Origin of the sequence: Mucilaginibacter gossypii, assembly GCF_017569325.2 — a bacterium.
GTDB lineage: Bacteria > Bacteroidota > Bacteroidia > Sphingobacteriales > Sphingobacteriaceae > Mucilaginibacter > Mucilaginibacter gossypii.
Genome location: NZ_CP071878.2, coordinates 1380777 through 1438447 on the forward strand (window position 1 = coordinate 1380777; position 57671 = coordinate 1438447).

Consider the following 57671-nt stretch of genomic DNA (forward strand, 5'->3'; position numbering starts at 1 on the left):
ATGTACTGCTTGGTTACTTGTATACAGGGGTAGATGGCGAAAAGGCAGTATCGCATTTGCAAACTGCCCTAAAGCTGGCTAAAACAGTTGCTGATAAAATTAGAATTACAAAGGATTTGAAGGCTTTGTTATGAATAAATTATAAAAAAACGTCATTATAAGGTACGAAGCAATCCCCGATAAGCAGGTTCGCCCTGTATAGTTTGGGATTGCTTCGTACCTCGCAATGACGCCTTTGAGTTTAAGCGCCTGCTATTTTATAAAAATCTGTTCAATTAGATATTTTAAAATCAGCTACCAGCTTTTCATCGGCCGAGTTGCTTCCCAGCACCAGTTTGTAATTACCCGAATAAAGTTTCCATTTGTGCGTAGAGAGATCCCACTTTTGCAAATCCTGAACAGGGATTTTCAAAGTAACGGTACCTTCTTTATCCTGCTCCAGACTGATGCGTTTAAAGCTTTTTAATTCTTTAACAGGCATCCTGTCGATGTTGGGATATTTGATATACGCCTGCACTACTTCATCGCCATTAAATTTACCGGCGTTTTTAACGTTTACTGTTACTGCGAGGGTATCGGCTTTTTTGTAGGTGGTTTTTAATTTACTGCCCAGGGTGTAGCTGAACGACGTATAACTTAAACCGAAACCAAAAGGATATTGCACCGGGCCGGTATAGTAACGGTAAGTGCGGTTTTTCATGTTGTAATCGCTGTAATCGGGTAAATTGCTCATGTCTTTATAAAAAGTAAGCGGCAGGTGGCCCGAAGGCGAAACATCGCCAAAAATAATATCAGCTAATGCATTACCCCCCTGTTCGCCGGGGTACCAGGCAAATATAATGGCATCGGCATAAGGCTCAATAGCAGATATATCAACATCGCTGCCTGCGGTAATTACAGCAATAAGAGGTTTGTTTTTTACACTTTTACGCAGCTCTTTCATAAAAGCAATTTCGCTGGCAGGCAGGCTCAGGTTTTTTTTATCGCCGCCGCTTTCAGACAGGAAAGCGTCGCCTGCTTCGCCTTCCAAAACGGGGGAGAGGCCTATCACAGCAATGGTAGCATCAGCATTACCCGCAGCCCAGGTGCCGCCAAAATGGGTGGTGTCTTTATAGTCGCAACCCAAATCGTATTCAACACGGGTAGCTTTGTCAACCGCGCCGGTTATACCTTCAACAAAGTTAATTACCTTACTGCTGGTGCCGTGGTAATTAGCTATCATAGCATCGAGCGAGGCCGCGTTTGGCCCAACCACCATAATGCTGGAGTAGCTGCTTTTTTTAAATGGCAAAACATTCTTGTTATTCTTTAACAATACCATGCTTTGCTGGGCCACTTTACGGGCCAAAGCCAAATGTTGTTCATTGTGAACACTGTCGGCGCCGTAACCATGATAAGGATTAGCGGCCGGGGCGTCATAAAAGCCCAGTTTAAATTCGGTGCGTAAGATAGCGCCCAGGGCCTGGTCAACATCTTTTTCAGTAAGTAGGCCTTGTTTAATAGCTTTAATACCATCGTTCTGCAAAATGGACGAGCAATCCAGGTCAACACCAGCCTTAATGGCAGCCGCTGCTACTTCAACCGCAGTTGGTAGCGTTTTATGGGTAAGGTATACATCGTCCAGGGCACCACAATCAGTTACCACGTGGCCGCTAAAGCCCCATTCTTTCCGTAATATGTCGGTAAGCAGCATTTTATTTATAGAGTTTGGTACACCGTTAACGCGGTTGTAGGCGCTCATTACCGATTCAACACGGTTTTTGACCAGTTCGTGAAAAGCATACAGGTAGGTTTCGCGAAGATCTTTCTCATCAACTTTAGCATCAAATTTATCGCGGGTAGCTTCCGGGCCGCTATGTACGGCAAAGTGTTTGGCCGTGGCCGATGTTTTTAGGTATTTAGGATCATCGCCCTGCAAACCTTTAACAAAGGCTGAGCCCATACGGCCGGTCAGGAATGGGTCTTCGCCATAAGTTTCCTGTCCACGTCCCCAGCGCGGGTCGCGGAAAATATTGATGTTGGGTGTCCAAAAGGTGAGGCCCATATATTGCAGGTGCCTGTCTTGTGCTATGGCCAGGTTATATTTTGCGCGGGCCTCAGTTGATATGGCCGTTGATACCTGCTTTAACAGATCTTCGTTAAATGTAGCCGACATACCGATTGCCTGCGGAAATATGGTTGCTTCCCCGGCGCGGGCTACGCCATGCAAAGCTTCATTCCACCAGTTATAGGCAGGAATGCCTAAACGCGGTACGGCCTGGCTGCGGTAGCCTAATAATGAGATTTTTTCGTCGATGGTTAATTTCGATAAAAGATCTTTTACGCGTGAATCAATCGATTGCGAAGCATCTTTATAAAAAGGAACCTGCGCATTTGCGGTAGAAAATTTTAGTAATGCCGCAAGCATTACCGAACAACATAGGAGTTTGTGTTTTATGGTGGAAGCCATTTTTAGATGATTTATTTTTTGAGTTTAAAGTTAATATTTATTCCGTAAGTATGGGTTGGCGGCAGGCTTGCTCCTTCAATTCCTGCATATTTTATATCCGGCGAAAATCCAGATTCCGGATCGATATTGGCCGAGCGCTTCATAATTGTCCACAAGTTTCTGCCTACCAGTGAAAAGGTTATGCCTTCAAATGGTGTTTTATTAAGAAAGCCCTTTGAAAAAGTATAGCCAAAAGTAACCTGTCGTAATTTAATAAACCTGCCGTCAAGCACATTTAATGCAGATACATTTTGGGCCAGCGCCTGGTAATAGTTCTGCGCAGGTACAGCAATGGTATTCTTTTCACCATTGGCGTTTACTCCATTGCCAACAACGCCGTTTTCCCTGCCTGCAAGGGTAAGCTGGTTAAAGCCCCTGTAAATGCTATTATAATTTGTAGCCGATAATATTTTATTACCAAAACGGTAATCGATCAAAAATGAGAGGCTTAGTTTGCCAAATGCAAAATTGTTGTTTAATCCACCGTATATATTAGGTACCACGCTACCCATAGGTACACGCGGGCCGGCCATGGGTAAACCATTTTCGTCAAAAATGATCTGTCCTTTATCATTTTTAAGGTAATCGTTGGCCATAATCTGAGGCCCTGGCAAGCCTTTAACCAGTGCCGTAGCAGCGTTTAGCGGGCGGTAAGTACCGAAGCTTATGTTAGCCGACTCGGGAGTGCCGTCTGTTTGAAGGATCTTGTTTTGTACATAAGTAAAATTAAACGATGGCGACCAGGTAAAACCGGTTGCTTTAACAGGAGTGCCGCTTAGCTCAATTTCAATGCCGTTGTTTTGGGTTGAGCCCGTAGGGATAAACCGCCGTGCAAAACCGGTTGCCAGATCAAGGTCGCCTTTAATGATCTCATTTTTTGTTTTACGGTGAAAATAGGCTACATCAATTCCAAGCCTGCCGTTTAAAAATTTAAGCTCGGTACCGGCTTCCATTTCGGTAAGCGTGTAAGGCTTAAGGAATAAATTGGGCAGGCTGTCGCTGAAACTCCCGATGGCAACACCGTTTATTGAATAATTTGTTGTGTAGTATTGGGTTGTTACATATGCATCAGTTGGCTCGCCGCTCGTTTGCGCATACGATAACCTTAATTTTCCGAAGTCAAGGCTGGGGATTTGAACGAGATCGGAAAATAAAAGACTTGCCGATACCGAAGGCGTAAAGATACTCCGGTTATCACTTGGCAACGTGGAGTAGGTATCGTAGCGGCCGGTAGTAGTTATTGTTAAATATTCTCTTAATGAAAAATCAACAGCATAATAGCTTGAATGCGTTTCGGTACTATTATAGTTGTAATTGCTGTTTTTGATGTTCAAATTATTATAGCTGTAAAAATATGGTATAATGAATGGGCCTCCAAAAAGCTTCGTGTACTCGTATGTGTTTTTACGTAGGTTAGTCCCTGCAGATATGTCAAAACTCAGCACTTTAGCAATAATGTCATGTTTGGCACCTATTAGCAGGTCACTGTTTAGTTCAGATCGTCGCGTGTTTGACTGTTCATCAAGTCCTCCCATCCCGCCGGCGTAATAAGCGGTTCCGGTTGGGGTAACCGTTTTTCGTTTATCGTAAAGGATGTCGTTACCTAACCTCAACTGTGCATACATCCAATTATTGAAATTGTATTTACCCGATAATGCAGCTATTAAGCGGTTACGGTTTACATCATTAATAAACCGATTAACGGTAAAATAAGGGTTTGTAGTAAAGGTGTCGCTATTCCATCTTATTTCACTGCCATCTGGGGCATAACCCGGCGCAAGGATAGCCTGATCTTCGTTGGCTGCCAGGTATTGAATGTTATTTACATTAAAAGGCCCATCGCTCAGGTTGGGTTTTAAATTGGAAGTTTCGTTGATAAAATTAGCTACAACATTAATATTCAGTTTTTTGGTAACATTTTGACTTGCCGATAAGTTGAACGTTTTGCGGTTGAGATCACTGTTACGTACTATTGAGCCGTTGCTAAGGTTTGATAACGACAACCGGAAATTACCATTGTCGTTACCGCCGCTAAATGCAGCAGTGTTGGTAAAAGTATAACCCTGACGGTAAAACTTACTGATATTATTTTTTACGGCGGAGTAGGGGTAATATTCGCCATCAAACTGAATTGTGGGTTTACCATCCAGTTTTTCACCCCAGCCATAGTTGCCTGAGGATATTGCATTGGTTACGGTAGTCGGCCTTATCCCATACAAACCCTGGCCGTATTGTGTTTGATAATCAAAGGTATTAATTGCCTTATCAGTTTGGTAATTGGTATTAAACTCAACACCAAATGGAGTGTTTTTTTTTCCTGTTTTGGTAGTTATTAAAATTACTCCATTGGCTGCTCTCGCTCCGTAAAGTGCCGATGCCGCCTGGCCCTTTAAAACGGTCATATTTTCAACATCGTCGGGATTTATATTGCTGATGCCATCGCCAAAGTCGGCCCCGCCCCATTCATTGGCCGATCCCCTTTGGGTATTATCCATGGGCACACCATTAATAATAAAGAGTGGCGCGCTTGCACCAAAACTTGTAACGCCTCTTAGTAAAATACGCGCAGAAGATCCTGGTCCGCCGTTTATGCCATTGATACTTAAACCTGCAACGCGCCCCTCCAACGAGTATGCTACATTTGATTCCTTGGCTTTATCAAGCACCTCACCACTAATAGTAGTTACTGAATAACCCACCTTTTTTTGCTCCTTGTTAATGCCAAGTGCCGTTACAACCACTTCGTTTAGCACGTTACTTACCGTAAGCGAAATAGTTACCGGTACAGCGCCAATAAGTTTTACCTCTTTTGTAACGTAGCCTACGAAACTCACTATCAATGTTGACCCGGAGGGTACTTCAAGCAAAAACGCCCCCTTCGCGTCGGTGAGTGAGCCCATGGTTGAACCTCTTACCCTAACTGTAGCGCCTGCAAGCGGCGCGCCATTCTCATCAACAACAACGCCCGTTACTTTAACTACATTAACTATTTCATCAATCGGGGCAATTACTATCAGGTGATTGGCAAGCTCGGTATAAGCGAAGCCCGAATTGGCCAAAATTTTATCTAAAATACTTTTAACATCTTCATTATCAGAATCTATGTCAACTTTGTTTAAAGCAGGGATTTTTCTTTCGCTATAAACAAAATGATAAATGCTTTGATGTTCGATGGCTGAGATCACCTTTTTAAAATCGGCCGATTTTAAATTGATAGTGACGCGGGTTTGTGAATATACAGTTAATATAGCCAGTAAATTGAAGAATAATATTAACGTAAACCGTATTTTCATTTATACTGATAACCTAAACCTGTTGCCAACATCCATTGAGGATGCCTAAATTTACATAAATTTTATAATTAGCACAGGTAATAGTGTAAAATGACCGAATTGGTAGGTAACAATTACGAATATTGTAAAGCCACAGCCAAGCCAACTGATGGGAACAAATGTACTGATAACTAACTGTAGAATTATCAGTTAATAGATATAAATGGCGGCATTTTTAATTTTATAATGAAAATCTTCGGTAATGCGTAATGCGTCAAGAGCCTGAGTAATGGATTCTTTTTCATAAGTGCCGCTGAAACGGTACTTTTTCATTTCATCATTTTTAAATTTGATCTCAACACCATACCAGCGTTCCATGCGCATGGCGAGGTCGGCAAAGCTTTCATCCCGGAAAATGAGTTTATTCTGTGTCCAGGAGGTTTCTAAAATGGCACTGTCGTCCTGATGAAGACGGGTAAAACTGGTTAAGACATATTGCGTACCGGCACTGCTGTCGGTAGGTGGTGAAAGCTTAGCCTGGTTTTTACGTACAGTAGTAAACGAGCCCTTTTTAACAATCAGTTTTTCACTTGGTTTTAAAATGATCCTGTCCGATGGCCGGTCGTCAAGGGTAACTTCAATGGCGCCCCTGATCAGGGTTGTTTCACTTGACGGATCATCGGGGTATGATTTAACGTTAAAAGCGGTACCCAGCACCTTAATGTTCATTTTTTCGGTATGGATAATGAACGGATGTTCATGATCTTTATGTACATCAAAAAAGGCTTCGCCGCTTAAATAAACTTCGCGGGTTTTGCCTGTGAAGTTTGTTGGATATCTTAACGAACTTTGCGAATTAAGGGTGATACGTGTACCGTCTGTTAATACAATGGTTGATTTATCGCGGGCAGAAGTGTTTTTATTTTGCCAGGCGCCGGATGTTGCGCTTGCAATTCCGTGGCCCAAAGTAACTGTTTTTGAATAAAAAAGGTACGCGCAACCTGCTATTAAAACAACAGCGGCCGCAGCACGCCAAAGATAATGCATCGTGCCCTTTTTAACGGGGTTAATGGCCGTTGCAGGTTCAATAACTTCCTGTGCTTTAATTTTTGACTTTATTTTTTGAAAGGCGAGGGCATTGTCGGCATATTGGGCATCGCTATGTTTCCAGTAAGCAGAAAGGGCTTCGTATTGTTCACGAAGGGAAGCATCATTAGCTAAGCAACGCTGAAATTCATTATTTTCATCAGAGCTGATTTCATTCGACAGTTTTTTGCCCACCAGCTCTATAAATTTATCATTGCCCATCGTATAATTGCATCCTTATTTATGATAGGACAACTTATTTAGGTTAATTACTTACAAGTGTAAAAAAAATAATTGTAAAATCACAATTATAGAGCCCAAAATATTGACAGCGTTTGGTTTAGGTTGAATGTTGTTATGTTTGTTGTATTGTGTCAAAACGACACTGAGCTTCTTGATTGCCCTGAAAAGCTGGGTTTGTACAGTACGGGGCGAAATATTAAGAATTTCGGCTACCTCCTTGTATTTCATACCATCTTCTTTTATCAACCTGAAAACTATACGGCATTGTTGCGGTAAACCGGCTATGGCCTGGTCCATTCTAAAAATCAACTCTTTGTTTTCTATTTCCTTTTGGGGGTTGTAGGTATTTACAAATTCAACCGAGTTGGTTTCTTCAATTTGTACAAGATGTATGGTTGAGTATTTTTTGATATGGTTTAGCGATTGGTTTTTTACCGCTACAAACAGATAGGTTTCAGGGTTTTGAATTTCGGTGAGGTTTTTACGGTTAATCCAGCACTTCACGAACACATCCGAAACTATTTCTTCGGCAATCTCCCGTTGATGTACGTATAGCACACAAAATTTAATGAGCGAGTTGTTAAGGATATGGAAAAATAGCTCAAAAGCATTCTCATCGTCATTATTGCAAATGAGTTTCCATAATTTCAGCGTATCAACTTTTCTGTCTCTCAAACCGAAGATTTTTTAATTAATCAACTAAATTTAAAACTTAATAATGGTGTAACAATAATAACATATTAAAACCGAAAAATAAAATTTTATGATGTAAGTTGCGATGTTTTTTAAAATATTTTAAAAAGTGTGTAGGCAATACACCATATAAAATTGTCAGTAATTTATAAAATAAAAGCTTGATGAAACGTTTATTTACAGTATTTCTTTTGGTTTTTGGGTGCTTTAAAACCTTTGGGCAACAGCACAATATGTCAAAACAGTATGTCCCTGCCGGTGACCCCGCAGTTGAGCAAAAAATTGCAAATTGGCAGGATCTTAAGTTTGGTTTGTTTATGCACTGGGGCACCTATAGCCAGTGGGGTGTAGTTGAAAGCTGGAGCATTTGCCCCGAAGATGAAGGCTGGACACAACGCCGCGGCCCATACGGTGCAACTTATAATGGCTATAAAGCTGCCTATGAAAATCTGCAAACCACTTTTAATCCAACCAAGTTCAATCCCGAAAAATGGGTAAAGGCGGCCAAAGATGCAGGTATGAAATACGTAATTTTTACTACCAAGCACCATGACGGTTTTTGTATGTTTGATACTAAAGAAACCGATTATAAAATCACGAGTAGTAAAACCCCTTTTTCAACTAATCCGAGGAGTAATGTAACCAAGGAGATCTTCAACGCTTTCCGTAAAGATAACTTTATGATTGGTGCCTACTTTTCAAAGCCCGACTGGCATACTGAAAATTACTGGTGGCCGTATTTTCCGCCAAAAGACCGTAATGTAAACTACGATCCGAAAAAATACCCTGAACGCTGGCAAAAGTTTAAAGATTTTACCTATAATCAGATCAGCGAGTTGATGAGCGATTATGGCAAGGTTGATATTTTATGGCTCGACGGGGGATGGGTACGTCCGAAAAGCAGCGTTGATACTACCATCGACTGGCAGCGCGGAATCAAATTTGATCAGGATATTGATATGCCAAAGATTGCCGCAATGGGCAGGCAAAAACAACCTGGTTTGATAGTGGTTGACCGTACCGTAGCCGGCAAATACGAAAACTATACTACTCCGGAACAGGAAGTACCCGAAGTACCGCTTGATCATCCCTGGGAGAGTTGTATAACCATGGGCAATTCATGGAGTTATGTTCCGGGCGATCATTATAAATCGGTACAGCAAATTGTGCAGCTATTGGTAAAAATCGTATCGCGCGGCGGTAACCTGCTCATGAACATCGGTCCCGGCCCGGATGGCGATTGGGACCCGGTTGCTTATGAGCGCCTGCAAGGTATCAGCAATTGGATGAAGATCAATGGCGAGGGTATTTACGCCAGCCAGTCGGTTGCACCGTATTCAACAGGTAATATATATTATACAAAAGCCAAAACCAGTAATACCATTTATGCCTTTGCTTTGAGCGACCAGGAAAAGGTGATTTTGCCTGCTACTATATCTGTAAAGCTTAAAGATGTTAAAAAGGTAAAGAAAGTAACCTTACTTGGCAGCGCCCAAAGCCTTAAGTGGAAACAGGTAGCTGATGGAATCGATATTAGTATCCCGGTAAAATTACAACAGGCCAGCGGCCTTAATGAAGCGGCCGGGTTTAAAATAGCTTATTAATATTTCATAATACCAATTAACCACAATGTCATTTCGACGAACAGGGTAAGGGCTAAGAAAAGGGGGAGGAGAAATCTTATACGAGCGACAAGCGGGCTGTACATGCATGATAGCATGGCGTATAAGATTTCTCCTCCTGATCACTACCACAAATGCCCTGCATACTCGTCTAAATGACAATTATACCGGACAAAATCCCACATAATATAGCCAAGTTTTTACAGCTAAAATGATTTGGCAGTTTTTAATTTTGATCATTCATCAATCCAAATAAATGACAACAACCCGTTCTGCAGGCAGATCTGCATTGTTTAAATTTTCATTAGTGTTATCTGTGATTGCTTCAGGCGTTTATCAAAACGCGGAGGCGCAAACCAGCTATGAGCTTAACAGCGGCTGGAAATGTACCTCAATCAATAGTGTTAAAGATAATGGCACTACTATATCACAATCCAATTACGATCTTGCTGCGTGGAACCCTGCGGTAGTGCCCGGAACGGTGCTTACAACCCAGCTGGCCAATAAACAGGTACCCGATCCATTTTACGGGATGAATAATGAAAAGATCCCTGACATTTATAAGGTTGGTCGCGATTATTATACCTATTGGTTTGCCAAAGATTTTAAAGAGGCTGTGCCAACTGGCAGCAATCAAACTTACCTCAACTTTCGTGGCGTAAATTATAGCTGCGATGTTTTTCTGAACGGGCATAAGCTTAACAGCAAGCTGCACAAAGGCATGTTTTTGCGCCAAAGCTATAACATTACCAAATGGTTAAGCAAAAACGGCAATAACCGTTTAGCTGTTGTGGTATACCCTCCGGATGTTGTTGGTAACCCCAACGGTGGTCAGGGCGGTGACGGTACTATTGCACGCGGCGTAGGCATTCAGTATACAGCTGGCTGGGACTGGATCCAGCCCATCCGCGACCGTAACACCGGCATCTGGGATAAAGTAACCATTGAGCATACCGGTGCTGTGGTTATAAAAGATCCACATGTAGTTACTCTTGTTCCGGGAGTTCGCCAGCCGGAAGGTGCGCAACAGCCCGCCATTGTGCAGGTTTCGGCTGATGTTGAAAATGCTACAAATGCTGCTGTTAGCGGTACTTTACAATATAATTTAGATGGCAAGCTGGTATCACAGTTGGTTACACTGAAAGCAAATTCAAAACAGGAAGTTAAACTGGCCGATTATAGCCTTAAAAGCCCTAAGCTTTGGTGGCCTAATGGCTATGGTCCGCAAAATTTGTATAAGCTTAATTTGCAGTTTATAGCAGGCGGTAAAGTATCAGATCAAAAAAATATTGAAGTTGGTGTACGCCAGATTACTACCGAATGGAACAATAAAACGGAAAGCCGCCAGGTTAACGTAAACGGTCAAAAGGTATTTATTAAAGGTGGTAACTGGATCATATCCGATCAGATGTTACGTTTCAGCGATGCCCGTTACGATGCTGAAGTTCGTTTTCACCGCGATATGAACTTAAACCTGATTCGTGTTTGGGGCGGTGCGCTGATTGAACGCCCTGAGTTTTATGAAGCTTGCGATAAATACGGGATGCTTGTTTTTCAGGATATGTGGGGATCCGGTGATTGTAATGGTCGCTGGATAGATCCGATGAAGGCTGATGATCAATGGACCCGCCGTAAATATCCTGATGATCATGACCTGTATTTAAAATCGGTTGCTGATCAGGTTAAACTGGTGCGTAACTTCCCATCGCTTGCTATTTGGTGCGGTGGTAATGAGATCACTCCGCCTGAGGATATTTTTGCAGCCCTGCGCGATACTATTATGCCTAAGCTGGATAATACCCGCTGGTTTATCCCGTATTCAAACTCCGAAGAAATGTCACGCAACGTACAGGGCGGCAATGGTGATGGCCCTTACGGCATTCAAAGTCTTACCACTTTCTGGGATCATCAAACCTATCCGTTCAATTCGGAAGTTGGTTCGGTTGGGGTTAGCGATTATGAGTCATTAAAACGCTTTATCCCGGCGGAGAACATGGTAGTGCCCGAGTTTGATGCATCTACCGGCAAAACTAAAACAGACCCGGTTTGGGAGTATCATAAATATATCGGCTACGACGGCTTTATTGATAAGTATGGAAAAGCCAAAAATGTTGAGGACTTCGCAACAAAAGCACAATTGGTAAATTATGATCAGTATCGTGCCCTCATGGAAGGTTTTAGCTCTCATATGTGGGATTGGTATACCGGTACTATCATCTGGAAAACCCAAAACCCATGGACAGCCATGCGCGGCCAGATGTATGATTATTATCTTGATCCTAACGCTTGTCTTTACGGTTTACATAACGGTAGCGAGCCTTTACACATCATGTATAACCAAACAGATGGTATGGTAATGGTGGCCAACAATACTTTTAAAACGCATAGCAATATGCTGCTGGTAGCTAAAACCTATGATATGGATGGCAAAGAGAAAGTGTTAACAAAGGTTTTTGCTGATGTAACGCCAACTACTACCAAACGCTATTTATCACTTAAGCATGAGATTGAAAAAGAGGCAAAAGACAAAGGTGTTTTCCTTTGCCTGCAGCTGCTTAAATCGGATAAGGAAGTGATCAGCGAAAATATTTACTGGTTGCCTGACGCTAATGGCGATTTTTCCGGCTTACAAAAAATGCCGAAAGGTACTTTAGGAGCCACAGCTAAGTATTTAAAAAATGGTAAAGTAGAGGTAACACTGACTAACGAAGGTAACGGTGCACTGGCATTTTTCAACCGCCTGTCTTTAGTTAATGCTGATACTAAACAACGTATTCTGCCGGCCTTTTATAGCGATAACTATGTAACGGTATTACCGGGCCAAACTAAAAAAGTTGTTATCGACCATAATCCAGGTGCAGATAAAAACCTTGCAGTAACCATTGGCGGCTGGAACATAACAGAACGTACTATATCTATCGACAAATAATAAACACAGACAATGAATACTATTTCAAAATATTTGTCGGCAGCGGCATTGGCCCTTATCTGTACCGGTGCTGTTAGCGCTCAGGAAACGGCCTCGAAATTCCCGTTGATACCTTATCCTGCCCAATTAACTGCGGGAGAGGGCTCATTTACTATCACCTCTAAAACGGCTATTGTAAATGCCGGCGCTTTTAATACCGAAGCTTATGCCTTGAAGGATTTGTTGTGCAAAGGTTTAGGCACGCCTGTTGAAGTGAGCAAGATAAAGAAGGCCCACGCCATAAATCTTGTTTATGATGCAAGCATAACTACTCCCGAAGCTTATCGCATGAGCGTTACTAAAGAGCAGGTGGTTATCCGCGCGAAAGATCCGGCAGGTGTGTTTCATGCGGTAGAAACCATTCGCCAATTATTGCCAGTGGGCGTTGAAGCGGGAGTGGTGCAAAAGCAACTGTCGTTGCCGGTTGTGGCTATCGAGGATGCGCCTGTTTACGAATGGCGCGGCATGCATTTGGACGTATCGAGGCACTTCTTTTCGGTAAGCTACCTGAAAAAATTTATCGACCGGATGGCGTTGTATAAAATGAATAAGCTGCACCTGCACCTAACTGATGATCAGGGCTGGCGCATCGAAATAAAAAAATACCCGCTGCTTACTGAAGCCGGTGCATGGCGCACGTTCAATAACCAGGACTCGGCCTGCATGAAAAAGGCTAAGGATAATCCTGATTTTGTGATTGATAAAGAGCATATCATCCAAAAAAATGGTAAAACATTATACGGCGGTTTTTACACCCAGGCTGAAATGAAAGGTGTGGTAGCTTATGCCGCCGCAAGACATATCGATATCGTTCCGGAAATTGATATGCCGGGGCACATGATGGCTGCCATTAACTCATATCCGTTTTTAACCTGCGATGGCGAAAATAAATGGGGTGAATTATTCACCAAACCTATCTGCCCTTGTAACGAAAGCACCTTTGAGTTTGCCGAGAATGTATTCACCGAGATTATGCAGATTTTCCCATCTAAATATATCCACATCGGTGGTGATGAGGTTGACCGTACCAACTGGGGGAAATCGGATGCCTGTAAAGCCTTGATGGCGAAGGAGGGCATTAAAGACCTTGCCGGTTTACATAGCTACTTCATTAACCGCATGGAGAAATTCTTTAACGCTAAAGGTCGCAAGTTGATTGGTTGGGATGAAGTAATTGAAGGAGGCATCAGCCCGACAGCTATTATCATGTACTGGCGCACTTGGGTGCCTGATGCACCGGTTAAAGCTGTGAAGAATGGCAATACCGTGATCATGACGCCCGGCGAACCACTTTATTTTGATAATCAGCCCGATCAGTATTCTGTTAGCAAGGTATATCACTTTAACCCGGTACCAAAGGTACTGAATGTCGAAGAAGCAAAATCAATTATCGGTGCACAGGCTAATATCTGGTCAGAAATGATCCCTTCAGAAAAGCGTGCCGATTATATGTACATGCCGCGTTTAACCGCATTGTCTGAAATGCTTTGGACACATAAGGATAGTGAGTACGATTCATACCTGAAGCGTTTAACAGAACAGTACAAAAGGATGGACGCGTTGCAGATCAACTATCGTTTGCCCGATCTGCCAAATTTGCTTAATCAGTATGTTTTTATAGATGAAGGCAAGCTAAGCATAGCGTCTCCATTGCCAAGCCTTACTATCCGCTACACTACCGATGGTACTTTGCCAGATGCTAAATCACCGGTATTGCCATCTCCATTAACTATTTCAAAGTCGGAATTGGTAAGGGTTGCCGCGTTTACACCAACCGGGACACGTGGTGATGTTTATAATTTGAACTACACACAACAGCAAATGCTTGGTCCGGTAAAAATTGCTCCACCTAAACCCGGGCTTACAGCTACTTATTATAAGGCTTTCTTTAAAAAGACTGCGTTAATGCAAAATGCAAAGGTTGACAGCACGTTTAGTACTGATAAAATAGAAGTACCTGCTACGGTTAAAGCTCTGTCATTTGGTATCACTTACAAAGGTTACATTGATGTGCCAACTGATGGTATTTACAGCTTTTATTTAACCTGCGATGATGGTGGCGTACTTTACATTGGCGATAAAACCGTCGTGGATAACGATGGCAACCACTCAGCGCAGGAACGTAGCGGCCAGGTTGCCCTAAAAATGGGTGCACATCCGTTTAAGCTTGATTTTATTGAAGGTGGCGGCGGCTTTAAGCTATCGCTAAAATATAGTGTTAATGGTTCGGCCCCACAGGATGTGCCGTCATCATGGTACAAAAACTAATTATCTGATACCAATTATGAAGAAGTTTACAGGCATTGCCTTATTATTACTTACGGCCGGTTTAAACGGTTTCGGCCAAACTGCTCCTAAACCTTATGGCGTATTGCCTACACAAGGGCAGCTTAACTGGCAGGAAACCGGGATGTATTGCATTATCCATTACGGCGTTGATACTTATACCAACAAGGAGTGGGGCTTTGGCGATGAAGACCCAAAGATTTTTAACCCATCGCAGTTTAGTGCACTACAGATTGTGGCAGCCGCAAAAGCCGGCGGTTTTAAGGGTGTAGTTGTGGTTGCCAAACACCACGATGGTTTTTGTATTTGGCCAACTAAAACTACGGAGCATAATATCACCAAAAGCCCATATAAAAATGGCAAGGGCGATATGCTGAAAGAATATCGTGAAGCTTGCGATAAACTCGGCATGAAACTGGGTGTATACTGCTCGCCATGGGACAGGAACAACCCCAACTATGGCACGGCCGAATATGTTAAGACTTATCGTGCGCAATTGAAAGAGTTGTATACCAATTACGGTCCGTTGTTTATTTCATGGCATGACGGTGCTAATGGCGGTGATGGTTATTACGGTGGCAAACGCGAAGTAAGAAAAATTGACCGTTCAACTTATTATGGCTGGGATACTACCTGGGCTATAACCCGCAAATTGCAACCAAATGCTGTTTTATTTGGCGATGTTGGTCCGGATGTGCGTTGGGTAGGTAATGAGGAAGGTCATGCGGGCGAAACCTGCTGGGCAACTTATACGCCACATGCTCCTGATGAAGGCAAAACCCCGGCTAATGGTTATGTGAAAGATTACGAAGGCACCGAAGGCACCCGTAACGGTAAATATTGGATGCCAGCCGAGTGCGATGTTTCATTACGCCCCGGATGGTTTTACCATAAAACACAGGATGAAGGTGTGAAATCGCCTTATACCTTGCTTGATCTTTATTACAAAAGTGTAGGCCGTGGTGCAGCGCTTGATTTAGGTTTATCTCCTGATCCGCGTGGTATTATTAACGAGATCGATGTTAAATCATTAACCGAGTTTGGTAACCTGGTTAAACAAACTTTCGCAGTTAATTTGGCAAAAGGCGCAACACTAACAGCCAGTAATGTGCGTGGTGGTAACAAAGCCAAATTCGGTCCGCAGTTTTTAGTAGATGACAACCGTTACAGCTATTGGGCAACTGACGATAAAGTAACTACGCCAACTTTAACTATTGATCTGCATTCGCCAAAAACATTTAACGTGATCCGCCTGCGCGAAAATATTAAGCTTGGGCAGCGTATTGAGGCCGTTGCCGTAGATGCTTACGTAGATGGCAAATGGGAGCAAATAGGTGAGGCTACCAGCATTGGCGGTAACAGGTTGATCCGTTTAACGCAAAATATCATAGCAAGCAAATTGAGACTGAGGGTTACCGCTTCGCCGGTGGCTATTGCATTGAGTGATTTCGGGATTTATAAAGAGCCTGTACATTTAACTGCGCCAAAAGTGTCACGCAATAAAAAAGGTGAAGTAAGCATTATTACCGAAGCACCGGTAAGCGCTATCCGCTATACGCTTGACGGGCACGAGCCAACATCGAGCTCGCCGGTTTATACTAAGCCGTTTGTGCTTAATGAGGGCGGAGTAGTAAAAGCCCGGAGCTTTGAAGGTAAAGGTCAACAAAGTGAAAGCGCTTATGCATCATTCGGCTATGCTAAAATCGATTGGAAAGTATTGGATGCCACAGCGCCTAATGAGGATTGGGGACGTGCAGAGAATGCCTTTGATGAAAATACCGGGAGTCTTTACAGCACGCTAAAAAAAGAAAGCGCGCAATTCCCGCAGCAGATCAGCGTTGATTTGGGTAAAGAACAAAAGATAAAAGCATTTGGCTATTTGCCAAGGCAGGATAAACAGGCCGAGGGCATTGTTGATAGCTATGTGTTTTATGTCAGCGACGACGGCAAAACCTGGGAAAAGGTGGCATCTGGCGAGTTCTCAAATATCAAATCGAACCCAATTGAGCAGCCTGTTGCATTGAAGCAAGAGGTTAGCGCCCGTTATTTTAAATTTGAAGCCACGCATGTAATTGCAGGCAATGGTATTACCGTAGCCGAATTAAGCGTTTATTAATAATCTATTAAGTATTGGGGTTTAATTGGCAGCAATATAAACCTCAATACCCTCATTTAAATAAAGAATGAAAAAACAACTCGTTTTGGCCGGTTTACTGGCCCTGGTTAATTTAAGCTCCCAGGCACAAAGGCATCAATCGCAGCCTATGAAAAAGGCAAGTGGTTTAACGCAATATGTCGATCCGTACATCGGTACCGGTTTTCACGGTCACGTTTTTGTGGGTGCAAGTGTTCCCTTTGGTGCAGTACAATTAGGCCCAGCCAATATTTCTGAAGGCTGGGACTGGTGTTCGGGCTATCATATCTCTGATTCTACCATCATCGGCTTTCAGCATACACACCTTAGTGGTACCGGTATCGGTGATTTAGGCGATATTTCTTTTATGCCTACAACCGGGCCAATCAACGTATATAAAGGCAGCAACAAAAATCTTAAAGCTGGTTATGTGTCGTTGTTCAGCCATAAGGACGAGGTTGTAAAACCGGGCTATTATAAAGTAAAACTTAAAAAATACGATATAGGCGTTGAGCTTACCGCCAGCACACGTGTTGGTATGCATAAGTACACTTTCCCTGCAACAAAAGATGCTCACATCCTCATCGATTTGCAGGAAGGCATAGGCTGGGACAGGCCAATGGAAACCTATATTAAACAGGTTGATAAAAACACAATCTGCGGTTATCGTTTTTCAAAAGGCTGGGCAGATGATCAGCGTATTTACTTCACTGCGGTATTCTCTAAACCTATTAAAACGTTTGCAGTTTACGATAGTACGGCTAACGTAAAGGGTGCAGAGCTTAAAGGCGTGAAAGTGAAAGGTGTTATCAGTTTCGCCACTACCAAAGGCGAAGTAGTTTATGCTAAAGTGGGCATCTCGCCGGTGAGCGCCGAAAATGCCATGTTGAATATTAAGGCCGAAATACCGGGCTGGGATTTTAATAAAGTAGTTACCGATGCCGATGCAGCCTGGAATAAACAGTTTCAGAAAATTGTGATCAAGGCCGATTCATTATCACAGATGAAGAAGTTTTATACCGCTTTTTATCACACCATGATAGCGCCATCTATCTTTAACGATGTAAATGGCGAATACTGGGGAACCGACAAAAAGGTGCACAAAAACGAGGGTTTCAACAATGTAACCACATTTTCATTATGGGATACTTATCGTTCAAACAATCCGCTGTCAACCATTATCCACCCGGAGCATGTGAACGATATGATCAACTCTATGCTGGCTATTTATCAGCAGCAGGGAAGCTTGCCGGTTTGGCATTTAATGGCTAATGAAACCAATTGTATGGTGGGCTACAGTGCAGTGCCTGTTGTTGCCGATGCTTTGTTAAAAGGTTACAAAGGCTTTGATGCCAATTTAGCTTACGAGGCCATGAAAACCACCGCCATGGGCGATGACCGTGGTATCAAATATGTGAAAAAATATGGCTATATCCCGGCCGATAGCAGCCGTGAATCAGTTTCAATGGGTCTGGAATATGCCATTGACGATTGGAGCCTGGCGCAGGTGGCCAAAAAACTGGGTAAAACTGAAGATTATGCTTACTTCAGCAAACGCGGTGCCTACTACAAAAACTATTATGATGCCAAAGCTGGTTTTATGCGTGGGCGTTTATCGCAGGATGCATGGCGTACACCTTACAGCCCGTTCATTTCTATCCATGAAACCGGCGACTTTACTGAAGGTAACGGCTGGCAATATACCTTCCTTGTCCCGCAGGATGTGGAAGGCTTAATTGATATGCTGGGCGGCGTTGATAAATTCAATACCAAGCTCGATTCATTGTTTATTGCGCAAGGCGATATGGGTAAATTTAAATCGCCGGATGTATCTGGTTTGATCGGTCAGTATGCCCATGGTAACGAGCCAAGCCACCCGATGAGCTATTACTATGCTTACTCAGGCAAACCATGGAAAACAGCCGAAAAAGTGAGGTTTATCCTCGATGATTTTTATACCGATAAACCGGATGGCATTATTGGCAACGAGGATGTAGGGCAAATGTCAGCCTGGTACGTGTTATCGGCTGTTGGTTTTTATCCGGTTAACCCGGCCAACGGCCTGTACGTATTTGGCAGCCCGGTGGTTAACGAGGCTACACTGCAATTGCAGGGAAACAAGAAATTCCATGTAGTAGTTAAAAATAATGGCCCTAAAAATAAGTATATCCAGGCCATGACGCTTAATGGAGCTAATTACACCAAAACTTATATCAAGCACACTGATGTTATGCAAGGCGGTGAACTGGTGATTACCATGGGCGATAAGCCTGGCACCGTTTGGGGTGTTGGTGAAGCTAATAAAGCTGTTTCGGTGTTGAAGTAAATACAAACAATATTATTATTCCCCCTGTCATTTCGACGGGCAACGGGCAGGGTAGAGCATTAGGGCGAGGAGAAATCCTATACGTGCGACTAAGCAAATTTGCATATCGAACGTATAGGATTTCTCCTCGCCCTTTCTTTTTGCCGGGCTTCACTCGTCGAAATGACAGTGGGAATGTTTTAGGTGCGGTCGGTGTTATTATCGCACGCCTGGACGCTTATCTTTTTCAATCAAACAGCATTTATCAAATTATGCGATAATATGATAACATAGACAGCAGGAGGGGGGTAACAGGGTTAACATAATTTTGACTAATATTGTTTATGTAATTGATAATCATATGATTAAAAGACAGAAGGGGTTGCACGAAAGATTTTCAAAATATTCAGCTTACGGTCGGTGTTGTCACACTTGAGCCTGTAGGAAATATCTCCATAAGATAAATCCCTAATTAAAACTTAATCTTGCCTTGACATGTTATCTCAACATGAACCGTCTCCTCAAAAAGCTCGAAAAAATTGGCCGCGATCCTAAGAAGCTGTTTAAAAACGGTTCAACATAATTCTTATGGCAGATAAATGAACGATGGCAGTACTTGTATTGTTAAAACGCTCATAATTCTTAGCGGCTCTTCTGTTAGTATCGATCCATGCAAATGTCCGTTCTACGATCCAGCGCTTTGGTAATACTTTAAAGATGTGTAATTCGCTTCTTTTTATTACCTCAAAAGCTATTTTGAATTTGTTTTTCACTTTATCGATTAGCGCGCCCCGGTAACCATTATCGGCAAATATTTTAATGATATTGTTCCATGTTTCAAATAGCTTAGCGATTACATCCATCGCTCCGTCCCTATCCTGAACCGAAGCACTTTGAATAACCACAGCAAGCACCATCCCAAGCGTATCAACAATAATGTGACGTTTGATCCCTTTTATTCTTTTTCCTGCGTCAAAACCCCTGCTTTCGCTGCTTACAAGTGTTGATTTGATAGATTGAGCATCAATTATACCAACCGTTGGTTGCTCGGTTTTCCCTTGCTTTAACCTCGTTTGCTGAACGAGGCTCTCCTGAATTACTTCAAAGATCTCCTGATTTTTCCATGTGTTAAAATAGTAATAAACCAGTTGCCAGGGTGCAAAATCCTTTGGTAGCATACGCCATTGACAGCCCGTTTTTACCAGGTAAAGAATACCATTTATGATTTCTCTCAGTTCATAACGACGGGTACGTTGTGTATCAAAGTATTTTGATATAAATTGCCATTGGCTATCGCTTAAGTTGCTTGGGTAATTTGTCATTCTAATTGGGTTTGTGGTTATTCACAATTAGTATTTATTCAAGCTATCAGCGATGGCCTTTTTATCAACTTTTCAACACATAACATTTTCTTTCACCCGTTTTTAAACAGCTTCTAAGATCACCGCAAAAGCAGTTGGCCTGCGTTATGTTTCTGACTCATCGCCGGGATATACCCGCAAAAAATCGGGAAAGGGCTGGAGTTATTATGATGCGGATGGTAACCTTATAAAGGACAAGGAGCTGATAGCAAGGTTTAACAAGCTGGTGATCCCCCCGGCTTATACCAACGTTTGGATCTCGCCTTATGAAAACGGTCACCTGCAATTTACCGGTACAGATGCCGCAGGGCGCAAACAATACCGTTACCACACCTATTGGAACCAGATCCGCAATCAATCCAAATATCATCGCATGCAGTCTTTCGCCGCGCATTTACCGGCAATTCGGGAGCAGGTAGATAAAGATCTGGCAAGACGTGATCTTGGTCATGAAAAGGTGGTAGCATTGGTTGTAAGGTTAATGGAGTTGACAAGTATCAGGGTAGGGAATGAGTCGTACAAAAAGTTGTATGGATCATTTGGTTTAACAACTTTGCAAAACAGGCATGTAAAGGTTGAAGGTTCAAACCTGCGGTTTGAGTTTAAAGGTAAAAAAGGGGTGTTTCATAAAGTATCGCTCCAGAGCCGCAAGCTGGCCCGTTTAGTAAAGCAATGCAGGGATATCCCGGGAAAAGAGCTTTTTCAATACTATAATGAGGATGGAACCCGTTGCAGTGTTGGTTCAGGCGATATCAATAATTACCTGCACGAAATAACCGGCGAGGATTTTACAGCCAAGGATTTCCGTACCTGGGCGGGCAGTGTGAGCGCGTTATACGCCTTTAAAGAAGCCGGGGAGTTTAATAGTATAACCGAATGCAAAAAGAAGATTGTGAGTGTTTTGGATGAAGTAGCGATAAACCTTGGGAACACGCGTACTGTTTGTAAAAAGTACTACGTGCACCCATCGGTTATTAAAAGTTATGAAGAAGGCACCATTTTTAAGTATATCAGCCAGCTTGATGAACGCGAAGATGTAAAAGCCGCCGAACTTAATATTGCTGAGAAAGCCTTACTCAACCTGCTGGAAACGGAAAAACTGGCCGAGGCCAGTTAGCTGGTTGATTATGTTTAAAGTTGCTTAAGAGAGTGGTTATTTCTATTAACTATTAACTGATCTTACCTTATCGAAATAAAACTACTCACGTAATCCAACTTAATCAACCAATTACTTTACTTTTTACGGGTGGTAATCACTACTACACCGTCTTTGGCTTTATCGCCGTATTTTTTCGTACTGTCATCGCCTTTCAATATCGAAATGCTTTCTATTTTGTCGGGATTAAGTTTTTTAAAGGCTTCTGTGGAACTGGTTTTACCGTCTATTACAATTAATGGGTCTTTATCGCCATTAGTCATAATGCTCATTCCGTTTACGTTTAACGCCTTAACGTTTGCTTTTTTGCCGTAGCCGGTAACAACCACATCGCCTCCATTTGCCACTATCGCGTCATCATCGGATTTTATACTGTATGAAAGAGCCGTTGGTTTAGCTTTTACGCCGTTTATGGTAATGCTGCTACTGCCAGTTCCGCTTGATGAGTTGGTAGTGTTTTTTGAAATGTAAGTTTTTACATTGCTGTAAGTTTTACCAACACTTTTACTAACCGGACCAACAGTTACTACGTTAATATTGTCATTGTCATTTAGCACAGTATAGCCGCTTAGGTTGGTGTTAACCTTTTTAAAAGTAACGTTGGGTACATCTTTTTCGAGCTCGTCCTTATTAGGAGCGTCTTTAGTAATTATGTAAGCAACTTTAACAGGTTTGTCATCATCAATTTTTACAAACTTCCGGGCGTTATCGCCGGTAAGTACATACATGTTCTCGATTTTTGTCGGATCGAGGGTTTTACTGGTAGATACCACGCCATTTATCACAAATACCAAAGAATCTTTTTTAATGAATGCAAAAGATATCTTTAGCTCTTTATTAGTATCCGGTTTGGCGGCCATTGGCGCGATAGCTATTAATGGTGTAAGTGAGGGTTGAGGCACGGCCGCGGGTGTAACCATTGGTTTTGCAGCAGGTGTTTTGTGGATTGGTTTACCTGCTTTTACCGGTTTTGCAGATGGAATTTCGTCTGCATTGATGTTAATGATCCTGGCCAGTGGTTGTACCGCGGCGGCAAGGGTGATCCTCACCGGTTTGGCAAAGTCAGCTTTTGAAATGCTGAATACCAGCAACAGGGCCATAACGGCCGGCACTACAAAAGCGTAGCGGGTGAGGTTAAGTTTCGACGATCTTTTCGCGTTCATCATGATTATCCGTTTTTTTATAGTTGAAATATTGAAATGGTTTACAATGCCGGGTTGGGTATTATTAAAACTCACATTAACCAAACTGTATTGATAGGTTTTACTGTCGATACCATTTTTGAGGATCTTTCTATCGGTAATAAACTCGATGTTTTCGCGTACAGCCCGCTTAATAAGCCAGATGCCGGGGTTAAACCAGTAAAAGATACTGCTCAATTCAGCTAACAAAATATCGGCTGTATGCCACTGGTTTACATGCACCTGTTCATGCAGCAGGATCGATTTCAGATCGGCAGGCTCATGCTTGGCGGGATTTACATAGATGCTTCGCCAAAAAGAGAATGGGGCTGCGTCTTTATCCATTACCCGAACCAAATGGCCGCCTATGTATTGAGGTCTGGAGTTTTTATACAATCGTAAAAGGGAAAAAAGCTGCAAGGCCAGGCGGATGAGCAGCAGGCCGGCACCCGTCCAGAAAATAACACTCAACCAGTACCAGTAATCAAATGTTTGAACCGGCTGGCTTATCATTTGCGCCGATGACTGCCAGTTGATGGCTATCTGCTCCATAGGTTTGGCCAGACCCTCGTGCCGCTGCACAAAGGCCGAAAAATTGATCTGTGGGTAAATGCTTGCAAACAGGATGGCCACAAGCAAATAGATCCGGTTAAGTGTATAAAAGGTGAGGGGCCTCAGTACCAGGTAATAACCCGCGCAAAATAATAGCAGGGCTATGTTTACTTTTATTAAAAAAACAAATGTTGCCGGCATGATTGTAAGGTTTATTGTTTTTCAATAAGTTTAATGATCTCCTTCAGGTCGGTAGCGCTGATTTTTTTTTCGTTGGCGAAAAACGTAACCAGGTCTTTATAGGAGTTTTGAAAGTAATCACTCACAAAACCACTCATAAAGCGCTTTTTATATTCCTCTTCCTGTATCACGGGCAGGTAGCGGAACGAGTTGCCCATTTTTTCACTTTTTAAAAATCCTTTGCGCTCCAGGTTTTTTATGGTTGAGGCCAGGGTAGTGTAAGGGGGCTTGGGTTCGGCAAGCTGATCCAAAAAATCCTTGATAAATCCCGGGCCCGATTGCCACACTGCCTGCATTGCTTCCTCCTCTTGTTGCGATAGTTTTTCCATTGTGTTTACGATTGTTTCGTAAATCTACGAACTATTCGTAGCAAAGCAAATTTATTTTTACTTTTTAACAGAATTTAACGTTTGGGAGGAGAGGTTAGTGGTTGGAGATCAGAGGTTAGGAGGATTTGTCTGAATCAGAATTTACAAAATTTTAGAATTAACAGAATGTTACTTCCATGAAAATTTCTAATTCGGAAAATTTTATAATTCTGTAAATTCTGATTCTAACAGAATCTTAACCTTAACTTATCAAGTACTAAAACAACCCTGTTAATTTCATAAAAACCACAACAAAAGTTGATCTTAACTTAATATAAACGCAAACAAAAAACTATATTTAGGCCTGAGTTGATTGTAAAACATAAAAACGCGCTTATTGAAAACTATTACCCGCAGAGACTTTTTAAGTAAAGGTGCTATGCTGGCTGGCGGAGCCTATCCCGCTATGCTTGCCCTTGGCTTATTGAAACCGTCGCCCGCACATGCCTTTAACCTGGAAGGCAGCGGCAAAGGAAAGCATATTGTTATTTTAGGTGGCGGTTTGGCCGGTATGACCTGCGCCTATGAGCTTGACAAGCTTGGCTATCAATGTACCATTTTGGAGGCGCGGCAACGTACAGGCGGTCGCTGTTTCAGTATCCGCAACGGAAGTACCAATACCGAAATTGATAAGCCTGCGGCGACAGCCCGTTTTGATGCCGGCCAGTATTTTAATGCCGGCCCGTCGCGCATTCCGCATAATCATGAGCTTACGCTGCATTACTGTAAAGAGCTGGGTGTGCCCATCCAGGTTTATAACAATGTAAATGAAGGCGCTTATTATTTTGCCGAAGGTAAAGGGCCTTTGTCCAACAAAAAGATAAAGGTTAGGGAGGTGCATAATGATATCCGTGGTTATATGACGGAGATGCTTGCTAAAAGCATTGACCACGGCAGTCTCGATAGTAATTTTACCAAAGAGGATGGCGAAAAGATCATCGAATACCTGCAGGCCGAAGGCGGGTTGGATATTGATAAATTGTACAAAGCATCCGCACGCCGGGGTTATGCCGAAACACCGGGAGCAGGCGACAAACCCGGTAAAGTTGCCGATCCGCATAAACTGCCAGATCTGTTGCATTCAGGTTTGATGGATCCCGATTTTTATAATGTGGCCGAATATACCTACGAACTGCAGATGACCATGTTTCAGGCCGTGGGTGGTATGGATCAGATAGCTAAAGCATTGGAAAAGAAAGTGGCGCCGTCAATAAAAACGGGTGCGGAGGTTACTGCCATTAATAATGTACCTGATGGTGTTAAGATAACTTATAAAGACGCTACAGGAGAGCATACCTTAAACGGCGACCTGTGTATTTGCACTATTCCGCTGCCGGTACTAAGCAATATCAGCAATAATTTCAGCGGTGATGTTAGCCGTGCTATTGATTATATCAGCTATAACCAAACCGGGAAGATTGGTCTGCAGTTTAAGCGGAGGTTTTGGGAGGAGGATGAGCATATCTACGGTGGTATAACGCACACTAACAATGATTTAACGCAAATTTTTTACCCCAGTTATGATTATTTAGGAAAAAGGGGTATCTTGATTGGATATTACAACTTTAACGAAAAAGCGCAGAAGATAGGCGCTTTAGGTTACGCCGAAAGGGAGAAGTTTGCGCTGGAAAAAGGCAGGCTGATCCACCCGCAATATGACAAGGAATTTGAAAGCTCGTTTTCGGTAAGCTGGCATAAAACCAAATATAATTTAGGCGGATGGGCGGTTTATACTACCGAAACCCGTAAAACACAATACCCGGTACTGTTAAAGCCCGATAAGCAGGTATATTTTGCAGGAGAGCATTTGACATACCTGAATGCCTGGATGGCCGGTGCCTTTGAATCGGCCAGGAGCACGGTTGCCGCCGTACATGCAAGGGTTACAGGCCAGCGTACCCAATATCCGGCTCAAAAATAAAACGACGTTACAAAACATTAAATACCACCACCATGTCAAGTACAATTAACCGCAGAAACTGGATTAAATCCAGCGCATTTATGGCCGGAGGACTGGCCTTTTTTTCAGGAACAATTGGTAAGCTGGCAGCCATGCCGGCCCGCGTATTTAAATTGCAAAGCCGGGTATTAACCGATCAGGAAGCCGTTACCAATGCCGGCTTTGAATTGAAAGCAAGGTTATTAGCCAATGAGAACCCTTTTGGCCCGTCGGCAGCAGCAAAAAAAGCTATCCAGGATGCTATTGATAAAAGTTATCAGTATCCTTTCATGACCCAGGGCACCCTGTACAATAAAATAGCCCAGCATGAGGGTATAAACTACAACAACATTTTAATGGAGTCTGGCTCATCGCCATTGTTGTTGGCAGCGGCGATCCATTACAGTAAAGGCGGTAAAAGCATCATTACCGGTGATCCATCGTATGATGATCTGCCTTCACATGCGCAACAATTGGAAGGCAAATGGATCAAGGTGCCCCTAACTGCAGACTATAAACTTGATCTTGACGCGATGGAGGCAAAGGTTGATGATAATACCGGTCTGGTATATGTCTGCAATCCCAACAACCCAACTGCAACTATATTGGATACTGCTAAATTGAAAGCCTTTTGTGAACGCGTATCTAAAAAAACAACAGTATTTGTTGACGAGGCTTATATCGATTACCTGCCCGATCCACAAGCCAGCACCATGATCAGCACCGTGAAAGCCGGAAGCAATGTTATTGTTGCCCGTACCTTTTCAAAATTGTATGGTTTTGCCGGTTTGCGTTGCGGTTATGTGATTGCCCAGCCCGATACTATTAAAACTTTATCGATGTATACTACAGGCTTTTCGCTTGCAGCAACTACTATTGCAGGCGCAATTGCGGCGTATCGCGAAGAGGAATTTTTAAAGGATGCACTCCAAAAAACGCTGGCCTCAAAAGAATACCTGTATTCGGTACTTAAAAAAGAGGGTTATGAATATATCCCTTCATCGGCAAACTTTGTGATGTTCCCGCTTAAAATGGACGGCAAAAAATTTGTCGGCGAAATGATGAAGCGCGGCGTAGGCATTCGTAACTGGCAATTTAACGGCAAAGACTGGTGCCGCGTAAGTATTGGCCGCATGGACGAAATGGAAGCCTTTGCCGATGCGTTTAAACAACTGTCCTGAGTTTTAAGAAGCATGAAATCAAGAGTCAGGAGACAAGAAGAAAAGTTTCTTGCTCCCGGCTCTGAAAATTACAGCAAACTTTTTGGCTCTTGAATCCTGATATCTTGAATCTTTTCTAAAATGCACAAACTAACATTAACACTATTACTAAGCTCTTCATTGCATTTTGCCCAGGCGCAAACTGTAAACCCTCGTCCGCTTACTATGGATGAGTATAAAAAGGCGCAATCATTCACGATTGCTAATTTGGATAATGACACCTACGTTAAATTTGAAAATACCTATGTACTTGACCGGTATGAAAGCCGCAAACCGTATTTTATAACCGGGGCCGACGGCTTGAAAAAACGTATCGACCTGTATAAACTGGTTGCCAAAGAAGGTATGCAGGAAATAGGTCTGATGGTGTTTTATACCAACGAAAAAGGCAAGCTTTACAAAGCCCTTGTGCCCGATTTTACTGCCGATGCTAAAGTTTGGGAGCAGTATTTTCAGGATATTGATAATATCAACAAAGTGGAGCAAAACTTTATCCTGAAGCTGTCGTACGTATTGTCGAAGGAAGTCAGCTTTCAACAATATAAGGTACTTAACGCCGGCAAGGATTTGAAGGAAGAGGCCGCTACCTATGGCAATGACATATGTTTCCCGGGCGAAGAACTGGTTACCATGGCCAATGGCGATAAAAAGATGCTTAAAGCTGTGAAAAGCGGCGATGAGATAATAACGGTTGATCCGTTGACTAAAAAAAGTACCGCTGTAAAGGTAAAAGAACTTACCATACATGAGGCCAAAAACTACGCTTTAACGCAACTGGTACTGGTATCGGCCCAAACAAAAAACACAGCCGAAGGCAGGCAGGTAAAACTGAATAGCAAAGTGTTACAGGCAACTCCTAATCACCCTATGTTAACCAAACAGGGTAACATTAAAATAGGAGCGGTAGCAACCGGCCAGGAAGTACTTTGCCTAAACGAGCAAACCGGCAAATATGAAACTTTCACCGTATTGCAAAAAACAGAACACGCGGGCGGTGTACAAAGAGTATATAACATTGTAGCCGATGGCGGCAGTACCCTGCTCATGAACGGTGTAATGGTGATGCAGAAGTAATTTCGTGTTCCCTTTTTCTGCTTTAATCAAACTTAGTGTCTCCCTCGGGGTCTCTGTTGGGGACCCCTGAGATATTCATAAAATACCAGCTTCTTAACAATGTCGGCAACAATGCGTAGTCCTGCGAAGCATAAACTGTAGGGAAACATGCTTTTGTAATAATGAAGTTACCATGAATAATTCAATCATTTGCATCAAAATGTTGCAACATTAAAATCTATAAGTTAATTTAGATGACTTAAATATGACAATTATGCTTGTTAACAAAAAATTATTAGTTACGCTAGGTCTGCTATCCATAGTAGTGTTTGGCGCTATGACTACAAGTAAACCGCAGGACGAAGGTTTTAAAAACCTTAAAGTTTTGCCTAAAAACATTTCGGGCGAGAACCTGCACAAGGTTATGGAAGAGTGGGAGCATTCATTAGGTGTACATTGCAACTTTTGCCATGCCCGTAATGAAGAAACTAAAAAGATGGATTGGGCAAGCGATGCCAAGCCTGAAAAAGCAATGGCGCGCGATATGTATAAAATGATGAACAAAATTAACCAGAAGTATTTTCATGCAAAAAAGGATTCTTTAGGCATGATCATGCAAAGTGGTGTTAACTGCAATACCTGTCACCGTGGTACAGCTCATCCTGAGGTTATGGTACCTGACGGAAAAGGTCCGGGTGGTCAGCCTGGTCCGCCGCCTGCTGGTCCTGCTCCGGGCAGCCCTGCGCCAACTAAGCCATAATTAACAAGTTTATTAGTATAATTAAATGCCTTTGGTAATCCCAGGGGCATTTTTGTTTTATAGTGGTTATTATCAGCTGTGTTTACCTGCAAAGTAAAAATTAGGTTAAGGATTTTGTATTTAACTGTTGAATATTTATCCTTTTTGACAGATAGCTTCAAACTGTATTCATGAAAAATTCATGCTTGGTAACGATCTTTATACACCATAAAGGTTCGTTGGTTTTATTTAGAGAATTGCTGGTTGATTTATGATCAAATTTGCAATGTTGATTTATGAAACCGGGGACTAATTATTGTAACCTTTAATATTATCATAATTAATAAATGACTGCTGAGTTTCAGATTAAGCCACAGGAGCAAGCTAATATCTCAACAAATTCCAGCGATTTATTTTGCCGGAATTGCAAAAACCGGTTGAGCCGTATCAAACGGAGCAGCCTGGCAAAATTTTTATTGTTGGGTTTACCCTTTAAAAAATACATCTGTTATAAGTGCTCCCGTAAAACCTACAGGTGGGCCCCCAAATAATACTTCAATCGTTTTTATAGCATTGGGCATATAGTATCTTTTTGTGTAAATCAATTACATTTGTTTTATGCAGAAAATACTGATTGCCAACCGTGGTGAAATAGCTTTACGAATTATGCGCTCGGCGCGCGAAATGGGTATTAAAACCGTTGCGGTTTATTCACATGCAGATCGGGATGCCCTGCACGTGCGCTATGCCGATGAGGCTGTAAATATCGGGGAAGCTCCATCCAGTCAATCCTATCTTATTGGAGAAAAGATCATAGCTGCATGTAAGCAAACCGGGGCCGAAGGTATCCACCCGGGATATGGGTTTTTGAGCGAAAATGCCGGTTTTGCCAGGCTGGTTAAGGATTCGGGACTTATTCTTATTGGCCCATCTCCCGAGGCCATGGAAGTAATGGGTAACAAGTTATCGGCCAAAGCTGCGGCACTCAGGTATAATATACCGATGGTGCCCGGAACGGAGGAAGCCATTACTGATGTTAACGAAGCTAAAAAACGGGCTATTGAGGTAGGTTTTCCAATATTGATCAAAGCAGCCGCGGGCGGCGGGGGTAAAGGGATGCGCATTGTTGAAAGCCCGGCAGACTTTGAAGAGCAGATGCAGTTAGCGGTATCTGAAGCTACCTCAGCTTTTGGCGACGGCTCTGTTTTCATTGAGCGCTATGTATCATCCCCCAAACACATCGAGATCCAGGTACTTGGCGATACGCATGGTAATATCGTGCACCTGTTTGAGCGTGACTGCTCGGTACAGCGCCGCCATCAAAAAGTAGTTGAAGAGGCTCCATCGGCAATATTAACGCCTGAAATCAGGGAAAAGATGGGGCGTTGTGCGGTTGATGTAGCCCGGGCTGTAAATTATACAGGTGCGGGTACGGTTGAGTTTATTATGGATGAAGGGTTGAATTTTTATTTCCTGGAAATGAATACCCGTTTACAGGTTGAGCACCCTGTTACTGAACTGATAACCGGAATTGACCTTGTAAAGGAGCAAATTAAAATTGCAAGGGGCGAGGCTATTAGTTTTAAACAGGAAGATCTGAAGATTCAGGGTCATGCCATTGAACTGCGTGTTTATGCCGAAGATCCGGCCAATAATTTTTTACCGGATATCGGCACGCTGCAAACCTATATAACCCCAAAAGGGCCTGGCGTACGGGTTGACGATGGGTTTGAGCAAGGCATGGAGATTCCCATTTATTACGACCCGATGATAGCCAAGCTGATAACCTTTGCGGATACCCGCGCTGAAGCAATTGAGCGGATGATAAGGGCTATAGATGAATATCAAATCACCGGTATTACTACCACCCTCGGTTTCGGCCGTTTTGTAATGCAGCACGAAGCTTTTACCTCTGGTAATTTTGATACCCATTTTGTAAAAAAATATTTTTCGCCCGAGGTGTTGCTGGAAAGTCGCGAGGATGAAGCCATAGTAGCAGCAATAGTAATGGAACAGCTCTTGAGCAAAAAAAGGGTTTCAATTGCAGCCCCGGTAGAGGTAGCTAACTCAAGCAACTGGATCAAGAACAGGAAGCAGATTTAATAATTGTTGATCGCGGCCAGTTCATCTATCAAAGCTGCCTGAGCAGGGTTGATCTTTATTTTTGCTGTAGCCATATCAAACCATTCGGCACGATCAATTTCATCAAAAGTTTGTTTTTTTCCTGAGCGTGGCGGCCATTCTATTTCAAATGTATTGCTTTTGATATTTCCCTGATCAATATTGCCTTCAACAGCCCAGGCCAGTACTGTTTTACCCCCCTTTTGTTTTATAACGTTCAACGCTATAAAATCCCCGGTTATTTCATGCCCGGTTTCTTCCTGAAATTCACGCTTTGCCGCCATGAGGGGATCTTCATCGGGAAGATATTCACCTTTGGGTACCGACCACGAGCCTTCATCTTTGTTTTTAAAGAACGGCCCGCCCGGATGTACAAGAAATACCTGCAAACCATGAGACGCTTTGCGGTATAATAAGATTCCTGCGCTTTGCTTTGGCATGTTTAAGATTTAAAGGCAAGTTAATGAAAGGCTTAATTATAATTGTTATTTTTGATACAAATGCCTCAAACCGATATACAATTATTATGGCAGACAACAGATGGAGCAAATTTAAAGTAACTGCTGATGTTGATACGGACGTACGCAGTATGTATGAAGCCTGGGCTACTCCCGAAGGCCTGGAAACCTGGTTTTTGCGTAAAGCCGATTTTTTTGCCATAGCAGGCCGTCAGCGCGAACCGCAGGAGTTTATAAAAAAAGAGGATACTTATACCTGGCATTGGCATGGGTTTGATGATACCATTTCCGAAAACGGACAGGTGCTGGAAGCCAACGGCGCCGATTTTATAAAATTTACTTTTACAGGCGGCAGTATAGTGAGTGTATCTATCACTGCTAAACTGGGCGTTGTTATTGTTGAACTGGTGCAGGAAAACATCCCCGAGGAAGCAGACCCCGAAAAAAAACTTTATGTGCAATGCCAACTTGGCTGGACATTTTATCTGGCCAATCTGAAATCGGTGCTGGAGGGTGGCAAAGATCTGCGCAATAAGCGTAAAGACCTGTTTTCAAGTTTCAAATAATTTCATTTACTGCTGACAAACCATAGTGCAAAATATTTTAGCTTTGAGCCAATCAAAATAGCCCCTTTCAACGGGCCGGGAAGCATATGTTTACAGGAATTATAGAAACTTTAGGTAAGATCACCGATCTGCAGCAGGAAAAAGGCAACCTTAATATTACAGTAGAATCGGCTATATCGCACGAGCTCAAGATCGATCAATCGGTAGCGCACAATGGTGTATGCCTTACTGTGGTGGCTTTAGCCGATGGCTTGCACGTGGTAACCGCGATTGAGGAAACCTTAAATAAAACCAATCTTTCCCAGCTCAAAGTCGGCGACCCGGTAAACCTGGAACGCTGCATGCAAATGAACGCCCGGCTCGATGGCCACATTGTGCAGGGCCATGTTGACCAGGTGGCTGTTTGCACTGCGTTTAAAGAACTCGACGGCAGTTGGGAATATACCTTTGCATATGATGCAGCAAGCGGCAATGTAACCGTAGAGAAAGGATCCATTTGTGTAAACGGTATCAGCCTAACCGTGGTTAATTCGCATGCCAATAGTTTTTCTGTAGCTATTATTCCCTATACATTTGAGCACACCAACCTGCACAATGTGCGGGTTGGCAGCCAGGTTAACCTCGAGTTTGATATCATTGGCAAATACGTTGCCCGCTTAATGCAACGCTAAATCCCTAATGATTTAATGCGCTGTTTGGAGTAAGCGATATAAGTTTTTTGTGACTCTTTTGGCTTGCTTGCCAGGTACTTTTTATAGTACTTAATAGCTGCTGCTTTATTTTTAAGTTCGGTATCATACAGGGTTGCAAGGGCATAATAGGTAATAGGGTCCGGTTTATAAAGCAAGCTTTTCTGGTAAGCTTGAACTGCATTTTTAAGCTGGTGCAGCCTGTCGTACGAATCACCTTTTTCACTGTAATAGGAGCTCGCCCCAGTAGATATGGCTTCTTCAATGGCCTTATCCAGGTAAGTTATCGCTTTTGAGTTATTGTGCAGGGCTTTGTAGCTCATGGCTGTATAATAATATGAAGCTTCGGTGCCGGTATTGCCGTCCTCCAATGTTTTGAAAGTTTTAATACAATCCGGATAGTTGCCGGTCATGTAATAAGAAGTGGCCAGCATGGATACAATGCTGCCGGCCTGCTCGCCCGCGTCTATTAGTTTTTTGGTAATGGCGATAGTTACTGGATACCTTTTTAATGCGTACGAGGCCTGGGCCTTGCCTTTCAGGAGCAGCAAATTGGCAGTATCGGCAACAAGTGCTTTGTCGATAATATTTTCAGCATTGCCATATAGTTTAAGGTTGATGAAGAAGGACGACAGGTCATATGCCACATCAGGGTTAAGCGGATTGATCTTATTGGCTTTTTGCAGATATACAATACTTCCCTCTATATCGCCTAAATTTTGCGACAGGTCTGCCAGTTGCTTATACACATCAAAGTTGGTGGTATCTTTCAACAGGATCTTCTTTACATATACGATCGCTTTTTTATTGTTACCGCGCCTTTTAATGATCTCGCTCATGTTATACAAGTTAGTTAGGTTGGTGGTATCAGTAGCGTAAATACGTTGATAATAGTTTTCAGCATCGGGCAGGCGGGAGGCCATTTTGGAAGTATAGGCCAGTTTAGCTAATACTTTTATGTCGGTAACAGGCTCGGGATATATTTTTTTGAGGTAATCTGCTGCGTCGGCAAAACGTTGGTTTTGATAATAATCAAGCAGGAGCGAATCATTAACGGTTTGCTGAGCGTGTAGTTGCAATACTGATAAGATAAGGATTAGGGTTATAAACAGGTTTTTCATAACTAAATATTTAGTTGAACTAAGTTATTAGTTATAAGTGTTAAATCCAAATCTGAAACAATTTTTTATTGGTGTGGTTAAAATGTAAAGTGACACTTAAAACCACACATTATGGATAAGTTAAAGAAATTTGGACTGATGGAAAAAATTGTCCATGAACTGGAAGACTTGAAAAACAGCCAGCAGGCTATTATTGCTAAGTTAACTAAAATAGAAGTTGATAATATCGAACTTGGTGATAAACGCCTTGAAAAAGATCTGCCCGATATGCACCAGCGTGTATCAGAAAACCTGGATACTATTGCAGCCATCCTTGAGGATTTTGCTAATCAAACCGCAAGCTATAGCGACAGCAACAATATAGCCGCCCTGAAAGAGCAGGAAGCATTAGGAAAATAAGTTAAAAAGAAAATCCCCGTTCTCGGGGATTTTCTTTTTATAGTAGTGGTAATACTAAAGCACCATTATTTCTTGTTGATTTTTCCACTATTCCGGTTATATCTTTTTATGGCCTGGAGATAATTTTTCCATTGGATGCTTTCAATAGCGTCAAGATCGTCACCAACCATAACCCGTAGATTTTCTTCGTTATATTGGATAATAGGCCCGTTGTTGAGCTGTATAGCAACGATGGATTTTGGATTGAACATTTTCCCTTCGGGGTCACTTAAAAGCGAGTATGCATTAATGGGGCCGCTTATAAATTTAAACATCCAGCAGCTATCATTAGCGATGCCTGCATAATAATGGGGGGCCAAAGTATTGGCATTTTTTTCAGCTGATGGAGGTGTAAGGTTTCGGGCTATTTCAATAGTTTGTTCAGGATATATCACTTGTTCCCTGTTTGTATCCGCTTTAGATAGTGACTGATCAACAAACAGCAGGTAACTTTTGTGTACATAGGCATCTACGTAAATTCTGGACTTAACTTCTTTTTTAGATCCGTTGCGCATCGTTACCAGGAAAGTATACTCTCGGTTGTTGGTACTCTTGTTGTGATCACTCCAAAAGTCCCACATAGCGAGAGGCGTCTGTCGATCCATTTGTGAGTCCATGTTTTGCTTGTTAAATGTATTGTTAACAGCGGGCAATCCGTTTTGAGCAGAGGCACATTTTCCTAAAATAACAAAGGAAAAAAGAGAAACATACTTTAATAAAAGTTTCATATATAAAGCTTAGATGGGTTAAATATATGAAACCAGTTTAACCAAAATGTTAACTTTTACCAATACTGAATAACTTATAACTTACGAAGCTTTTAAAGCTTCGTAAGTCTTATAGTTCATCACTACTGGTACTGAATATAAATAGGGGCAGGCTTTAAGCTCAATATTTCTTTAGGTGTCAGTATCCTGTGTGGCTCGTTCTTTAAGTCGTTTTTATAAAAAAGCTTAAAGCCGGTAAATTGAACGGGTTCTTCGGAAATGAAATATTTATAAGTTCCCTTTTTTAGTTCCGGGCCGCCCCAGCCATCCATGTCCATAACAACCTGTACTTCGGGACGTAATTTAATATCTTTGTAGTTGGTTACCATGCGTTTGGTAAAGCGGTGTACAACAAAGATTTTTGGTGGAAGGTCGTGCTTTTTTACCAGTTTGGCCAGGTAACCGGTTACGTAATTAATATCATCGGCATCAAAGGTACCTATGCGTTTGCCGGGTACACTGCCTTCCTTCATAGAAAATTCCGGGTCGATACCTAAATGAACGTTTGGCATCTTCATATATTTCTCTAATAAAGGCAGCTCGGTTTGTACCGTACTGAAGCCAACCTGTATATCTAAAAACACAATAGCGTTAATGCTTTTTGCCCAACTAATCACGGTATCAATCTGGCTAAATGGCATCCGCAGGTTATGCAGGCCGTTGCGGCCGGCATCGGCCTGGGCCGTTACGCAGATATAATGAAGAGCCGGCACTACGTTGGTAGCTGTATCTGCCTTTTCCCAGTTTTTTACCTCTTCCTTTAATTTATTGAGCATGGTTTTACGTGGGTATTGGCCCAGTACGCCCATGTTTTTTGAATAGAGGTTACCATAAAACGCTACAATGCGGTTAAATGGTAAAATAGCTCCGGGGAGCGGATATTCTTTGGTTTTTACCGGCCAGCGACCACTTTTATCGCCGTTGGCCAGTTTTTTCATCAGCGAATCGTACTTTAAAGTATCCAGCATGGATGACCTTGCCGAAGTATCGCGGAAGTGTTTGCGGGTTGTAGAACAGGCCGTATTAGCAACGGCAATAAAAATAAACAGGGCTAAAGCAGAAATTGTCCTTTTCAAATTTTAAGATTTTGGGGTTGATCAGCAATTTCTATGCCTATTCTATACTCTTGCCTCTCATAGCTGTGCTTATAGCCTGATCCATCAAACGTTCGGCAAATGGCCTGGTAAACTCATTTAGTTCGTCAATGGTTTTCAATATCAGGTCTTTATCACCGCTGGTCAGGGCTTCTTTTAATTTCTGAACAAGTTTGGTAGTATCGGCAATTTCTGTAATAGAAACATAATCGGCATTTTTTTGAAGGAAGCGTTCAACGGTATATACCATTTGCTCTCCTTCGGTACGTGCTTCAATAAGCATACGCTGGCTTACATCGTCTTTAGCGTGGGTTATGCTATCCATCAGCATTTGTTCTACCTGTTCGTCGGTAATACCATAAGTTGGTTTTACTTCAACTTCTTGCTTTACGCCCGAACGGAGTTCGATAGCCTGTATGGTAAGGATCCCATCGGCATTCAACAAAAAGTTAATATCAACTTTAGGGAAACCTGCAGGCATGGAAGGGATACCTTTTAAATCAAATTCGGCCAGTTTACGGTTTTCTTTGATCAGATCGCGCTCGCCCTGGTAAACGGCAATTTTCATGTTTACCTGTCCGTCTATCGATGTAGTGTATTGCCTGCCGCCTTTGGTTGGCACCTTGGAATTACGGGGAATAATAACATCCATCAGGCCGCCCATGGTTTCAATGCCTAAGGATAGGGGGGTAACATCTAATAGTAAAATATCTTTACGGTTGCCTGCCAAAATATCAGCCTGTATAGCTGCGCCCAAGGCAACTACTTCATCAGGGTTCACATCATCATGCACCGGGCGACCAAAAAACTCAGCAACCATACGTTTAACCAATGCCGTACGGGTTGAGCCGCCAACCATAACCACTTCATCAATCTGATCGATAGTCAGTTTAGCATCTTTAAGCGCGTTTTGGCAACTGGTGATGGTTTGCTGTACTTTCGGCAATATCAGTTCTTCAAAAGTAGTGCGGTCAAGTGTACACCAGATATCGCCTATTTTATCATTAACCAGGCTTTGGTGTGCGAAGGCTTTTTTGGCTTCTTCTGCTTTTAAGCGTAATTGCTGCGCCAGTTCGGTATTGGTAAGTACTTCGGCTTTGTTAAGCTTGTTTTTCTCAATCCAGTAATCAACAATAATGCGGTCAAAATCGTCGCCGCCTAAAAAGGTATCGCCATTGGTAGATAGTACTTCAAAAATGCCGTTTTGAATTTGCAGTATGGATACATCAAACGTACCGCCGCCAAGGTCATAAACCGCTATGGTTTTTGTTTCTTCGGGGTTGAGGCCTATCCCATAAGCCAAACTTGCGGCAGTAGGTTCGTTAACTATCCGTAGCACATCAAGCCCTGCAAGTTTACCGGCATCACGGGTGGCCTGGCGTTGCGAATCATTAAAGTATGCCGGAACAGTGATCACAGCACGGTTAACAGGGGTTTTAAGGGCATGCTCGGCACGGGCCTTAAGCTCTTTCAATATCTGGGCCGATAGCTCGATAGGGGTGTAAAATTTATCACCTACCTTGATCTTTACCAGGCTTTCGGTATCATCATCAATTACTTTATAGCTAAAAAAGTCTTTGTAGTTTTCAATATCGTGGTAACTGCGCCCCAGCAAACGTTTAACCGAAAATATGGTGTTTTGCGGATCGGTTATCAGGAATTCTTTTGCCTCATTACCTACCAGCACATCGCCTGCATCACCAAAATGAACTACAGAGGGCACCAATACACCTTTACCTGCATCATTAATTACCTGCGGGTTTTTATCAGGGTTGATGAATGCTACCAGCGAGTTAGTGGTACCCAGATCGATGCCTACAATGATCTCTTCTTTTTGCAATGAGCCTGTTGCCAGGTTGATAGAAACTTTAGCCATTATATTAAGTTAACAAAGCGCAAATGTACTTAGTTTTGGCTGAGGATATGTCTTCTCAATCTCTAATTTGTTAAGTTTTGTGCGTTTTGTAACATCATTACAGATTGAGCCTTTATTTCATTATGCAGACAAACAAATACGCTTAACACAGCTTTATCCCTGTAATACCCTAAATAAATTATTATGGAAAATCGTGAATTAGGAGCATCCGGCATATCAACAGCGCCATTGGTTTTTGGCGGAAATGTGTTTGGGTGGACTGTTAAAGGTAAAGATACAGCCCTTTTATTGGATGCATTTGTAGATGCCGGTTTTAACACTATCGATACCGCTGATGTTTACTCGCGCTGGGTTGAGGGCAATAAAGGCGGCGAATCGGAAACCGAAATTGGTAACTGGCTTAGACAAAGCGGCAAACGCGATAAAGTAGTTATAGCCACTAAAGTAGGCGCCGAAATGGATTCGGGCAGTAAAGGGCTTAAAAAGAATTACATTATTAAATCGGCCGAGGCTTCATTAAAGCGCTTGCAAACTGATTATATTGATTTATATCAAACCCATTACGATGACCCCTCAACCCCGGTTGAAGAAACCCTGCGTGCTTATGATCAACTGATGCAGGACGGTAAGGTGAGGGCTATAGGAACTTCCAATATGTCTGTCGAACGGTTGCATGAGTCGCTCAAAACGAGTATTGAAAGAGGCCTGGTAGCTTATCAAACGCTTCAGCCCGAATATAACCTGTTCGATAGGGAAAAATATGAAACTACTTACGAGCCTTTCATTAAAGAGCAAAACCTTGGGGTGATCAGTTATTTTTCGTTGGCCAGCGGTTTTTTAAGCGGCAAATACCGTTCGGAAGCCGACCTGAAGGGAAGCAGTCGCGCCGGTATGGTTAAAAAATATCTTAACCCAAGAGGCTACAGAATATTAAAAGCCCTGGACGACCTTGCCGGGCAGTATCAAACCAGTCAGTCGGCAATTGCACTGGCCTGGTTAATTGCAAGGCCTGGTATTACAGCACCCATTGTTAGTGCCACCAGTTTGGAGCAACTCAATGATCTTTTTGAATCAGCCGCTTTGAAATTAAATAATGAAGCAATTGAGATGCTGAATATCGCCAGCGCTTATTAAATATTAATTTATATTTAACTATATATAACAGCGAGCTTTTCAAATGAAGGTCGCGCTGTTGTTTTTAATCATCTGATTAATATTTTAAATGCTGATTTTGAATTGCTTAATAATTATATTGTTTTTTTAATTTAATTATTAAACAATAATAACATGTTTTTTATCTTTTTAAACACTAAAGTTTTAAATATTTCCTGAAAAATAGTTTATTTACTAAACCGAACTCCCTGTTTTTGAGTATAAAGAGTTCTCTCTAGTTAATTTTTTATTTTAAATGGAAAAGCTTAAGCGGATTATTGGCTACGGGATGCCTGATTTGTCGCTGGAGAACAAGCTGTTTAATGTGCTCTCATTATTCATTTGTACCAGCAGCATTTTTTCGCTGGTCTGCAATTTGTTTTTAGGTTTAAGCTATAAACTTGAGCTTGTCGAGCTTTTTGTAATCCTGATGTCGGGCTGGGCTTTTTACAGGAGCAGGTTTGTTAAGTATAAAGAGGATGTAACCGTCATTTACATTTGCTTAGGGCTGTTTGCAATTATTCCGGGCTGGTTTTACAATGGCGGTATCTCCGGATCAACAACGCTTTCGGGAGTCTTTTTTATTGTACTTATAACCCTGCTTGTAAAAAAGCGATATCATTATATTTTTATTGGCGCGCTAATAGCTATATTTTTAGGATGCTACTTTATCGAAAAACATTTTCCTGGTTTAGTACAGCCTTATGATAGTACCGCGTCAAAAGAATCTGACCTCATCACTTCGGCTGTAGTAAACATATTGACTGTTGGGCTGCTGGTAGGTTTTATTAAAAAAAGCCACGAAACCGATAAGCGCGACCTGATTCGTAAGGGTGAAGAGTTGCAAGCTTCTCAAATTGAACTTTCGGCCTCACGTGACCAGGCTGAGGCGGCCACGTTTGCCAAATCGAACTTTCTGGCCAATATGAGCCACGAAATTCGCACGCCACTTAACGGTATCATCGGTACCGCCCAATTGCTATCACGTACTAATTTACAGCCCGAGCAGCAGGAACTGCTTCAAACTTTACAATCGAGCAGTAATTTATTGATTAACATCATCAGTGATATTCTTGATATTTCAAAAATCGAAGCAGATAAACTGGTCCTTCACCCGGTTTCAACGCATTTGCGTAACTGCATAAAAACAGTTATTGAAATTACTGAACCGGCCATTACATCCCTTCACAAAGCCCTAAGCTTAACCTATGATGTTGATGCTAATGTGGCAAACTATGTAATAGCAGATGAGGGCAGGCTTCAGCAAATCCTGGTTAATTTGATCGGAAATGCCATTAAGTTTACCGACGAAGGTTCGGTAAGTTTACGCGTCACAGCATCTGAGATCAGGAACAACGTCCAGGACATAACCTTTAGCATCAAAGATGACGGGATTGGCATAAGTGAAGAGGCATTAGCACAGTTATTTAAACCATTTACACAGGTAAATACTACCGCCTTGCGCAAATATGGCGGTACGGGGCTGGGCTTATCCATTTGCAAAAAACTTGTGGAGATGATGCACGGCAGAATCTGGGTAGAAAGTAAGGAAGCCCAGGGCTCGTTGTTTAGCTTTACCTTGCCTTTACATGTTACCTATGGCATTATTGAACCGGAGATGCAACCGGATGAAAAGGAAGCTTTTCAGTACCGGCCGTTACGCATTTTATTAGCCGAGGATAATAAAATGAACCAGTTAATAGCCAGTAAGATTTTTAAAAAGGTTGGTTATAATATTGATATTGCCGAAAATGGATTGGCCGCGGTAAATATGGTTGAGCAGTGTAACTACGATCTGATATTCATGGACATTCAAATGCCCGAAATGGATGGTTTGCAGGCTACTCGCCATATATTAACAAAGCATGGTAAAGGCGCTCCGCCTATTATTGCCATGACAGCCAACGTGCTTAGCGAAAATGAGCGTGAATGCACCCAGGCCGGTATGAAAGATTTTGTAAGTAAACCTTTTACTTTTGAACGGCTGGAAGATATCATCCAAAAATGGACGTGATTTATCAAAAAATTGTCAATCGTTGATTAGTACCATACAAAATAAAAATAGTACCATTAAGGGCAAAGCTATTGTGTGTAGTTTTGTGTCATGTTACAAAGCATTCCAACAATTGATATTTGCACACTTGCCGATGATATTAGACAGGACGACATCCTGATCAGCAGGTTTGCGTCTTATCTGGATGCTCATAAAAACCTTTTCTTCCCGCACCGCCACTCGTTTTACCACCTGGTATTGTTTACTGATGGCGGAGGATCACATACCATTGACTTTGAAAGCTTTGAGGTAAGGCCGGGGCAGATTTACTTTATGATTCCCGGGCAGGTGCATTCATGGGCTTTTGAAGGTTTTACTGACGGTTATATTATCAATTTCTCAAGCTCGTTTATCCAGTCGTTTTTATTACGCTCAGGCTACTTTGACAATTTTAACTTTTTGAACGGCAATCCAAAGGATGAGGTGGTTGACTTACCTGCCAACCAGTTACCCGAAATCATTACCCTTTTTGAAAGGATTGTATCTGAAGTTGAAAAGCCTGCAGTTTTGGGTAGCGATATGGTAAGGGTGCTTATGCTTCAGCTTTTCATTCTAATAAATCGTTGCCAGGGCAAAGGCGATAGCTTTGGCAAACAGGGCTATAATCAAACGCTGATCCGTAACTTTCAGAAGCTGATTGAACAGCATTATATCGATGTAAAGCTCCCTAAAGATTATGCAGAACTGCTTTATATTACCCCCAATCATTTAAACGCGGTATGTAAAGATGTGCTTGGCCTGTCGGCAGGAGAGGTGATCCGTAACAGAACTTTGCTTGAAGCAAAAAGGCTATTGACCAATCCGCGACTTAATATAAGTGAGATAGCTTTTAACCTAAATTTTAGTGATAACTCCTATTTTACCAAGTTCTTTAAAAAAATTGAGGGCATTACCCCCGAAGAATTCAGAAAAAAAACCTTAAACAATAAATCATAACGTTATGGAAACCCCTAAATATAAATTATCCGCCTGGTCTGCCTTTGTAAACGCCAAATGTCCGCGTTGCAGGCGCGGCGACCTGTTTGCTACCGGTATGTATGAATTTAAAGGACAGGAGATGCATAAAACATGTTCACACTGCGGCCTTGTGTATGAGCGTGAACCCGGTTATTTTTATGTAGCCATGTTTGCCAGTTATGCGCTTAACGTTGCTGAGATGGTTACATTGGCAGTTGCTATCAGCGTTTTAACAGGCAGCAGTAACCCCTGGTTGTATGTAACTGTTATTTTAGGAGTAGCGGTAGTTTTAGCGCCATTTAATTTCAGGTATTCAAGGGTGATGCTTTTGCACTGGCTTACACCGGGCTTACATTATCATCCGGAGATGAGCGAGGATAAAACGAAATAATTTAATTGACTGAAATACATACAGATGCCCTTGATTAAAAAATTAAGGGCATTTTCATTTAAACCAAAATCCGCCGCTACAGTCATAATAATAACAAGCTTGATTTATATAAATTAAATAAGTATTTGAAGTTAAGCTGTTTATAATTACTTAAAATCTATTATCATGAAAGCGAAACTTAAATCACTGAAAGCCGATCTATATAATGTATTTGTAGTTGGGAATGCCGATGACAGACAATTGGCAAAAGCATATTTTTTGTTGGCTATTCCTTTATTCGCGATATTTTTTGGCTTGGGTTCATTTCCCAAATTCTGATCATAAAAAAACAGTCGGAGCGTTCTGCGGCGACTGTTTACAACTGTTCCTAACTAACTAACTATTAAACTAAATTATTTTTCTATTGGGTTAAGGCCCAGGTAATTTGCAGCAATAAATAAATTGTTATTGATTTTGTGCCAGGCCTGGTGGTTGCCGCTTGTATACCGGTTTAAAACATCATGGTAATAAGAATCCGAGAATGTGAGCCGGGTGTTTGTTTCTGAATTATATAATGAATCTTTGCCTAAGTAGATGCCGCTGCGTTGCGCAGGTTTATCGATTTTTTTTTCGGGTGTTGAGGAAAACATATTGGCACAAGCTACCAAAATGAGAGATGCCCCAACCAAAACAAGAAAATGGTAAAATAATTTCATAAGCAAGGTATAAGTCTTTAAAAGATGCCTCCGGATGTTCAGAAACATATTATGCTCCAAAAATAACCAACGCTATATAAAAAGTAATCAGGGATTTCACCGTTTTGCGTACGTAGTTTTACGCAATTTTTAATAGATTACGGCGAATATTTAAATGTACAAATAAAAAATCCATTATGTTACAAATTCTTTAAAAAAATTATGCCAGGCTGTTGGTAAGAGTTGGCCTGGGCACTATTTTCGATATGAACATATTACAAACTTTCTTCCTCAATATACCGGTGTTTTAACAGCCGATATTTTGATATAGCCTTTTTAACTTTTAAAGCAGAAAGTTTATACTCCAGTAAAGTACCCAAAGCAAACATAAAAAGAAAACCAGGCGGGTAAATCAAAGCCTGAATCGTACCCTCGCCGATGGATGCGGAAATAATACCGGCTGCAATCCCAATTACCAGCAATGCTAACACTGCAGTACTCATGTTACTCAGCCTTAACCTATAAAATAAATCAGTTGTGTTACGGGGTAGGTTGATAATCAGCTTTGGGAGATAGCGATCTATAAACGTGCGTGGGCGGGTAAAATGTATGTTGCGATTGCCTTCATAACCTAAAAAGATTTTATCTGCTCCCATAGATACTTCTGATGATATAAAATCGAAATTAGTTTCACGCTTCGCTGAAAATTTGCGTAAAGCCTTTTCCAATTCAGCCTTTTCATCAGGGCTTAAAGAAACCGTTTTAATTGTGATCATGGTTTTATTCAGTTAAAGTAGCAAATAAATTAACATCATTATGCAAGGCGGCTAATAAACTTTTACTTTTGCCGGCGATATGAATGATTCGCTTAAAAATAAATACGACAGCATAATTTTTGACCTTGATGGTACCCTTTGGGATAGTACCGCTAATGTTGCCCTTGCATGGCAGGCGGCAATCAGTAAGGTAGAATATATTAACGAGGAAATGACGCAGGAACGCGTGCGTTCTATTACCGGCATGACCTACGATGCAATTTTTGATAAGTTATTCCCTGATCTTAATGCAGAGCAACGCAAAGAAGTGCAGGCTCTTTGTGCCGTAAGTGAATTGGAGATCCTGTTCACCAAAGGGGGCGAACTTTACCCTCAACTGGAAGATACCCTTAAATACCTTGCTGCAAATTACAAACTTTATATAGTGAGCAATTGTCAAAACGGTTATATCGAACTGTTTTTGGATCTGAACCAATTGCATGGCCATTTTCTTGGACACCAGTGTTTCGGCACAAAAGGGAACCCTAAGGCCGATAATATCAAAGATGTGGTTAATGATCACCAATTGAAAGCCCCGGTTTACGTAGGTGATACCATGGGCGATTATAATGCCGCCAAACAAGCCGGTGTACCTTTTATTTTTGCAAATTATGGTTTTGGCGTTGTGCCTGATGGCATGGTAGCAACCATCAGTAATTTTGCCGGGCTTAAAGAGCTGCTTTAAACTTATTGTGTTTTAATCATATTAGGGTTGAATAGTTGTTAAGCTCGTTGCCTGGAAAGGTAATGCAGTAAATTATTATACATAATTAAACGACTTTGTAATTGGCTTGCCGGTTTGGCTTTGTGTGTTCTGCTTTAAGCTTTCGTATAATGATAATCTTATTGTAAAACAATTTTCGGGTTTTGCCATTGTACTTTCAGCTTTACGGCTAAAAAGTTAATTTAGTAAAATGAAGTTTATCAAATATCTGCCGGTAGCTATAGTACTTGTTTTTTTCGTATCATGTAAACCCAAAACCAAATCAATGCAGGTGCCTGTAGTTGGTTTTGTTGATGCTTTTGAAGATGCCACCATATCACAGGCCCGCAAAGGTTTTACTGATGCCTTGAACAAAAATGGTTTCAGCGAAGATAAGAAAACCGTTCAGATTGAATACAGCAATGCCCAGGGCGATATCCCAACGCTTACGCAAATTGTTAACCACTTTGTTACTGATAGTGTAAACCTGCTGGCAACATGTACAACATTATCAACAGTAACAGCGCTTCAAAAAACAAAACATATCCCCGTTTTCGCCATGGTATCCCCAACTGCCGAACGCATGAAGGTAGTTGATGCAAGCGGGAAAGCACCCGCCAACCTTTTTGGTGCGGTAGAAGAGCTAAATTATATCGATACTTCGTTTAGCATTATTCCCAAACTGCTTAAGCCCAAAGGAGCAAAGCTTGTAATCGGGATGATCTATAATCAATCGGAGCCGCAATCGGCCGATGCCTTAAACCGTATTAAATCATTGGCCGCAGGGCTAAACGTTGATATTGTAGCACTTCCGTTAAATACCTCGGCCGATGCGCAGCTGGTTACGCAGTCGCTGCTAAATAAAAACATTGATGCTTTTTTCGCTAATCCGGATAACACTGTTTTTGCATCTTTTGAAACCATTCTGAAAAACTGTAACCAGAAAAATATCCCAATTTTTACAAGCGAAGCAGGTTTGGTGCAGCGTGGTGCTGTAGCTGCTTTTGGCGCCGATATTTATCAGTGGGGATACCAGGCGGGCGAGCAGGCTGCTCAATATCTTAAAACTCATAAAACGGATGGTTTACAGCCCGAAATGGTGAAGATCAGGAAGAGGGTATATAACCCGGCTGCTGCTAAAAAATATAATATTACCATTCCGCCAAATTTTGAGCCTGTAAAATAAATGGATTTTTACCTTACCGCTTTACTACAGGGCCTATGCTTTTCGGCCATAGCGCTGGGGATTTATATATCCATGAAAATCTTCAATATTCCGGATATCACAACCGATGGCAGTTATACACTGGGCGGCGTGGTTACGGCAGTATTGCTGACCAATCATCAGCCCACCTATGTTATTTTACCTGCTGTGATTTTGGCAGGCGCAGCAGCGGGGGCGCTTACTGGTATTATTCATACCAAATTAAAGATCAATGCACTGCTGGCCGGCATCCTGGTCATGACGGCGCTTTACTCGGTTAACCTTACTATTTTAGGCCGCTCAAATTTACCGCTTATCAATTTGCCGTCGTTATTTACTATAGTAAGTGTTGTGAGCGACCCTAATCAAAATACATTATGGATCCTTACCATTTTTGTTATCGTGATCACTTTTCTGATCGGCTACCTGCTCAAAACCGATTTTGGCATAGCCATGCGGGCTACAGGTAACAGTGAATCCATGATCCGTTCATTAGGCGTAAATACCGACAGGATGAAAATTACCGGGCTGGCACTGGCCAATGCGCTCACGGCTTTGAGCGGTTACCTGGTAGCCCAGTTCCAGGGTTTTGCAGATATCAGCATGGGCATTGGGATTGTGATAGTAGGGTTAGGATCGGTGATCATTGCAGAAACATTAATTAACTGGTTTAAGCTTACCTCGGTATGGTTAAGTTTGGTATTGGTATTAGCAGGGGCAGTGATATTTCAGCTGGTTTTGGCGTTTACACTCTCAGTTGGTGTCGACCCTAAATTACTTAAAATAGTTACCGCCGGTTTTGTGCTGGTAATTGTAAGCCTGCCGCGTTTATCCTTATTAAGATCATCATGATAACGATAACCGACGTACATAAAACATTTAATAAAGGTAAAGCCAACCAGGTAAACGCGGTTAATGGCATTACACTGGAGATCAAAGACGGTGAGTTTTTGGTGATAGTTGGTTCGAATGGCTCAGGCAAGACCACCTTGCTTAATTTAATTGCCGGCAGCGTATCGCCCGATAATGGCACTATAAGTATCGACGGAAACGATGTAACCAACATGCCTGATTACAAACGCAGCCGGTGGATTGCAAGGGTATTTCAAAACCCATTGAGTGGCACTGCGCCAGATTTGAGCATATTAGATAATTTCCGGCTGGCATCTATCCGCACAAAAAGAAAAGGTTTATCCGTTGGGGTAAATGATACTTTTAAAAAACAGGTTCGGGAAAAAGTAGCCGGCCTTGGCATGGGTTTGCAGGATAAGATAGATCAGCCGATGGGTACTTTATCGGGCGGGCAGCGGCAGGCGCTTACCCTGCTGATGAGTGTGATGGATAGTTGTAAAGTTTTATTGCTGGACGAACCTACCGCGGCCCTCGACCCACGCTCGGCCGACGTGGTAATGCGGACAGCTGATACACTGATCCGCGAATTTAATTTAACGGCGGTATTCATTACGCATAATTTGAAGGAGGCTTTTAATTATGGCACAAGAATAATACAAATGGGCGAGGGGGTGATTATTAACGACTTATCGGGTACTGACAAAGCTTCTTTAAAACAAAATGACTTGTTCGACTGGTTTGCATAAAAATTGGCAAAGTAATTGTATAGCTACCTGTACTATGAAAAACAATAATTTTGAAACCATATCCGACGCTTACCAGTTAGTAAGCGGTGCGAAAATAAAAGGCAAAAAGCACGACGAAATATTTGAACTTGGCGCATATGATGCCCTTAAACGCGGCTATGTACTTTACCCGCTTGAACATGGCGTTAAGTTTGATGATTTCAGCGTAATGATATCTGAAAAGGAATTAAAAAATAACTTCCTTATTGAGGCAGTTAAACAAAATGCAATAGCAGCTTAATTAAGGCTGCTATTTTTATTTGGCGCCGTTACGTCATGTAACGGCAATAAACCTCATACACAGTGCTGTTGACGTTGTGCAGTAATTTCATTTCTTGCTTTTCTCATCCAATAATTGTAGGTTTGCACATATAAAGTACAAACCGATGTTGTTTAATAAATCATTCTGCTCAATAGTAATGTGGCGCATGGTGCCGCAGCAGAAGGGTTTTGCATCGATAATTCTCTTCTCAACTCCGGTATAGCGGTTTCGAAGCACCCAAACCGATCCTACATTTACCACATTAGTATAACATTAAGCCTTACATAAACGTAAGCTTAACTGAATTTGAAATTTTATATGGACAATTATTATTCAATAGAAGAAAAGTACCTCCAGGCTGTTGATGAACTATCGTTCGGAGAAACACCTAAGGGCTTAAACATATTAAACCAGATCATTACGGATGAGCCCTTTTTTGCAAGGGCGCATTACCAGTTGGGGATGATCTACTATTACAAGATCCAGGATTACCAAACCGCAGGTTATCATTTTAAAACCTGTATGGAGCTGGAGCCATCTTTTCCGGATAATTACACCCATTATCTTGACCTGGTAGTATTCCTGGGAATGGATAAGCTGGTTTCAACCATTTCGGCCCAGGCTTTAACCACACCGGGAGTGAACAAGGCCCGCATCTTTGAGCTGCTTGGCTTGTTTTATGAAAAACAAAAGGACTGGAATAAATCCTTAGGTTATTACCAGGAAGCCTTTATGGAAGTGACCGAAAAAGACGAGCGTAAAGACATTGAAGATAGTTTTAAGCGCGTACGCTCAAAAATGAAGCAAAAACAGGCTTACCTCTATTTCATTACCGAATAAACTTAAATAGCTGTTTAATTGGATACTTTAACGAACAAGCCCCTAATAAAGGGGCTTATTCGTTAGTAAAAAAATCATAATTAATAACGTATGTTTAAAGATAAGCTATTGTCGTAAGTTGCTGTTATACAATAAAGACACAATTTTTGTGAAAAATGTGCAGAGGCTATAAATTGCATTGTAATAATTAATTGTCCTCTTTATATCTTAATCATGATTTAGCCATGCCTAAATATTTAGTGAAGCAATCAATTGTTATTACTGGCAGTTATAGCTGTGATTGTTTTCCTCTTCAAGTATCTGATAGCGTTGTATTCTGTTAACAGATGAATTTAAATAACCGGCAAATGCACTTCTGCCATCATGCACCTCGCGCTGCCGCCGCCGTTTGTTTCAATGGTATTGATATCAGCATAAACCAGCCTTCCATACTGTTGTAAAGCGGAACGCTGTGCTTCACTCAAAGCGCTAAAAGCGTTTTGCGACATCACGATCAAAGTATCACCGGCTTTGTTCTTCACTTCCAGCATATTGCCTGCAAACTGGTTCATCTGCTCAAAAGTGATTTCAATAATTTCTTTGCGCGATGATTTTAACGATTCGATAACCGTTATTCTTTCATGCGGGTTAGGAATACTGTTTAGGCAGATCACCGCGAACCGGCTGCCGATGCACATCAATACATTGGTATGATAAATAGCCTTGCCTTTTTCATCTACAGCTTCAAAACTAATGGGCTGATAACCCGATTGCTCACAGAAATAATTAAGCACATCTTTATCTGTTCGGGGAGACAGGCATGCGTATGCTATCTTATTCTCACGATCAAGTACCATGCTGCCGGTGCCTTCCAAAAAGCGGTGCTCATGCTCAAAACGGCTCAGGTCAATTACATGGGCTACTTTAAATTTATCTTCCAGGTCGGTTATAATATCTTCCCTGCGCTCAAGCCGGCGGTTTTCGGCCTGCATGGGGTAAAGGAAAACGCCGCCATCGTTATGAAAAGATACCCAGTTGTTAGGAAATATTGAATCGGGCGTATAGGGCTGTGGGGTGTCATCTACAACGCTAACATCTACGCCATTATGGCGCAAAATGTTAACCATACTATTAAACTCACTCAAGGCTCTTTCCTGTACGCCATTTTTTTCGGCATCAGGGTTTTGGAAAGCATTGCTTGCAGCGGTTTCTTCGTTAAACCCGAAATTAACCGGGCGGATCATTAATATATGTGATGTTGATTGACTCATGATTTTTGTCATTATTTCATTGGGTCATTGAGTCATCTGGTCATTAAATCATGCAAAGCAATGACTTAATGACCAGATGACTCAATGATAAATTAAATTACAGTATCCCTGAATACCGGCATGCTCATGCAATGGAAACCACCACGGGCACGGGAAAGTTCGGCTGAAGGCATTAATATCAGCGTATCAGTCAAACTTTGCGGATCAAGTTCATTATTCTCAAATTTTTGAAGCAGTTCGGCTACCCGGATCACATTAAAGCCACCTTCTTTAAAAGCCTCTACAGTTTTATCATTCCGATCATATCCAACAACAACGCCTTCTTTTAGGGCCAGCAGGTTGCAGGAGTCTGTCCACTGTTCACGGGCATCAAAGGGGAAGGTGTTGTTGCCCGAGTAAATAAACTTGGTTTTTACACCGCTTTTGAGGTCGTTCTCGCTGATGTCAGAAAGCAGGTCCTCAATACAACCAAATAGCCTTGGTTTTTCATCTTTTTCAAACTGTACAATTTCTGCCCGTTCTTTTTGTTTTTTATCGGCAAACCATGATATCGGCTCCCGTTCTTCAATAGGGGCTTCGGCCACCGCAAGCGAGCGAAGTAATACCCAGGTATCGCGTTTTACCTGTGTGAATACAGTATCGATATGCATGTAATCACGCTTGTTTGGGATTTTTACGATGGTTACCTTCTTCACTACATCGTGCTCAAACAACAGCCTGATAGCTTCATTAGCCCCGCTGACAGATGTCCGCTCGCTGCAGCCGATCACTAAATGATCAGGACTTACCATCATCACATCACCGCCTTCTAAAGTTGTGCGGCCTTCAGCATCTTCGCCCGGGCGTAAAAAATGCTGCGCGGTTTCAGGAATCTCCAAAATATTATTGCGATAAGCTTCAAACAGCGGATGATTGAAAAATATGTAACGCATCAGCAAAGTTTCGCGGAAACGGGCTTTCTTTGCCGGCTTATTGAGCAGCATATGATTATTAACCGCTATACCCAAATCCCTCGAAAAAATAAGATTGGGGATAGGGGCAAAGATCATTTCTTCGGTTGTTAACGAGCCCGAAATAAAGATCTTAGCCAGCTCAACCGGATCCGTGTCTGTAAGTTGCTGCTGCAAGCGATAGTTGCAGCTTTCAACGGCACAAACTGCAGCTACCAGTTTTTTGCGGATATCCGGCTGCTGTAAAATATCAGCCAGCAAGGTTTGGATCTCGATAACTTTATCTGACGAATGGAAGCCTGGATTATCAGGTTTAAAAAATGAACGGCGGGTAGCTTCATCATCAATTTGATTCAGCTTGCCTTTTATTTTGTCGGGGTCAAGAAAATAGAGCAGGAGCTTTACATAATAATCGTATTCATTCCGGCGCACGGTATCCAGGTGAATTATATCTTCAAAAAGCCAGTCCTGCGCCTTTGAAGGCACAACTTTGCCTAAACCGCTATCCGGACTATGAATAAGCAATGTGCGGAGTGTGCCAATTTCGGAGGTTACATCTATTTTAAAATCGGAGTTGGTTATTGTCATAAAACACTATAATCGTAACACAAATCTATCAGAAATTAAATTACAAAACGGGCTTACCCGGCAAAATTAGGCCGGGTAATATTTGCCTGTTCTTTTAATTCAATATAAAACGTTTTATGTGTCGATTATATGTTGCTGCTTTCTAATCGGCAATCTCCCGGTAAGTGTTCCTTTCCATGTTTACGTTTAGCCTTTGCAACATGGCCTTCATATCAAAGCCCTGTTGCTGATATAGCTGCTGCACTGCCTCTTTAGCTTTTTGTAAAACATCTTCGTTTTGCCAAATGGCGGTTGTAATGCAAATGAGGTTGCCTTGGTCATCATAGCGCTCAAAGGCACGGTCTTCAATAAATCCGTCGAGCTTTTTAATAAAGTCGCGGTTGACTTTCATACGTCCTTTAAATTCCTGTTGAGCTGTTGCGGGAACAATAAATTGATCTATAAATATCTGTTTCATGATAATCCTTGTTTTTGTTCCAAAATTCAGCACAATCAACGCCCAATACTTGTAAAAAATCATTGATTTACCAGGCCCTTGGTATTTTGAAGAAATCGGTAGGGTTTAACCCTGTAAACAGTTTAAATTCCTTGTTGAAATGCGGCTGGTCAAAGTACCCGGCTTCTAAAGCTACCTGGCTGAGCGAACCGTTTTTAGGTTTACTATCAACTATCGACCTGATCTTAATGATATTGGAAAACTGCTTTGGCGAAGTACCAACCACTCGTCTGAAGCGTTTTTCAAATGCATCCTGGCTTATATAATGAGTATCGGCAAGGTCCTTAATTTTGATCATGCCCTTTGATAAGCGGATCTTTTGCAGGGCAGATATGATCAACTGGTCCTGTTTGTGGCTTTCAATATGTTTAAGCAGAAATTGTTCGGTGATGATTACCCGTTGCTGATTATTGGCTGCTTCTGCCAGTTGTTCTTCAGTTAAGGATAATTCACGCAGGTCAATAAAGTTATCAAGCGGCAGAGTTGCCTCAAATAATTCATGAAGCGGATTTTTGAAAAACGCTGCCGCGCCGGCTGCTTTAAATAAAACCAACATATTGCCCGTGCCCGGTGCATAATTAATTAGCCTGGGCGATTTTTTTAAGCCGGTGATTAAAGAGGAGGGGAGCTTACCGCTATGTGCCTCGGTAATATCGCTAATCTTGCCACCGTATCTGAACGCCATTACCAGCGATGTATCAGGCAAAATACGATTAACCAGATCATTTGCAGTCTCGATAAAAACGTATTGCCGTATAAAAGGCTTTAGTATTTCGCCGGGCGTAAAGCGTTCAATATGCATTTAACTAAGATACAGAATTTGTTAATCAGAAAATTCCCGTCCGACGCGACTCAAGATCGTATTAATACGGATCAACGTCGGGCTGTACAATACTGCCCGTGCTAAGTTTGGTTGTATAATATTGAGTGATCACATCCCTTAAAACAGTTTTTGCCTTAATGATAGAGATCCCATCCTTCTCAAATTTGAGCATAATGCTTTTAATGTAATAATTGCGGATCCTGCTAATGAGTGGTTGTTCCGGGCCAATCACCCGCTCGCCGAAATGCTCGCGGAGGCGCGCGCCGAGGTACTCTGCCTGGTTATGGAGCACATCGGGATTTTTATGCTTGATATCGAGGTTAATGATCCGGTAGAAGGGAGGGTATTTAAAGCTTTTCCGCTCTTCCATCTCGGTAAAATAAAGATCGGCGTAGTTGTTATCAATCACCTGCTTTAACACCCTGTGATAAATATCATAGGTTTGTACAACTACTTTGCCCTGCTTACCCCGGCGGCCGGCCCTGCCGCTTACCTGTGCAAGTAGTTGATAACCACGCTCGTTTGCCCTATAGTCAGGGAATTTTAGCAGGCTATCAGCATTAATAATACCAATCAGTGTCACATCTGAAAAATCAAGCCCTTTGGCCACCATCTGGGTACCAACCAATATATCTATCCTTTTCTCTTCCAGATCGTTGAGGATAGTTTGCAGGGAATTCCGTGATCGTGTAGTATCAAGGTCCATCCGGGCAATCCGGGCTTCGGGCAATAAAACGCTCAGTTCATCTTCAATTTTTTCGGTACCGAAGCCTTTATATTCCAGGTGGGTAGATCCGCAGGCGGGGCAAATGGATGGCGTATCTTCCTTGTAACCGCAGTAGTGGCAATGCAGTTTGCCGCTGCTTTTATGATAAGTAAGGCTTACATCGCAGTTAATACATTTGGGAGTATAAGCACATACTTTGCACATCAGGATGGGGGCATATCCGCGGCGGTTTTGGAATAAAATTACCTGCTCTTTATTTTCAAGCGCCTGCTTGATGCCCTCCATCAGCACACTGGTAAAGTGCGACTGGATAGTTTTTTGTTTGGTTTCATGAGCGATGCTTACTACCTGCACATCGGGCAGCTCAACGCCGCCAAAGCGTTCGGTGAGCTCTGCAAAACCGTATTTGTGAGTGCGGGCGTTATAGTAGCTTTCGAAGGATGGCGTGGCCGAACCCAAAAGCACTTTACCCTGGTGCATGTTAGCCAAAAAAATCGAGGTGTCGCGTGCGTTGTAGCGCGGCGCCGGATCAAATTGCTTGTATGATGTTTCGTGCTCTTCATCAACAATGATCAATCCCAGATCGGCAAAAGGTAAAAACACAGACGACCGCGCGCCGAGCACAATCTTATACTCTCCGCTTAAAACTTTCTGCCAAACCTCAACCCGCTCATTGTCATTAAAACGCGAATGATAAACACCGATATCCGCACCAAAATACGTCCGTAACCTTTCAATAATATGTGTTGTTAGGGCTATTTCAGGCAAAAGGTAAAGTACCTGTTTCCCGCTGCGTACAATATCTTCTATCAGCCTTACATATAATTGTGTTTTGCCTGATGAGGTTACGCCATGCAACAACGTTACTTCTTTTTCTTTAAACTGCCCGCGGATGCTTTGAAGTACCTCCGTTTGCTGTTCGCTCAATTCAAAGTTGTTGCCTTCTTCTCCTTCTTCCTCAAAATGCAGGCGGCTAACGTTTCTGTCCTCCGAAAAGAAGATCTCTTTTTCAATGAGCGATTTAATGCTTGATTCACCTGCACCGCTCTCTTCAATAAGTTCGTTTTTGGTGATGTTTTTTTGATGACGGGAAAGCTTGATGTAAGCTAATAGGGCATCGGCCTGTTTAGGCGCGCGCTTTTCTAATATCGGGAATAGCTCCCGCAGATTATCCTGGTTGTTATAAACCGGGTTAAGTGTAATAAAAGTGCGTTTGCGGGGCTTATAACGTTCGTTTACTTCTTCGGATATGTTGATGATGTTTTTTTCAAACATCAGCTTCAATATCGGCATTACAGTTTTCTGTCCCAAAAGCTTGGTAATATCGCTTATGGTAAGCTCCAGCTGAATTTCGAGGGCTTCAACAATTAAAAACTCTTTATCGTGAAGCGTGGCTTTATCTATCTCATATTCCCGGTTAAGCATGATGCGGGTTTCGCTGGCCAGCTTCAGTGCTGATGGCAGCGCGGCGTTCATAACTTCGCCTATGTTGCACATATAGTAATCTGCCAGCCACTGCCAAAATTCGAGCTGCTTAGGAGTTACAACCGGGCGGTCATCCAGGATCTCGATGATATATTTTGCTTCGTACTTTTCGGGCGCCAGTTTCCCTATCTCTTTAACAATGGCTGTATAAAGCTTGCTTTTGCCGAACTGCACCACCACTCTTTTGCCAATAGCAATAGCATCATTTTGCTCATAAGGAACCCGGTAGGTGTAGTTTTTTGAAATAGCCAATGGCAAAATCACTTCGGCAAAAAGTGTTTCACGGTCGGTATGTTCAATTTCTGCAAACTCTAACATTGTTTATTATTTGTTGCGGATAGCAGCTAATGCCAGCATCAGCCAGCCCAAAATGAACAACAAACCACCAATGGGTGTAATTGGCCCCATGGCTATAAGCCAGTTCCAGCCAAGCAGATCGCGGCATGACAACAGGTACAGCGAACCTGAAAAGAATATAATGCCGAAAGTGAACAGGTAGTAAGCTGCCGATATTAAGCCCCCGCTCTTTTCGCGCGCAAAAACTGCTAAAAAAAGCAGGGCAAATACATGATAGAAGTTGTATTGTACAGCAGTATGCCAAACCTCAAGCTGGGCGGGGGTAAGCAACGCTTTTAAACCGTGGGCTCCAAAAGCGCCGGTTATAACGGCCAGCATACCTAAAAACGAAGCGGTAATAATTATTTGTTTGTTCATGCGATATAAAAAGCTAAGTTAACCAATTGAAAGTATTACTTTAACGCCGTGGGGTAAAATTCTATATTTGCTGCACGCCCCTGCTATGAAACGACTGATAGTAACCACTATATTTTTGATTATAGCTACCGTGCTGGTAACGGTGTTATATTTTAAAAATTTAAGTCCGCCGGGAGTGCGTACCGGGCAGGTTATGCGCGCTATTCCTGATAATGCGGTGGCAGTATTTGAGTTTGGTAATGAAAAGGGATTTTATGATATTTTTGCCGGCAACCAGCTCTTGAGCACTTTTGTTGGCCCCGGCAAATTACATGAACTTGACACCTTACGCAAGTTGCTTATTGCCTCTCCACAGCTTGATCAATTTTTTACAGGCCAAAACATTTTCGTTTCCCTTCATCCTACAAATAATGATAATATAGACTTGCTCGTAACCACCTCGGCATCAAAAGCTTTTTCCGCAACTATGTTTAATCATTTAACAGGCAATGCCAAAAGCGCTTTACAAATAGCGCCTATGCAAATAGCGGCAAGCCAGGGTTATAATATATATGTTAAGCCGCTCAATAAACATTTTTATCTCATTAAAACCGGCGACAATATATTTTCGGGCAGTTTTTCAAAAGATTTGGTTGATCATAGCGCCATCTACCAGCAGGATAAAGGCCATAATGGCTTTGTACCGTTGCCTGAGCAGCAAAACGCCAATTCGCTTGCCAATCTTTATATTAATTACAACCAGTTTAACCCGTTTTTTGATCAGCTCTTCCTTAATAAAACTACCGATCTTTTTAAGAGCTTTAGAATGCTGCCGGCCTATGCGGCATTAAACTTAAATTATAAAAGCGATGCTTTGATGTTTAACGGGTTCACCACTAAGCAAAATAATGCAACCAGTTATTTAAACATTTTTTCGGCCCAGCAACCTGTCGAGAATCATTTAAAAGATATTTTCCCGGCTACAACTGCCTACAGCACAAGCTTCGCCGTTTCAGATCCTAAAAAGTTTGAAACCGACCTTTCACAGTGGCATGATAAAGCGGGAGTGGGCAAGGAAAAGAATGAACTTTTGAATAAGGTAAAATCAGAAGCAGGGCTGTTTGTAAAACCCGAGTTTGAAAAGCTGCTCGGTAACGAGTTCGCGATAGTTACCACGCGGTACTTTGAAAAATTTGCCATCATTTCTGTTAAGGATGGCTCAAAGCTTTTTCCGGTGATGATGAACATCAGTAATATGGTTACCGATAAAGTTGGCCAGTTTAATTATGAAAAACTGCCTTTCTTTTTATTGGGCGATGCATTCAGCATTTTCCGGAAACCTTACTTTATGATCATTGATAATTATCTCATACTTGCCACGTCGGTATCCGAGTTAGAAAGTTATAACGACACCTACTTCAACCGCAAATTCATAGGCAAAACCGATCAGTATACCCAGTTTGATAATTTGCTGGCCGAAAGGAGCAATGTGGCCTTCTTTATTAACTTTAAAAACATGCAGCCTTTATTAAAACGCGATTTAAAAAGGCCTTTTTACGATGCTTTTGAAAACAGCGACCCCGGTTGGAAAAATTATTATGGTGCTGCCTTCCAACTCACTGCATCCGACAAAAACTTTTATACCAATTTTTGTATGCGCCTAAATGTTCCGGATACAAGTGCAGTTAAAAAATAAATTTATTTACGTTTACACAACAATACCCGCCAAATTTCGTAAAACATTACAAATAGCAATTTGTAAAAAATTTACAGACAATCAGCTTTGAGTTCTTTTCTTTAAGTAGATTCGGGGCAAGATATGTGAGCCAATTATGAATAAAATCTTCTTTACTATTCTTTTCTTTATTTTTTGTTCTTTATCCGTATCGGCTCAACAGTTTTCGCAATATAATACCGGCACGCTTTACGATTCAT

The 57671-nt window shown here is 42.0% G+C and carries 48 protein-coding genes (2 of these 48 cut by a window edge); 28 read left to right on the plus strand and 20 right to left on the minus strand.

What is annotated here, in order from left to right; genetic code table 11:
- Positions 1–134, plus strand: the 3' portion of a protein-coding gene (locus tag J3L18_RS05990) for an RNA polymerase sigma factor (RefSeq protein WP_129567578.1). It extends 1090 nt beyond the left edge of the window; only the last 134 of its 1224 coding nucleotides appear in the window; its start codon lies beyond the left edge, outside the window; it ends in the stop codon at positions 132–134.
- 137 nt (positions 135–271) lie between these two features.
- Here J3L18_RS05990 and J3L18_RS05995 read toward each other — a convergent pair whose 3' ends face one another.
- From J3L18_RS05995 to J3L18_RS06010, 4 genes are all read right to left on the minus strand, one after another.
- Positions 272–2449: a glycoside hydrolase family 3 protein gene (locus J3L18_RS05995; protein ID WP_223266060.1), complete on the minus strand. Its 2178-nt coding sequence runs from the start codon at positions 2447–2449 to the stop codon at positions 272–274.
- Between the two features lie 11 nt (positions 2450–2460).
- Entirely contained in the window at positions 2461–5781 is a 3321-nt protein-coding gene (locus J3L18_RS06000) for a SusC/RagA family TonB-linked outer membrane protein (RefSeq protein WP_129567579.1), read from the minus strand.
- A 189-nt stretch (positions 5782–5970) separates the two neighbouring features.
- Entirely contained in the window at positions 5971–7068 is a 1098-nt protein-coding gene (locus tag J3L18_RS06005) for a FecR family protein (protein WP_129567580.1), read from the minus strand.
- 51 nt (positions 7069–7119) lie between these two features.
- Positions 7120–7764 carry an RNA polymerase sigma-70 factor gene (locus J3L18_RS06010; protein WP_189549003.1) on the minus strand — a complete coding sequence of 215 codons (645 nt, stop codon included), beginning with the start codon at positions 7762–7764 and terminating at the stop codon, positions 7120–7122.
- A 182-nt stretch (positions 7765–7946) separates the two neighbouring features.
- Between J3L18_RS06010 and J3L18_RS06015 the strand changes: the two genes are divergently transcribed.
- The 5 genes from J3L18_RS06015 to J3L18_RS06035 all read left to right on the plus strand — a co-directional run bounded on the left by J3L18_RS06015 (position 7947) and on the right by J3L18_RS06035 (position 19118).
- Positions 7947–9386 carry an alpha-L-fucosidase gene (locus tag J3L18_RS06015; RefSeq protein ID WP_129567582.1) on the plus strand — a complete coding sequence of 480 codons (1440 nt, stop codon included), beginning with the start codon at positions 7947–7949 and terminating at the stop codon, positions 9384–9386.
- Between the two features lie 274 nt (positions 9387–9660).
- On the plus strand, positions 9661–12333 hold the full coding sequence (locus J3L18_RS06020; RefSeq protein ID WP_129567583.1) for a glycoside hydrolase family 2 protein: 2673 nt from the start codon (positions 9661–9663) through the stop codon (positions 12331–12333).
- 12 nt (positions 12334–12345) lie between these two features.
- The gene (locus tag J3L18_RS06025; RefSeq protein ID WP_129567584.1) at positions 12346–14640 is read left to right on the plus strand and encodes a family 20 glycosylhydrolase; all 2295 of its coding nucleotides are present in this window, start codon (positions 12346–12348) and stop codon (positions 14638–14640) included.
- A 16-nt stretch (positions 14641–14656) separates the two neighbouring features.
- Positions 14657–16774, plus strand: coding sequence for an alpha-L-fucosidase (locus J3L18_RS06030; RefSeq protein WP_129567585.1), 2118 nt, complete (start codon positions 14657–14659; stop codon positions 16772–16774).
- Positions 16775–16841: 67 nt separating this feature from the next.
- On the plus strand, positions 16842–19118 hold the full coding sequence (locus tag J3L18_RS06035) for a GH92 family glycosyl hydrolase (RefSeq protein ID WP_129567586.1): 2277 nt from the start codon (positions 16842–16844) through the stop codon (positions 19116–19118).
- Between the two features lie 542 nt (positions 19119–19660).
- On the opposite strand, the gene J3L18_RS06040 is transcribed toward J3L18_RS06035, so the two are convergent.
- The gene (locus J3L18_RS06040) at positions 19661–20419 is read right to left on the minus strand and encodes an IS5 family transposase (RefSeq protein ID WP_129571991.1); all 759 of its coding nucleotides are present in this window, start codon (positions 20417–20419) and stop codon (positions 19661–19663) included.
- Between the two features lie 139 nt (positions 20420–20558).
- Between J3L18_RS06040 and J3L18_RS06045 the strand changes: the two genes are divergently transcribed.
- Complete coding sequence (locus tag J3L18_RS06045; protein ID WP_375339185.1) at positions 20559–21575, plus strand: DNA topoisomerase IB; 1017 nt, start codon at positions 20559–20561, stop codon at positions 21573–21575.
- A gap of 116 nt (positions 21576–21691) precedes the next feature.
- Here J3L18_RS06045 and J3L18_RS06050 read toward each other — a convergent pair whose 3' ends face one another.
- Together J3L18_RS06050 and J3L18_RS06055 are read right to left on the minus strand one after the other, a co-directional pair.
- Positions 21692–23548, minus strand: a complete 1857-nt coding sequence (locus J3L18_RS06050; protein ID WP_129571190.1) for a M56 family metallopeptidase — start codon at positions 23546–23548, stop codon at positions 21692–21694.
- An 11-nt stretch (positions 23549–23559) separates the two neighbouring features.
- Positions 23560–23916, minus strand: a complete 357-nt coding sequence (locus J3L18_RS06055) for a BlaI/MecI/CopY family transcriptional regulator (RefSeq protein WP_091162636.1) — start codon at positions 23914–23916, stop codon at positions 23560–23562.
- A 376-nt stretch (positions 23917–24292) separates the two neighbouring features.
- Here J3L18_RS06055 and J3L18_RS06060 point away from each other — a divergent pair, with 376 nt between their 5' ends.
- The 5 genes from J3L18_RS06060 (at position 24293) to accC (ending at position 31009) form a co-directional block, all read left to right on the plus strand.
- Positions 24293–25876, plus strand: a complete 1584-nt coding sequence (locus J3L18_RS06060) for a flavin monoamine oxidase family protein (RefSeq protein WP_208102494.1) — start codon at positions 24293–24295, stop codon at positions 25874–25876.
- 32 nt (positions 25877–25908) lie between these two features.
- The gene (locus tag J3L18_RS06065) at positions 25909–27075 is read left to right on the plus strand and encodes a pyridoxal phosphate-dependent aminotransferase (RefSeq protein WP_129571191.1); all 1167 of its coding nucleotides are present in this window, start codon (positions 25909–25911) and stop codon (positions 27073–27075) included.
- A 120-nt stretch (positions 27076–27195) separates the two neighbouring features.
- Complete coding sequence (locus tag J3L18_RS06070) at positions 27196–28188, plus strand: Hint domain-containing protein (RefSeq protein ID WP_129571192.1); 993 nt, start codon at positions 27196–27198, stop codon at positions 28186–28188.
- Positions 28189–28441: 253 nt separating this feature from the next.
- Positions 28442–28927: a c-type cytochrome gene (locus J3L18_RS06075; RefSeq protein ID WP_129571193.1), complete on the plus strand. Its 486-nt coding sequence runs from the start codon at positions 28442–28444 to the stop codon at positions 28925–28927.
- A gap of 597 nt (positions 28928–29524) precedes the next feature.
- Positions 29525–31009, plus strand: a complete 1485-nt coding sequence (accC, locus tag J3L18_RS06080; RefSeq protein ID WP_129571194.1) for an acetyl-CoA carboxylase biotin carboxylase subunit — start codon at positions 29525–29527, stop codon at positions 31007–31009.
- On the opposite strand, the gene J3L18_RS06085 is transcribed toward accC, so the two are convergent.
- Positions 31006–31467, minus strand: a complete 462-nt coding sequence (locus J3L18_RS06085) for an NUDIX hydrolase (RefSeq protein ID WP_129571195.1) — start codon at positions 31465–31467, stop codon at positions 31006–31008. The genes accC and J3L18_RS06085 overlap by 4 nt on opposite strands.
- Positions 31468–31553: 86 nt before the next feature.
- Between J3L18_RS06085 and J3L18_RS06090 the strand changes: the two genes are divergently transcribed.
- Positions 31554–32051 (plus strand): SRPBCC family protein, encoded by a 498-nt coding sequence (locus J3L18_RS06090; protein ID WP_189549416.1) that lies wholly within the window; start codon positions 31554–31556, stop codon positions 32049–32051.
- Positions 32052–32137: 86 nt separating this feature from the next.
- Entirely contained in the window at positions 32138–32722 is a 585-nt protein-coding gene (locus J3L18_RS06095; RefSeq protein ID WP_129571197.1) for a riboflavin synthase, read from the plus strand.
- Here J3L18_RS06095 and J3L18_RS06100 read toward each other — a convergent pair.
- Positions 32719–33861, minus strand: a complete 1143-nt coding sequence (locus J3L18_RS06100; protein ID WP_129571198.1) for a tetratricopeptide repeat protein — start codon at positions 33859–33861, stop codon at positions 32719–32721. The genes J3L18_RS06095 and J3L18_RS06100 overlap by 4 nt on opposite strands.
- 111 nt (positions 33862–33972) lie before the next feature.
- On the opposite strand from J3L18_RS06100, the gene J3L18_RS06105 reads away from it, so the two are divergent.
- A complete protein-coding gene (locus J3L18_RS06105; protein WP_091162643.1) occupies positions 33973–34260 on the plus strand; it encodes a hypothetical protein in 288 nt (95 codons plus the stop codon).
- Between the two features lie 65 nt (positions 34261–34325).
- Here the strand turns inward: J3L18_RS06105 and J3L18_RS06110 are convergent, their stop codons facing one another.
- The 3 genes from J3L18_RS06110 to hscA form a co-directional block, all read right to left on the minus strand.
- The gene (locus tag J3L18_RS06110; protein WP_129571199.1) at positions 34326–35027 is read right to left on the minus strand and encodes a hypothetical protein; all 702 of its coding nucleotides are present in this window, start codon (positions 35025–35027) and stop codon (positions 34326–34328) included.
- A gap of 122 nt (positions 35028–35149) precedes the next feature.
- Positions 35150–36142 carry a hypothetical protein gene (locus J3L18_RS06115; protein WP_129571200.1) on the minus strand — a complete coding sequence of 331 codons (993 nt, stop codon included), beginning with the start codon at positions 36140–36142 and terminating at the stop codon, positions 35150–35152.
- A gap of 37 nt (positions 36143–36179) precedes the next feature.
- A complete protein-coding gene (gene hscA, locus J3L18_RS06120) occupies positions 36180–38036 on the minus strand; it encodes a Fe-S protein assembly chaperone HscA (RefSeq protein ID WP_129571201.1) in 1857 nt (618 codons plus the stop codon).
- 183 nt (positions 38037–38219) lie between these two features.
- On the opposite strand from hscA, the gene J3L18_RS06125 reads away from it, so the two are divergent.
- The 5 genes from J3L18_RS06125 (at position 38220) to J3L18_RS06145 (ending at position 42907) form a co-directional block, all read left to right on the plus strand.
- Positions 38220–39170: an aldo/keto reductase gene (locus tag J3L18_RS06125; RefSeq protein ID WP_129571202.1), complete on the plus strand. Its 951-nt coding sequence runs from the start codon at positions 38220–38222 to the stop codon at positions 39168–39170.
- Between the two features lie 274 nt (positions 39171–39444).
- A complete protein-coding gene (locus J3L18_RS06130; protein ID WP_129571203.1) occupies positions 39445–41202 on the plus strand; it encodes an ATP-binding protein in 1758 nt (585 codons plus the stop codon).
- Positions 41203–41292: 90 nt separating this feature from the next.
- The gene (locus J3L18_RS06135; protein WP_129571204.1) at positions 41293–42177 is read left to right on the plus strand and encodes a helix-turn-helix domain-containing protein; all 885 of its coding nucleotides are present in this window, start codon (positions 41293–41295) and stop codon (positions 42175–42177) included.
- 4 nt (positions 42178–42181) lie between these two features.
- On the plus strand, positions 42182–42589 hold the full coding sequence (locus tag J3L18_RS06140) for a DUF983 domain-containing protein (protein ID WP_112654320.1): 408 nt from the start codon (positions 42182–42184) through the stop codon (positions 42587–42589).
- Between the two features lie 165 nt (positions 42590–42754).
- Positions 42755–42907, plus strand: a complete 153-nt coding sequence (locus J3L18_RS06145) for a hypothetical protein (RefSeq protein ID WP_167516102.1) — start codon at positions 42755–42757, stop codon at positions 42905–42907.
- A 74-nt stretch (positions 42908–42981) separates the two neighbouring features.
- Here J3L18_RS06145 and J3L18_RS06150 read toward each other — a convergent pair whose 3' ends face one another.
- Together J3L18_RS06150 and J3L18_RS06155 are read right to left on the minus strand one after the other, a co-directional pair.
- Positions 42982–43284, minus strand: coding sequence for a hypothetical protein (locus J3L18_RS06150; RefSeq protein WP_129571205.1), 303 nt, complete (start codon positions 43282–43284; stop codon positions 42982–42984).
- Between the two features lie 254 nt (positions 43285–43538).
- Positions 43539–44039: a hypothetical protein gene (locus tag J3L18_RS06155; protein WP_129571206.1), complete on the minus strand. Its 501-nt coding sequence runs from the start codon at positions 44037–44039 to the stop codon at positions 43539–43541.
- Between the two features lie 79 nt (positions 44040–44118).
- On the opposite strand from J3L18_RS06155, the gene J3L18_RS06160 reads away from it, so the two are divergent.
- The 6 genes from J3L18_RS06160 (at position 44119) to J3L18_RS06185 (ending at position 48724) form a co-directional block, all read left to right on the plus strand.
- Complete coding sequence (locus J3L18_RS06160; protein WP_091162652.1) at positions 44119–44763, plus strand: HAD family hydrolase; 645 nt, start codon at positions 44119–44121, stop codon at positions 44761–44763.
- Between the two features lie 229 nt (positions 44764–44992).
- A complete protein-coding gene (locus J3L18_RS06165; RefSeq protein WP_129571207.1) occupies positions 44993–45967 on the plus strand; it encodes an ABC transporter substrate-binding protein in 975 nt (324 codons plus the stop codon).
- Positions 45968–46837, plus strand: coding sequence for an ABC transporter permease (locus J3L18_RS06170; protein WP_129571208.1), 870 nt, complete (start codon positions 45968–45970; stop codon positions 46835–46837). It begins immediately after the preceding gene.
- Positions 46834–47583 carry an ABC transporter ATP-binding protein gene (locus J3L18_RS06175; protein ID WP_129571209.1) on the plus strand — a complete coding sequence of 250 codons (750 nt, stop codon included), beginning with the start codon at positions 46834–46836 and terminating at the stop codon, positions 47581–47583. The genes J3L18_RS06170 and J3L18_RS06175 overlap by 4 nt, the downstream gene beginning before the upstream one ends.
- A 34-nt stretch (positions 47584–47617) precedes the next feature.
- Positions 47618–47863 (plus strand): hypothetical protein, encoded by a 246-nt coding sequence (locus J3L18_RS06180; protein ID WP_091162656.1) that lies wholly within the window; start codon positions 47618–47620, stop codon positions 47861–47863.
- Positions 47864–48202: 339 nt separating this feature from the next.
- A complete protein-coding gene (locus tag J3L18_RS06185) occupies positions 48203–48724 on the plus strand; it encodes a tetratricopeptide repeat protein (RefSeq protein WP_129571210.1) in 522 nt (173 codons plus the stop codon).
- A gap of 332 nt (positions 48725–49056) precedes the next feature.
- Here J3L18_RS06185 and ctlX read toward each other — a convergent pair whose 3' ends face one another.
- The 6 genes from ctlX to J3L18_RS06215 all read right to left on the minus strand — a co-directional run bounded on the left by ctlX (position 49057) and on the right by J3L18_RS06215 (position 55757).
- Positions 49057–49974, minus strand: a complete 918-nt coding sequence (gene ctlX, locus J3L18_RS06190; RefSeq protein ID WP_129571211.1) for a citrulline utilization hydrolase CtlX — start codon at positions 49972–49974, stop codon at positions 49057–49059.
- A 92-nt stretch (positions 49975–50066) separates the two neighbouring features.
- On the minus strand, positions 50067–51512 hold the full coding sequence (locus J3L18_RS06195) for an arginine deiminase family protein (RefSeq protein WP_129571212.1): 1446 nt from the start codon (positions 51510–51512) through the stop codon (positions 50067–50069).
- Between the two features lie 142 nt (positions 51513–51654).
- Positions 51655–51969, minus strand: a complete 315-nt coding sequence (locus tag J3L18_RS06200) for an antibiotic biosynthesis monooxygenase (RefSeq protein ID WP_129571213.1) — start codon at positions 51967–51969, stop codon at positions 51655–51657.
- A 67-nt stretch (positions 51970–52036) separates the two neighbouring features.
- A complete protein-coding gene (locus tag J3L18_RS06205; protein WP_129571214.1) occupies positions 52037–52810 on the minus strand; it encodes a helix-turn-helix transcriptional regulator in 774 nt (257 codons plus the stop codon).
- A 61-nt stretch (positions 52811–52871) separates the two neighbouring features.
- Entirely contained in the window at positions 52872–55361 is a 2490-nt protein-coding gene (gene priA / locus J3L18_RS06210) for a replication restart helicase PriA (protein WP_129571215.1), read from the minus strand.
- 6 nt (positions 55362–55367) lie between these two features.
- Positions 55368–55757, minus strand: a complete 390-nt coding sequence (locus tag J3L18_RS06215) for a DUF423 domain-containing protein (protein WP_129571216.1) — start codon at positions 55755–55757, stop codon at positions 55368–55370.
- Between the two features lie 85 nt (positions 55758–55842).
- Here J3L18_RS06215 and J3L18_RS06220 point away from each other — a divergent pair, with 85 nt between their 5' ends.
- Both J3L18_RS06220 and J3L18_RS06225 read left to right on the plus strand, forming a co-directional pair.
- Positions 55843–57432, plus strand: coding sequence for a hypothetical protein (locus J3L18_RS06220; protein ID WP_129571217.1), 1590 nt, complete (start codon positions 55843–55845; stop codon positions 57430–57432).
- 136 nt (positions 57433–57568) lie between these two features.
- Positions 57569–57671: the 5' end (the start) of a DUF5723 family protein gene (locus J3L18_RS06225; protein ID WP_129571218.1), read on the plus strand. Its footprint extends 1352 nt past the window's final position; the window shows 103 of its 1455 coding nt (coding positions 1–103); its start codon is at positions 57569–57571; its stop codon lies beyond the right edge, outside the window.

Bases quoted from the DNA above. Each gene is read 5' to 3' on its own strand.
- J3L18_RS06025 (WP_129567584.1), top strand. From the start codon at position 12,346: ATGAATACTATTTCAAAATATTTGTCGGCAGCGGCATTGGCCCTTATC.
- J3L18_RS06035 (WP_129567586.1), top strand. From the start codon at position 16,842: ATGAAAAAACAACTCGTTTTGGCCGGTTTACTGGCCCTGGTTAATTTA.
- J3L18_RS06130 (WP_129571203.1), top strand. From the start codon at position 39,445: ATGGAAAAGCTTAAGCGGATTATTGGCTACGGGATGCCTGATTTGTCG.
- J3L18_RS06195 (WP_129571212.1), bottom strand. From the start codon at position 51,512: ATGACAATAACCAACTCCGATTTTAAAATAGATGTAACCTCCGAAATT.
- J3L18_RS06065 (WP_129571191.1), top strand. From the start codon at position 25,909: ATGTCAAGTACAATTAACCGCAGAAACTGGATTAAATCCAGCGCATTT.
- priA (WP_129571215.1), bottom strand. From the start codon at position 55,361: ATGTTAGAGTTTGCAGAAATTGAACATACCGACCGTGAAACACTTTTT.
- J3L18_RS06070 (WP_129571192.1), top strand. From the start codon at position 27,196: ATGCACAAACTAACATTAACACTATTACTAAGCTCTTCATTGCATTTT.
- J3L18_RS06020 (WP_129567583.1), top strand. From the start codon at position 9,661: ATGACAACAACCCGTTCTGCAGGCAGATCTGCATTGTTTAAATTTTCA.
- J3L18_RS06215 (WP_129571216.1), bottom strand. From the start codon at position 55,757: ATGAACAAACAAATAATTATTACCGCTTCGTTTTTAGGTATGCTGGCC.
- J3L18_RS06075 (WP_129571193.1), top strand. From the start codon at position 28,442: ATGCTTGTTAACAAAAAATTATTAGTTACGCTAGGTCTGCTATCCATA.
- J3L18_RS06135 (WP_129571204.1), top strand. From the start codon at position 41,293: ATGTTACAAAGCATTCCAACAATTGATATTTGCACACTTGCCGATGAT.
- J3L18_RS06005 (WP_129567580.1), bottom strand. From the start codon at position 7,068: ATGGGCAATGATAAATTTATAGAGCTGGTGGGCAAAAAACTGTCGAAT.
- hscA (WP_129571201.1), bottom strand. From the start codon at position 38,036: ATGGCTAAAGTTTCTATCAACCTGGCAACAGGCTCATTGCAAAAAGAA.
- J3L18_RS06050 (WP_129571190.1), bottom strand. From the start codon at position 23,548: ATGCCGGCAACATTTGTTTTTTTAATAAAAGTAAACATAGCCCTGCTA.
- J3L18_RS06105 (WP_091162643.1), top strand. From the start codon at position 33,973: ATGGATAAGTTAAAGAAATTTGGACTGATGGAAAAAATTGTCCATGAA.
- J3L18_RS06085 (WP_129571195.1), bottom strand. From the start codon at position 31,467: ATGCCAAAGCAAAGCGCAGGAATCTTATTATACCGCAAAGCGTCTCAT.
- J3L18_RS06055 (WP_091162636.1), bottom strand. From the start codon at position 23,916: ATGGAAAAACTATCGCAACAAGAGGAGGAAGCAATGCAGGCAGTGTGG.
- J3L18_RS05995 (WP_223266060.1), bottom strand. From the start codon at position 2,449: ATGGCTTCCACCATAAAACACAAACTCCTATGTTGTTCGGTAATGCTT.
- J3L18_RS06155 (WP_129571206.1), bottom strand. From the start codon at position 44,039: ATGATCACAATTAAAACGGTTTCTTTAAGCCCTGATGAAAAGGCTGAA.
- J3L18_RS06145 (WP_167516102.1), top strand. From the start codon at position 42,755: ATGAAAGCGAAACTTAAATCACTGAAAGCCGATCTATATAATGTATTT.
- J3L18_RS06015 (WP_129567582.1), top strand. From the start codon at position 7,947: ATGAAACGTTTATTTACAGTATTTCTTTTGGTTTTTGGGTGCTTTAAA.
- J3L18_RS06000 (WP_129567579.1), bottom strand. From the start codon at position 5,781: ATGAAAATACGGTTTACGTTAATATTATTCTTCAATTTACTGGCTATA.
- J3L18_RS06205 (WP_129571214.1), bottom strand. From the start codon at position 52,810: ATGCATATTGAACGCTTTACGCCCGGCGAAATACTAAAGCCTTTTATA.
- J3L18_RS06110 (WP_129571199.1), bottom strand. From the start codon at position 35,027: ATGAAACTTTTATTAAAGTATGTTTCTCTTTTTTCCTTTGTTATTTTA.
- J3L18_RS06090 (WP_189549416.1), top strand. From the start codon at position 31,554: ATGGCAGACAACAGATGGAGCAAATTTAAAGTAACTGCTGATGTTGAT.
- J3L18_RS06185 (WP_129571210.1), top strand. From the start codon at position 48,203: ATGGACAATTATTATTCAATAGAAGAAAAGTACCTCCAGGCTGTTGAT.
- accC (WP_129571194.1), top strand. From the start codon at position 29,525: ATGCAGAAAATACTGATTGCCAACCGTGGTGAAATAGCTTTACGAATT.
- J3L18_RS06170 (WP_129571208.1), top strand. From the start codon at position 45,968: ATGGATTTTTACCTTACCGCTTTACTACAGGGCCTATGCTTTTCGGCC.
- J3L18_RS06165 (WP_129571207.1), top strand. From the start codon at position 44,993: ATGAAGTTTATCAAATATCTGCCGGTAGCTATAGTACTTGTTTTTTTC.
- ctlX (WP_129571211.1), bottom strand. From the start codon at position 49,974: ATGAGTCAATCAACATCACATATATTAATGATCCGCCCGGTTAATTTC.
- J3L18_RS06200 (WP_129571213.1), bottom strand. From the start codon at position 51,969: ATGAAACAGATATTTATAGATCAATTTATTGTTCCCGCAACAGCTCAA.
- J3L18_RS06095 (WP_129571197.1), top strand. From the start codon at position 32,138: ATGTTTACAGGAATTATAGAAACTTTAGGTAAGATCACCGATCTGCAG.
- J3L18_RS06040 (WP_129571991.1), bottom strand. From the start codon at position 20,419: ATGACAAATTACCCAAGCAACTTAAGCGATAGCCAATGGCAATTTATA.
- J3L18_RS06140 (WP_112654320.1), top strand. From the start codon at position 42,182: ATGGAAACCCCTAAATATAAATTATCCGCCTGGTCTGCCTTTGTAAAC.
- J3L18_RS06100 (WP_129571198.1), bottom strand. From the start codon at position 33,861: ATGAAAAACCTGTTTATAACCCTAATCCTTATCTTATCAGTATTGCAA.
- J3L18_RS06030 (WP_129567585.1), top strand. From the start codon at position 14,657: ATGAAGAAGTTTACAGGCATTGCCTTATTATTACTTACGGCCGGTTTA.
- J3L18_RS06150 (WP_129571205.1), bottom strand. From the start codon at position 43,284: ATGAAATTATTTTACCATTTTCTTGTTTTGGTTGGGGCATCTCTCATT.
- J3L18_RS06175 (WP_129571209.1), top strand. From the start codon at position 46,834: ATGATAACGATAACCGACGTACATAAAACATTTAATAAAGGTAAAGCC.
- J3L18_RS06160 (WP_091162652.1), top strand. From the start codon at position 44,119: ATGAATGATTCGCTTAAAAATAAATACGACAGCATAATTTTTGACCTT.
- J3L18_RS06180 (WP_091162656.1), top strand. From the start codon at position 47,618: ATGAAAAACAATAATTTTGAAACCATATCCGACGCTTACCAGTTAGTA.
- J3L18_RS06125 (WP_129571202.1), top strand. From the start codon at position 38,220: ATGGAAAATCGTGAATTAGGAGCATCCGGCATATCAACAGCGCCATTG.
- J3L18_RS06220 (WP_129571217.1), top strand. From the start codon at position 55,843: ATGAAACGACTGATAGTAACCACTATATTTTTGATTATAGCTACCGTG.